This window comes from Halomonas llamarensis (genome assembly GCF_023555005.1).
In the GTDB taxonomy this organism is placed as follows: Bacteria; Pseudomonadota; Gammaproteobacteria; order Pseudomonadales; family Halomonadaceae; genus Vreelandella; species Vreelandella llamarensis.
In genome coordinates this window covers 55454-101577 of the sequence record NZ_JAMJPJ010000010.1, presented here as the reverse complement: position 1 = coordinate 101577, position 46124 = coordinate 55454, and the positions used below count along the sequence as shown (strand labels likewise).

Below are 46124 nucleotides of genomic sequence, written 5' to 3'. Positions count from 1 at the left end.
CCCTTGCCGTCAGCTAGCACTTCCCCTTGCCGGGCGTGCAGGGGACTTTCACCCCCAAGTCATCCTGAGGCACCACCCCCAGGAACAGCGCCGGTCAAGGCGCTGCGCGCCATGCCTGGCGCACACGCAAAACGGCGCCTCAAGAGGCGCCGTTTTTTATTAACCACTATTTAGCCAAGCGCCGTGGCCGCCAATAGCGCCGTCAGCACATGCCAAAACTCCGTGACTGACGCAAGCTCCACCCTCTCATCCGGCGAGTGAGCGCCACGGATCGACGGCCCAAACGAGATCATGTCCAGGTGCGGGTACTTACTGCCAATAATCCCGCACTCCAGCCCCGCGTGAATCACTTTCACCCCAGCGTCTCGGCCCAACAGCGCTTGATGTTGCGCCTTAAACGCCGCCAGCAGTTCGCCATTGGGGTTTGGTACCCAGCCGGGGTAGCCGTGTTCGGCTTTTGCCCGCGCGCCCATCAGGCCAAACAGCGCTTGAAAGCGATCCACCATGGCGTCAACAGCGCTATCGTGAAGCGAGCGTACCAGCGCGCAGAGATGAAAACGCCCCGCTTTTAGGCTTAGCACGCCCAAATTATTGGAGGTATCGACCACGCCAGGCACGTCCGCACTCATACGCTCCACCCCACAAGGGGCGGCGTGTAGCGTCGCGACCCACATAGCGCTGGCATCATGGGTCAAGGCCTCGCCGTCAAAATGCGCAGGCTCTGCCGTCAACTGCAGGCCGTTGTCGGCGCTGCCGAGTTCGCGTTTAAGCGTCTGCTCTAGCTGATTAACCTTCGCGACGGCTGCCTCGACGGTATCGGCGGGCAACACCAGCGTGGCAAAGGCCTCGCGAGGGATGGCGTTACGCAGCGTGCCACCCGCGTAGTCGCCAAGCCGTGCTTCTAGCGGCTCAAGTGTGCGCAGCACTCTGATCAACAGGCGGTTGGCATTGCCCAGCGGCTGGTGGATATCCATCCCCGAGTGGCCCCCCTTCAACCCGGTAAGCGCTATGCGCAAGCTTCGCTCGTCGCCTTTGACCTCGCTTGTGGGCAGCTGGGCATTCACTACCACGTCGCTGCCGCCAGCGCAGCCGATGTACACCTCGCCGCGCTCTTCGGAGTCCAGGTTGATCAGCCGCTCGCCTTCTAGCCAGCCTTCAGCCAGGTTCAGCGCGCCGCCCATCGAGGTTTCTTCTTCCAGGGTAAATAGCGCTTCCAGCGGGCCGTGGGTTAGTGTCTTATCTTCCAACACGGCCAATGCCGCCGCCACACCGAGGCCATTGTCCGCACCGAGCGTCGTGCCATCGGCGTGCAGCCAGCCACCTTCGACGTAAGTGCGAATAGGGTCGTGGCTGAAGTCATGCGCCGTGCCTGCATTGGCCTGCACGACCATATCCAAATGCCCTTGCAGAATCACCCCAGGCGCCTTTTCACTGCCGGGCGACGCCGGTTTTTTGATGCGCAGGTTGCCGAAAGCGTCGCGATCGTGCGCGAGGCCCTGAGCATCGGCCCACGCCTCCAGCGTTGCTACCAGCGCCGCTTCTTCACCGGATGGACGCGGCGTATTACACAGGGTACGAAAATGGCGCCATAGCGGCGCCGGGTCGAGCGTTTCAAGATGTTCGTTCATGACAACTCCGGAAAATGTACTCGACCACTCTACCGCCACGGCGCTAGCACCGCTAGAGCAGCAACGCCACCGTCTGGCGTAGCGCCGCAACGGCGGCCTTATGACCTTTTTCTAGCGGCCGATTTTGAAACGCCCAGCCGGTAAGCGCGGCCAGTGCTGCCTGCTGTTCCTGCGTTAAGGCTTGTTGGCCGGCGTTAACCGAGAGCGTTTGCAGCGCCCCCCGAGCCAAGCGTGGGTCGCGCTTGGCATAGGCGACATCTTCGGCATCTTGACGCTGCAACTCGCTTAGCGTCAGCGGCGGCCAATCCTTCAGTAGCTGGACTAGCACACCCGCGGGAAGCTCGCGCAGCTCAAACGCTAATAAATTGAAAAATGCCGCTTGAAAGCGCTGACACAGCTCGGCCAGCACACTCTCGCCATGGGAGGTAAGCGCCTTGGCCACCATAACGGCGAACTCGCCGGTGGACGTATCGCGCGAAATCCCCACTCGCACCGGCACAAACCCGGCCTGACGCCAGAAGCGTACAAGCCCCGCCTCCGCGCCGAACGTGGCTCCGAAAAGATCCACCTCTCCGGCACGAGCCGAAGCCATTTCGTCTTCTAGCAGTGCTTGGCCACTGCCCTGACGGCGCGCGTCAGGATGAACAGCGATCCGCGTTACCCGACGCCAGCGGGCGGTCAACGCGCGGCGACACCCCCCATGCGCGGCCAACGACTGCGCCAGCAAGTGCCCTTGGGGGCGCCGCTCGCCGCGGGCGACCTGCTCGGCAAGCTCAGGCGTAAAACCGCCTTCGCTGCGGGTGACCACCACGCCCTGCGGGGCATGCATGGGCCCATGAACGCGAATTTGCGTGGCGGGGCCATCCAGCAACTGGCGCACATCGGCGGGCGTGGTGCGATAGTGAGACTGCACCAGCAGCCCAAAGAGCGCACCAAGTGCGGTTTCATCCTGAGCGAGCGCTGCTTGCGTGACACGGTAAGGCGCGCTGGCGTCACTGACTCGCGGCGGCAACGGCGCTTTAAGCAGCAGAAGACGGTTGAGTGTGGCCTCCAGGGGATCACCTTCGCGCCAGCGCACGGGGGTATTGAGCGTTAGTTCGCACCACTGCGGCGTATAACGATCAAGCTGGTCGCGAAAGCGCAGTGCAAAACCACGCCCGGAGCCCTCGTAGCCGTGTACCGTCGTCGCAAAGGCGATACGCGGAAAGGCCTGCAGCCAGCGGCCGAGCAGCACGGCAGGAATGGCAGCAGCCTCATCCACCAGCAAATAGCTGCCATCGCCGCCAAGTTCAGCGCGTTCAACGCTGGCACTCAGCGCATCCGGCGCGATAAACACCACGCGCTGGCCGCTCGCCAAGCGCACTTCATGTGGCGAGGGCCGCTCACCCTGCGGGCACAGCGCCGCCAATCGTGCAAAAAGCGGCGCCACGGCGGCCGGGCGGGGCGCGGTTACCCAAATCGTGTCAATGCCTTTGTCCAACAGTCGCGCACACGCGATACCAAGCGCGGCGCTTTTCCCACGGCCACGGTCTGCGGTGATGACCAGCGGGCGGCGACGCTTAAGCCCAGCGAGCATTGCCACGGCACGAGCTTGGTCATGAGTGAGGCAGTCCGCATCCGGTGGCAGCGTTTGCTGCTGGGCGCTGGGGGGTAAGCGCGGCAACTGCAGACTCTTGCCGACTCGCCAGCGAATGACGCCCGCCTCAGCGCGCAATAAGCGGGCAAGGCGAGCTAAATAGTGAAAGGTCAGCGATTCCCAAGCGTAAGGGTAATCCGTCATGCGGCGATAATCGTAATCCGCAGCGTTGCCCCAGTCGCAAGGGGTGATCAGCACCAGCAATCCCCCGGCCAACAACGTGCCGCCAAGCGCCCCAAGCGCATCCGGGTCCAGCCCGCCGTTTGCAGCATCAAAGACGATCAACTGATGCTCTTGGCCTAACTGGGTACGGGCTTGAGAAGCCAACAAAGCAGGCTCGCAAGGGGGATGCTCTCCCACCCACAGCGGCGCCTGCCACGCGTGGGCATGCCAGAGAGTCTGTGCCTCACGGCGGGCGTCATCCGGGTCACCTTCAAGCCATAGCCACTGGCGCCAGCCGCGCCGTTTTAACCGCTGCGCATGTAGAAGCACGGCACTAAGCGTGCGGGGTAACTGAGACACTGATCTCACGTGAGTCATCATCTCGCGCCTAAAACCGCCGACATCTCTTACAACTTTGGTTGTAAAAATATAAGTTTTTCAACGCTTTACTTCTGGTTCTTAACACGCACGTCATCATCATATACTTATAACCTAATGATAAATATCCGTTTTTTAATCATTGCCAACGCACGTTGGCGTTGACCGCCGTTTTTGACTGATATTGCGCTGCAACCGGATGTCTGTGCTAGGTTAGTTTCTAAAGCAGCAAGTGAAAAATTTACGTTAACGTAAGCTTTCACTTGCGCAGAAAGGCGCTATATTAGGGTAACGGTGCGAGCACCGTTGTTAACCTTTCTTTTAAATACGGTTGACAATCGCATTATCAATCACAACACTTTACCCAATAACGCTAAACGTCAACCTCATCAGGAAGTTAAAAATGACAAAGATGACCAAATTTGCCGTTACCGGTCTTGCTGCAGGCATCGCCCTCGCTGCGTTTTCCACTACCGCGCATGCCCAGGAACAATGGACCATGACCACCACCTGGCCGGATAACCTGGATTTGATCAAAATCGACCAGCATTGGGTCGAATTGGTCAACCAGCTGGCCGGCGACGAGTTGCAAATCAACTTCCGCGCTGGCGGCACACTGATGCCCGGTACCGAGGTATTTGACGCCACCGAAACCGGCGCTATTCAAGCCTCGGGCGATTGGCCCGGCTATTGGGCCGGCCGCAGCCCCGCCTTCTCGCCGCTCGCCACCACCACCAGCCTGTTCAACGGCGTTGATTACCTCAACTGGATTCAGCAGTGGGGCGGTTTTGAGCTCTACCAGGAAGTGTACGGCGATTACAACATGGTGTATCTGCCCTACGGTATTACCAACAATGAATCCGGCTTTATGGGCAACACGCCGATCGAAAGCATTGCCGACCTCGAAGGCAAGCGCCTGCGCCTCTCGGGTCGTGACCAAGGCCGCGTGTTAGAGATGCTTGGCGGCTCCCAGGTCACGCTCGCCGGTGGCGAAGTGTACCAAGCGATTGAGCGTGGCGTGATCGACGCGGGTGAATTCTCCACGCCTGGTGTCGACTACAAAGCCGGCTTCTCCGAAGTCGCGGATTACTGGTCAACGCCCGGCTGGCACCAGTCCGCCAGCGTCTTCGGCGTCATGATCAACAAAGATGCGTGGGACGCACTGCCCGAAGAAACGCAAGAAACGCTAAAAATCGCAGCCGATGCCACTATGGCGTGGTCACTGTCGTGGTCAGAGCGTGAATCAACCGACGCCACGGTGAAGTTCCAAGAAGATGGCGTTGAGATCAGCACGCTCTCTGCGGAAGATCTTGCCACCATCCAAGACGCGACCAACGAAGTTATTCTGCGCGGTGCTTGTGAAGACCCGATGCACGCCAAAGTCTATCACTCCATGATCAGCTACATGGAGCACTACGCTACCTGGCGTGATGTGACCGTGCCGTTCAACATGAGCCGCTCTATCGACAACCTGCCGTCTCTCGAAGAAATCGAAGCCTGCATGTAATTAGCCACCGCAACCGCCCCGATGCTTGCATCGGGGCGGTTTTTTTCGTTGCGCGTCTTTATTCTCAATAGCCCTTATTAAGAACCGGGAGACTTCCCATGTATGCGATTGCAAAAGCCATTGATGCGTTCAATGAGCTCTTTGGGCGAATTGTGGCGCCTTTGATCGGTATTATCACACTGATTGTGCTGTATGACATCGCAATGCGTTTTTTCCTTGGGCGCCCCAGCGACTGGGCGTTTGACGTGACGAAAATGCTGTTCGGCGCCCACTTTATGCTGATGGCCGCCTACGGGCTTCGTCATCACGCTCACGTAGAAGTCGACGTATTAAAACGTCTGTTATCGCGCAAAAAACAAGCGGCACTGGAAATCGTCGGTTACGCAATCTTTTTTGTCCCCTTTATCTGGTTGTTGCTAACCCAAGGCTGGGCCTTTTTCGAACGTTCCATCAGCCGTGGCGAAACCACTTACGGCATGGTGTCGATTCCGGTGTACCCCGTAAAGGGCGTGATCGTTCTGGCCGCGGTGTTTATCTTGCTGCAGGCCATCGCCATCGTGCTGCGCGCTATTATTCAGCTGCGCGAGGAGAACCACGCATGAATGCAGAATTACTCACCCTGGTAATGTTTGGCGGCCTATTGATTGGCTTGTTTATGGGGCATCCGCTGGCGTTTGTGCTTGGCGGCGTGGCTGTGATTGGTGCGTTTTTAGGCCCTGGCATCCATACCCTAGGTATTATTATTAATAACGTCTATGGCAATGCCATGGATAACTACGTCCTCGTGGCAATCCCCTTATTTATTTTAATGGCGCGGTTTTTGAACGACTCGGGCGTCACCGAGAAAATGTTCGACGCCATGCGCTTATTACTCGCCAACCTGCGCGGCGGCTTAGCGCTGACAGTGGTCGTGGTTTCGGTGCTGCTGGCTGCCACCACGGGCATCGTCGGCGCCTCGATTGCGGTAATGGGCATGATTGCGCTGGTGCCAATGCTGAAGTACGGCTACAACAAAGAGCTCAGCGCCGGCGTCATCATGGCCAGCGGCTGCTTGGGCATTTTGATTCCGCCCAGCATCATGCTGATTTTGATGGCGAGCTACTCACCGGTCTCGGTCGGCGCGCTGTTTGCCGGCGCGCTCGTGCCGGGCTTAATGCTCGGCGTGATGTACGCGCTTTATGTGCTGATCATCTGCTTTGTTAAGCCCTCTTACGGTCCTAAAGTACCGGCAGCAGAGCAGGCAGAAGTCAGCACCAAACAGCTTCTGATCATGTTGGCGAAGTACGTCGTCCCGCCGATGACATTGATCCTTGGCGTTTTAGGGGTATTGTTTGCCGGTATTGCCACCGCGACCGAGGCCTCAGCCATTGGCGTTTTCATCGCCTTTCTGCTGTTTATGATTTTCGGTGACCGTAAGCTCTCCACCTGCTACCACACGATGATTGAGGCGAGCAAAACCACTACCATGGTGATGCTGGTCCTGGTGGGTGCCACGGCGTTTACCGGCGTGTTCTCTCTTGGCGGCGGCATGACCGTGATCAGTGATCTCGTTCTCTCGATGCCCGGTGGCACCGTCGGCGCCCTGCTGTTGATGCTCTTTTTGGTATTTATTTTGGGCATGTTTCTTGATTGGACAGGGATCGTGCTGCTGAGCTTCCCGATCATGCTGCCAATCGTCGAAGCAATGGGCATCGATGTGCTGTGGTTCGTGGTGATGGTCGCTGTGGTGCTACAGACATCCTTTCTCACCCCGCCGTTTGGCTATGCGCTGTTCTACCTCAAAGGGGTAGCGCCGCCTGGAGTGGAAATCGTGGATCTCTACAAGGCAGTGATCCCTTTTGTCGCGATCATTCTGTTCGCGTGTGCACTGATGGCGTTTTTCCCGGCGCTCATTACCGGCCTACCGGCGATACTGCTCAACTAGCCGATACCCTTCTGTTTTGCGTCTCCCGCCTTCGCCTGCGTTATTCCATCGCAGGCGAAGGCTTTTTTATACCGGTGCTTTGTACACAACCAGCGCTCAAGTGATACTATTTGCGACTGACATTTCATCGCATTATCGCCACGTTACGCTCACACACTCGTCGCTTTCTCACACACTAGTCGCTTTCTAAGGAGGGTTCTTTTGTCCCATTCTGACAGCCGCGGGCTTTCTGCCCTCACCGAGCGATTCTCTAACCGCGTCAATGTGTGGTCAGTAATGCTTTTTTTGATAGCGTTAGTCGTGGCGCTTCCCGTCCTTGTCATTTTTGCTCACATCTTTATGCCCACCGAAGGCGTTTGGCAGCACCTTGCTAGCACCGTGCTGCCGCGCTATTTAACCAATACGTTTTGGCTGGTGCTGATGGTGGGTATCGGCTCGCTGGTGATTGGCACCGGCACGGCATGGCTGGTGGTGATGTGTCGCTTTCCCGGTAAACGCATTTTTGAGTGGGCGCTACTTTTGCCACTGGCGGTGCCAACTTACGTGATTGCCTACGCTTACACCGATTTTTTACAGGTCGCCGGCCCCTTGCAGAGCCTTTTACGCGACGTTTTCGGCTGGGAGTACGGCGATTATTACTTTCCCAATATTCGCTCGCTGGGCGGCGCGGCGGCGCTGATTACGCTGGTGCTCTACCCGTACGTTTACTTGCTTGCCCGCGCGTCATTTCTAGAGCAGTCGGTTTGCGTGCTGGATGTCGGCCGCACCTTGGGCCGCGGGCCTTGGCATCTGTTTGCCACGGTTGCGGTGCCGTTATCGCGTCCGGCGCTGGTGGGCGGCGTTTCGCTGGTGTTGATGGAGACGCTCAACGAATTTGGCGCGGTGCAGTATTTCGGGGTCGATACGTTCACGACAGGGATCTATCGCACTTGGTTTGGCTTAGGCGAGCCGGTCGCTGCCGCTCAGCTCGCGGCTTGCCTGCTTACCTTTGTGGTCGCCCTGGTACTTTTTGAGCGCGCCTCGCGCGGCAAACGGCGCTACTTTCACAGCACTAATCGCTATCAACAGCTGCCGGAATACCCGCTTTACGGCTGGCGGGCAGCCAGCGCCCTTATCGCCTGTTTGCTCCCGGTGCTAATCGGCTTTTTACTCCCCAGTGCGATTTTACTGCAAATGGCGATCGTGCAAGGCGACACGCTTTTCGGCACACGCTTTATCGGCTTTGCCTTCAACAGCCTGTCACTTGCGACCATTGCCGCACTGCTCGCGGTGGGGATGGCGATTCTTTTAAGCTACGGCGTGCGTATTCACAATACGCCGTTTGCGCGGATCAGCTCGCGCATCGCGGCAATGGGCTACGCCATTCCCGGCTCAGTGGTCGCGGTGGGAATTTTAATCCCGTTTGCCTGGCTGGATAATGTCATTAATACCTGGCTTCACACCCAATACGGCTACATTATTGGGCTGATTTTTAGTGGCTCAGCCTTTATTTTGATTTATGCGTATGTCGTGCGGTTTTTGGCGGTCTCGTTTAACGCGATAGAGGCAAGCTTAGGCAAAGTCACGCCGAGCATGGACGCTGCCGCGCGTACGCTCGGCCAAACGGCGGGCGGTACCCTAAGGCGCATTCATACCCCACTAATGCGCAGCAGCTTATTGGCAGCAGGGATTTTGGTGTTTGTCGATGTCATGAAAGAGCTGCCGGCCACGATTATTTTGCGCCCGTTTAACTTCGATACGCTGGCCGTTCGCGCGCACAACCTCGCCACTGATGAGCGCTTAGCAGAGGCTTCGACGGCCTCGCTAGCGATTGTGGTGGTGGGGATCATCCCCGTAATTTTGTTAAGCGTGGCGATGCGCCGTGCTCGCCCCGGCAGCAGCGCTAGGTGACGGGAAGACAAACACCTGAGCAAGGTCTAAATGGATATCCACGGGCTGGCCTTCGCCAGGGAGAAAAAGCCCTGGCACACGTGCATGGAGGTGGGCTTCATCGCCTTGGCTGCCGTGGGCGCACAGGTGAATCAAACTGGTACGGCCTAACAACTTGGCCATCATCACATGGCTGTGGTCGTGCACACTGAGGTCTGCATCGCTCTCGGCAATCCGTAGCGCTTCCGGGCGAATCATCACCTTTGCTTGGCTACCTTCCGGCAGCCAGCCCGCCTCGACGCTACCTACCGGCGTTGTGATTTTGCCATTATTGACCGTACCGTCGAGCTCATTCACTTCGCCAAAAAACGTCACCACAAAGGGGTCGCTAGGGGCGCAGTAAAGCTCTTGTGGCGTACCTACCTGAATAATCTTGCCGTCACGCATCAAGGCGATGCGGTCGGCCATGAACATCGCTTCTTCGGGGTCGTGGGTCACCAAAAGCGTTGCCGCACCCACTTTTTTCAGCACGTGAAGGGTATCGTCGCGGATTTGATCGCGCAGGCGCGCGTCAAGGCTAGAAAACGGCTCGTCCAGCAGCATCAGCCGTGGCTCGGGTGCCAGCGCTCGCGCCAGCGCCACGCGCTGCTGTTGCCCGCCTGAGAGCATATGCGGATACGTATCCGTGTAACTTGCCATGCCCAGCTGCTCTAAACGCTCTTTAGCGCGTTTGCGCCGCTGTGGCGCGGATAGCTTTTTCAGCCCAAACATCACGTTTTCCAGCACGGTTAGGTGGGGAAACAGTGCCGAATCTTGAAATGCCAGCCCCACATTGCGCTTCTCCGGCGGCATGTGGCGCTGCCCCGGTGACGCAATCACGTCACCCTCAAGCGCTACACTGCCCTCTTGCAACACTTCTAACCCGGCCGCAATGCGTAGCAGCGTGGTTTTCCCGCACCCGGATGGTCCTAGCAAGCAAACCACTTCGCCGGGTTCAACCTCTAAGTCGATACCTTTTACTACGGTGTTGCCATCAAACGTATGGCACACGTTTTGCAGTGCCAGCGCATTGATTGGCGCTGCGACTTCTGCCGTATTCATCGTGACCGTCATGACACTCCGCCATTGAGATAATTGAAAGCTATTCGTATTCTATTTTTTATTGGCCGACAATGCACCTTTCTCGCCGTTACTGACGGTTTTAGATGGCTTTCTTTCTCATTTACTTGACTCAACGTGTGCTAAGCGCTTAAATGAAAGTACCGCTTCGTAATACAACTTATTATCATTATTTATCAAGAGGATGTTCGACGATGAAAACAGCACGCTTCGCCGCTCCGGTGGCTGCCGTTTTGGTAAGTAGCGCTTTTGCCAGCACGGCATTAGCCGACGAGCTCAACTTGTATTCCGCTCGCCACTACGACTCTGATGAGCATCTTTACACCGCCTTTACCGAAGAAACCGGCATTGAAGTCAACGTGCTCGAAGGCGATTCCGACCAGCTTATCGAACGGATTCAGCGTGAAGGCGTAGCAAGCCCTGCCGACGTCATGATGACGGTTGATGCTGGCCGCCTATGGCGTGCCGAACAAGAAGGCATCTTTCAAGGCGTTGAATCTGATGTACTAGACGAGCGCTTGCCGGAATCCATGCGCCACCCGGAAGGGCTTTGGTTTGGCTTTAGCCAGCGCGCTCGCGCCATTTATTATAATCGTGAAAATTTCGATCCCAGCCAGATCAGCACTTACGAAGACCTGGCCGATCCGCAATTTGAAGGCGAAGTATGCATTCGTTCGTCTAACAATATCTACAACCAGTCGCTCTTGGCATCTATGATCGCCCATCACGGCGAAGAAGGTGCTGAAGAGTGGGCACAGGGCGTGGTCGATAACATGGCGCGCGACCCGGAAGGCGGTGACACCGACCAGATTCGCGGTGTCGCAAGCGGCGAGTGCGATTTAGCCGTTGCCAACCACTACTACTACGTGCGCCTGCTTAAGTCGGACGACGAAGCCGACCGTGAAGCCGCACGCAAAGTGGGCATCATCTTCCCTAACCAAGATGGCCGTGGCGCTCACGTCAACGTCGGCGGCGCCGGTGTCGTTGAAGGTGCACCCAACCGTGAGAGCGCTGTACGCTTTCTGGAATTCTTGTCTTCCGACACCGCCCAGGAAATCTTCGCTGCCGGCAACAATGAGTTCCCGGTGATTGACGGCGTGAAGAAAGACCCGGTACTGGAATCCTGGGGCAACTTCAAAAAAGACAACCTGAACATCAGCGAGCTGGGTGAAAATAATCCCGAAGCGATCCGCATCTTTGATCGCGTTGGCTGGCGTTAAGCGGGGCGCGAAACCACGCGTACCGACACGTCGACCAAAACGTCTGTAAAGACGTCTATAAAAAAGCACCCGCTGCCATGGCAGCGGGTGCTTTTGTTTGCTAACGATCAAATAAAATGTATCAGTGCGCTTCGTCCCAATTGGCGCCGCTTTCGGCTTCCACGGTAAGCTCAACGTTAAGCTCAGCGGCGGCCTGCATGCGCTTTCGCACCTCGGCGATAAACGCCTCGACTTGACTCTCGGCGACTTCAAACACTAGCTCATCGTGAACCTGCATCACCATAAGCGCGTCGAAGCCGCTTTCGGCAAGCCAGCCATCGACGTCGATCATCGCGCGCTTGATGATATCCGCGGCAGTGCCCTGCATCGGCGCGTTGATCGCCGTACGCTCTGCCCCCTGGCGGCGATTGCGGTTTTGCGAGTGAATCTCCGGCAGGTAGAGGCGACGGCCAAAGACTGTCTCGACATAGCCATCCTCCGCCGCTTGGGCGCGAATGCGCTCCATGTAGCGTGCCACCCCAGGGTAGCGGTCGAAGTAACGATCAATGTACGTCTGAGCCTGATTGCGCTCGATATGCAGCTGCCGCGAAAGCCCCCAGGCGCTCATGCCGTAGATCAGCCCAAAGTTGATGGCTTTGGCGCTTCTGCGCTGATCGCCGGAGACCTTCTCAAGCGAGGTGCCAAACACCTCGGCGGCGGTGGCGGCGTGAATGTCCTTGCCTTCCGCGAAGGCGTTCAACAGCCCCTTATCTTCCGACAGGTGCGCCATGATACGCAGCTCGATTTGCGAGTAGTCAGCGGCGACGATGCGATAGCCCGGGCGCGCGGTAAACGCCTGACGAATCTTGCGCCCCTCTTCGGTGCGAATGGGAATATTTTGCAGGTTAGGATCGGAGGACGAGAGCCGCCCGGTAGCGGTCACCGCCTGATGGTAGCTTGTATGCACGCGGCCGGTGCGCGGGTTAATCAAGCGCGGCAGTTTGTCGGTGTAGGTTGATTTCAGCTTGGATAAACCACGGTGCTCCATAATGACCTTGGGCAGTGGGTAATCCAGCGCCAACTCCTCAAGCACCGCCTCGGCGGTGGATGGCGCCCCTTTGGGCGTTTTCTTGATCACCGGAATCTTCTGCTCGTTGAACAGAATCTCACCAAGCTGCTTAGGCGAGCCGAGGTTGAACTCGCGCCCGGCGAGCGCAAACGCCTCGCTCTCCAGCTCGCGAATACGGTTTGCAAGCTCGTGGCTCTGGGTATGCAGGCGCTCGGCATCCAGCGACACGCCATTGCGCTCTATGTGCGAAAGCACCGGTACCAGCGGCAGCTCAAGCGTGTCGAGCACCGCGGCCAACTCGCCTTCTTGCTCCACCTGTGGGCGCAGCATCTCGTGAAGACGCAGGGTAATATCCACGTCTTCGCAGGCGTAGGGCGCGGCTTGTTCCAGCGCGATCTGGTTAAAAGTAAGCTGTTTCGCCCCTTTACCGGCAATGTCTTCAAAGGAAATGGTTGTCTCACCCAGGTACTTCAGCGCCAGCGAATCCATGTCGTGGCGCGTGGCGGTGGAGTTGAGCACGTAGGAGGCAAGCATGGTGTCGGCGAGCGGACCGGCAAGCGTAATGTCGACATTGGCGAGCACCGACATATCGTACTTCAGGTTCTGGCCGATTTTGGTTTTGGTACTGTCTTCGAGTAACGGCTTGAGCGAACTGAGCACCGCGTCGCGATCCAGCTGCGCGGGCACATCCAAGTAATCGTGCGCAAGCGGAATATACGCCGCCTCGACGGGCTCAAGCGCGAGCCCCACGCCGACGATCTCGGCGTCCATATAGTTCAGGCTGGTGGTTTCCAAGTCGAAACAATAACGTTCAGCTTTTTGTAACCGCTCAAGCCAAGCATCCAACTCGCCCTGCTCGGTGATGACATAATCCTGACGCGCGCTGGGGGGGTGGCTATCCGCCTTGTCGTCCGCGTCATCCACCGGCGCGCCGCCTGCCACATCGTCAACGCCTTCGTCTTGGCCGTCTAACAGCTCGGCGAGCCACTGTTTGAACTCAAGCGTGCGGTAAAGCTCAAGCAGCCGCTCGCGGTCAGGGTGGGCGATATCCAGGTCATCGAGCCCTACCGGCAGATCGCAGTCGGTTTTGATGGTAGCGAGCTGATAAGAGAGAAACGCTTGATCGCGGTGTTCTTCTAGCTTTTTGGGCAACGTTTTGGCCCCGCGAAAGCCGAGCGTTTTGACCCGCTCCAGATCGCCATAAATGGTATCCAGCCCGCCTTCCATGCCTTGCAACAGGCCGATGGCGGTTTTCTCCCCGACCCCCGGCACACCGGGAATGTTGTCGACCTTATCGCCCATCAGCGCGAGATAATCGATGATCAGTGCTGGCGGTAAGCCGAATTTGTCTTTCACCCCGGCTTCATCCAGCGTTTCATCCTTCATGGTATTGACCAGCGTGATATGCGCGTTGACCAACTGTGCCATGTCCTTATCGCCGGTGGAGATCACCGCATCGCGCCCGGACTGCGTGGCCTTGTACGCCAAGGTGCCGATCACATCATCCGCCTCGACCCCTTCGATGCACAAAAGCGGTAGCCCCAGCGATGTTACACAGTCGTGCAGCAGCTTGACCTGGCTTCGCAGGTCATCCGGCATCGGCGGGCGGTGGGCTTTGTAAGCTTCGTACATATCATCGCGAAAGGTCTTACCCGGCGCGTCAAACACCACCGCCATAGGGCTATCGGGGTAATCCTTGATCAGCCGCTTGAGCATGTTGAGCACGCCCTTCACGGCGCCGGTCGGCTGCCCTTGGGAGGTAGTCAGCGGCGGCAACGCGTGAAACGCGCGGTATAAGTAAGAGGAGCCATCCACAAGCACGATCGGAGCGCGAGCCATACACAATTCACCGTTCAAGAAAAAAACCACCGTTAGCGACGGCGACAAAAAAAGTCGTGGCGATATGATAGCGCGCTGCTGGCGCTGTGCCGAATGCAAACATACGATCCTGTGTGCTTTGGCAGAAAAAGTTGCCCAGATCAACGCTGCCAAGTGGCGCATCAAGCCGCTACAATAGGGGGCTTAGCAACCTGGGCGAGATTCTCATGGCTGTATTTACTCCGCTTAGCGACGCACAGGTCGCAGCGTTTTTGGACACATTTGACGTTGGCCGCTTTACTGCGCTTCGGGGCGTGGCTGGCGGCACGGAAAATTCCACCTTTTTTGTCACGACCGACCGCCGCGAGCTGGTATTGACGCTCTTTGAGCAGGGGGAACACGAAGAGCTACCGTTCTTTGTCGACCTGCTTGACTACCTCGCGGAGCATCGCCTGCCAGTGCCCGGCACGGTACACGACCGCGAGGGCGTGGCACTGCATAGCTTGGCGGATAAGCCCGCTCTGCTCTTTCCGCGCTTGCCGGGCCGCTACCCGGAAGCCCCTAATCTTGCCCAGTGCCGCGCGCTGGGCGATGCGCTAGGGCACATGCACGTGGTGTCGCAGCACTTCCCCGGCCACCGCCCCAACCCGCGCGATTTGCACTGGCTGCGGGTCAAGCACCACAAAGTGCTGACTTACTTAAGCCCGAGCGATCAAACGCTGATGAAAAACGAAGTCGACGACTTCGAAAGCGCGTTTAGTCAGCACGCCGAACTCCCCCAGGGCGCGATCCACGGCGATTTGTTCCGCGATAACACCCTGTTTGACGGCGACCGGCTCGGCGGCATCATCGATTTTTATAACGGTTGCACCGGCGATTTGCTGTTTGATCTGGCAATCGTGGTTAACGACTGGGCCTCGGACGCCGACGGCCGCTTAAACCCCGAGCGTTACAACGCGCTGCTTTATGCCTATCAAGCGCGCCGCCCGCTAACACAGGATGAGCGTGAACTTTGGCCGGTAATGCTGCGCATGACCGCGCTGCGCTACTGGCTCTCGCGCCTGTTGGTGGTGTATGTCGACCCGCCAGCGCACGACCTAACACCCCACGACCCCGAGCGTTTTCGCACCATTTTGCACGCGCGCATCAATCATGGCGCGCTGCCGATTCCCGAGGTCAACCGATGAGCTATATGGCATCCGCCGGCAGCCCAGCCCTACGCGCGCGGCGCACGTGGAATATCGACCAGTGGGGCAGCGGCTACTTCGACGTTGACGACCACGGCCAAACGCTAGTGCGCCCCCGCGGCAGCGACGCAGAAGGCCCGGCACTGCCGCTGACGGGGCTGGTGCATCAACTGCGTAACGCCGGACTGCGCCTACCCGTACTGGTGCGCTTTAGCGATATCTTACACGACCGCGTCGAGCAGCTGTGCGGCGCCTTTGATCAAGCGATGCAGGAAGCGGATTACACCGCTGGCTACACCGCCGTGTACCCGATCAAGGTCAATCAGCAGCGCCGCGTGGTGGAGGAGATTCTCGCCACCACTGAGCGCGGCCACGGCCGCGTAGGGCTGGAAGCTGGCAGCAAACCCGAGCTGCTCGCGGTGTTGGCGCTTTCCGATAGCGGCTCATCGCTGATCGTGTGCAACGGCTATAAAGACCGCGAATACGTGCGCTTGGCACTGCTTGGCGAGAAGCTCGGCCACCGCGTGTACCTAGTGGTGGAAAAACTCTCCGAGCTTGAGATGATTTTGGCAGAAGCCCGAGCGCTGGATGTGCGCCCACGTATTGGCCTACGGGCACGGCTCGCCTCAGTGGGCAAAGGCAAATGGCAAAATACCGGCGGTGAGAAATCCAAGTTCGGCCTCACGGCAAACCAAATGTTGCAGGTGGTCGACACCCTGAGCGAACACGAAGCCCTGGGTAGCCTGCAACTGGTGCACTTTCACTTGGGCTCGCAGATCGCCAATATCCACGACATTCAGCGCGGCCTGCGCGAGTGCGCACGGTTTTATCAAAGCCTGGTGGCGCTTGGTGCGCCGGTGGATACCGTCGATGTCGGCGGCGGCTTGGGGGTCGATTACGAAGGTACGCGCTCGCGCAGCTTCTGCTCGGCTAATTATTCCATGGCCGAGTACGCCCGCAACGTGGTTAATGCCTTCGCCCAGCTTTGCCGGGAACACGGCTTGGTGCAACCGCACCTAATCAGCGAGTCCGGTCGTGCGCTGACCGCCCACCACGCGGTGCTGATCACTAATGTAATCGACGAAGAGCGCATCGACGCCACACTGCCTGAGCGGCAAAGCCAAAGCGACCCGCACGTTGAGGCGTTGTGGCAGGTATTTGAACGGCTCGATGCCTCACAGGAGCCGCGGGTGTTGGTTGAAGCGTGGCACGACCTGCTTCAAGCCCTTGGTGAGCTGCAAGACCGCTTTGTCATGGGGTTAACTAGCGTCACCGCCCGGGCTGAAGGTGAACGGGTTTACACCGCCGCCTGTGTGCGGTTAAGAGCGCAACTGGATAGCCGCAATCGCGCCCATCGGGATATTCAAGATGAGTTGGCGGAAAAACTCGCCGACAAGCTCTTTGTGAATTTTTCGCTATTTCAATCGGTGCCCGATATCTGGGGCATCGAGCAGATTTTCCCGGTGTTGCCGCTGGCGGGGCTTGATCAAGCGCCCACGCGCCGGGCGGTGATTCAAGACATCACCTGCGACTCTGACGGACGTATCGATCACTATGTAGATGGCCAAGGGGTGGAGAGCACCTTACCGCTGCCCGAGTGGGTCAACGACGACGAGCGCTGGCTAGGGTTTTTCCTAGTGGGTGCCTATCAGGAAATCCTGGGCGATTTGCACAACCTGTTCGGCGATACCGATTCGGTCGATGCCGCGCTCGATGAAAACGGCGAGTGGGTGCTTTCGAACCCGTTGGCGGGTGACCGCGTGGCCGATGTGCTGGCCTACGTCAATTTCGACGCCGAGGTACTGAAAAAGAAGCTAATGGACCAGCTCGCGGCCAGCGATTTCACCGAGCACGAACAGGCCCACTTTGCTCAAAGCTTAAGCAACGGCCTAAGCGGCTATACCTATCTTGAATAACGGGCTTGAATAACGATCTTGAGTCACATTCTCGAATAGCGGGTCTGGATCGCAGCCTCGAATATTGGCTTTTACATTCGCCTTAATCAACCACGCTGCTTGTGACTTCCAGCCCGCCGGTGAGCGTCATCTTGAGCGCCGCGCCACGGGGTAGCTCGCCGACGCCGACCGGAGTGCCGGTTAAGATCACGTCACCGGGTTCGAGCGTAAAGTGGCGACTCATTTCCGCCACCAACGTCGGTACCGGGAAAATCATATCCGCCCCCTCCCCGCGTTGGCGCTCTTCACCGTTAATGTCCAGTGTGAACGCTAGCGCGTTCCAGTTAGGTACGCGGGTGAGCGGCAAAAATGCGGATAACGGGCAGGCGCCATCGAAGCCTTTGGCAACCTCCCACGGGTGCCCCTTCTCTTTCAGCTGGGTTTGCACATCGCGCAGGGTCAAATCCATGGCAAGGCCAATGCCGACGATAGCGCGCTCGGCTTCGTCTTGGGTGGCGTCGGTCAGCGTCTTTCCTACCAGCAGCGCCAATTCGATCTCATAGTGGACCTCCCCGCGAGAAAACGGCGGATTTAGCGGCTGGCTAAGGTCCACCGCGCTAGTGGCCGGCTTGATAAACAAAAGCGGCTCGGTGGGCACAGGGTTGTCCAGCTCTTTGGCATGGTCGGCGTAGTTGCGGCCGATGCAGACGATTTTGCCCAGCGGCTGGGGAAACGCCTGGCCATCGGTAAAGTGTGGAACAAAGCGCATGGCGGGTAGTCTCCTTCTCCGGATGGGTGCCGACGTGTCACGACAAACACAATAGTCTACCCCACCATGGCAACAGTGCTACCCCCTGTTTTCGGCTGAGCGCTCGTTTATTTGGGCGTCCACTGCTCGCCGGGCTGATGCGCCAAAAAGCCGGGACGGCGCTTGGGGGCCGCAAATGGCGCTTGGCAGCGGTTATCCGGACGATTATAGACAAAAAACACATTGCTGCGCGGGTCCGGTGAAAGGTTGGCGTTAGACGCATGCAACACGTTGCAATCAAACAGTAAAAGCCCCCCGGCCTTGCCTTTCGGTGCCTCGATACCGTGCTCGTTGACCAGCTCGGTTAGCGCTTGGGGGCCAGGCACACCCACCTGCTGAGCTTTTAGCGAGCGTTTGTGGTTATCCGTCGGGGTTTCGCCCAAGCAAGGCACGAATGCCTTGTGCGAGCCGGGGATCAGCATCAGCGGACCGTTAAACTCGTGGTTGTCGGTCAGAATCAGCGAGGCGCTGACCGCGTGCATACGCGGCATACCGTCTTCGGCGTGCCATGTCTCAAAATCGGAGTGCCAGTTGAACCCTTTACCGGCAAAGCCTGGCTTATAGTTGATACGCGACTGATGGATATAAGGGTCGGCGCCGATAATTTGCCGGGCGGCCCCTGCTAATCGCGCGTCTTTCGCTAGTTCACCAAGGCGCTGAGAAAGAAAATGCACGGCAAACAGCGAGCGAATTTCCTGACTTTCCGGCTCGGTGACGCTGAAATCGCGCCCACGAAAATCGTCGTGCTCCAGCAGCGCCTTCATCTCTTGGCGCAGCTCATCGAGCTCTTCACCGCTCATCAGGTTGGGAATGAACAGAAAACCCTGACGCTCAAACTCGTCGAGTTGCGCTTGAGAGAGCGGCCCATCAAGTTCGCGACCCTTGACCACGGCATCTTGGCGTGGCTGCCAGAGTGCATCCGGCGCTGAGCGCAGACGTGATGGGTAGATATCCTGCACCGACGCACGCTGCGCTGAGGGCAGATCGGTGATTTCGCTGTACCGTTTCTGGGTGGTCGTACGAAAAGGAATGTTTCTGAATGCCATCTAATCAACTCCTTGTAAAACGAAAAGGCATGATTAAACGTCAATCAATGTGACTTCGAACGGTTATAACTGCGAGCACTAGGGTAGACGAAAAACCCCATACTGCAACGTATCAGCCAGCGTGATGGCGGAGCAACCAGTCCGTCGGCGTGTCGCTTTTGCTCAGGCGTGCGCCGGTCAGCTGATACCACTCATCTTCGGTCAGATAGAGCTGGCACCAGCGGCCAAGGGCGGCGGCGGTGGCGTCCGCGCTTTGCTGGTTGCTGCGGTAGCGGCTTGCCATATCCAGAAGATCTTGTCGGGCGGTACGCGCACGCGCAAAGCCGCCATGCACACTCGAAAGCGGGCAGCGTCGATCATAGGCTGCGTTGATTAACGCGTCCAGCCAGTACCCCAGCTCACGCGCCTGTATGCCGCCATAAACTGCCACCTGTCTCTCCCTAAAGTGATAAGGGGGCCAGCCTGCCCGAATTTAGCGCAAAAGTCATCTGCTGCAATGCTAGCCAAGGTTCTCGCTGTCAAAACCGCGCAGTACGTTTACTACGTTGACGCCGATATCTTCAACCGCATAGCCGCCTTCCATCAAGAACGTCGTGGGTCGTTTTAGCTGCGCAAGGCGCTCGCCGAGCGTCACAAAATCCTCACTTTTGAAGGTGAAAGCGCTAATCGGATCGCCCTCGAAAATATCCACCCCTAGCGACACCACTAAAAGCTCGGGGTCAAACGCTTGGAGTCGCGCCATCGCTTGATCAAGCGTTGCCAGCCACGTGGGCACATCGGTACCCGGCGGCAGTGGATAATTTACGGTAAAACCAGTGCCAGGGCCGTCGCCTATCTCATCAGCATAGCCCGCGTAATACGGAAACGTCACGGACGGATCGCCGTGAATCGACGCAAACAGGACGTCTTCACGGTCATAAAAAATCTGTTGGGTGCCGTTACCGTGGTGGAAATCAACATCCAGAATCGCTACGCGCGTTTTGCCAGCGTCTCGCGCGTACTGCGCAGCAATGGCCGCGTTGTTGAAAAAGCAGTAGCCGCCGAACTGATCCCGCGCCGCGTGATGACCCGGCGGGCGGCAGAGGCCAAAGCTCGGCTCGCCGCTTGAAAGCGTATGCGAGACAGCGGCCAGCGCCACGTCTTTGCTCGCCATGGCGGCGTCAAACGTGCCTTGCGTGATCGAGGTTTCTGCCGCTAGCGCATAGTAGCCCAGCTGCCCGCTAACCGCCTCAGGGATGCGATCACTGCGCAGCGTACGAGCAGGCCAGATATTGGCCATCGCTTCGCCCGCGTGACCCGCTGCTTGCCAGCGCTGCCAGCAGCTTTCGAGAAAATCCACATAGCCCTTATCGTGGATGGCAAGCACCGGTGCCAGCCCGTAAGCGCGCGGCGCGCGAATCTCTCCTAGTTGCGCTTGCTTAAGGTGGGCAAGAATCAACGCCACCCGCTCGGGGCTTTCAAACGGCGAGACCAGCGCCCCATCGTGAAGCTCGGTTTTCGCCTCTCGCAAGCTTGTCTTATCGCTGTGAAACGTCAGCATGACCGTCTTTTATCACCTCACAATCGAGAAAATCGGGGTAGCGCCATTCGGCGGCCCAGTGGCGTTTTTGCTCCGGGCGTTTTTGTTTCAGCGCATATTCAGCGCGGCTCGCCGCGGCGCGGTCGGCAAACGGCTGCGCACCGAGTAACGCTTGGGGTGGATTGGCGCGGGTATAACGCGCGCCTTTGCCCTCGCAGTGGGCACGATAACGCTTGGCGAGATCGTTGGTAATGCCCACATATGTGCCGCGCTGGCACTGCAATAAATACAGGTACCACGTTTGCTTTGCTCCTGTCACGGTCACGGAACCTGTATGTCTGGCGTGATTGGCGCGTGCTTCAAGTCCTGCAAAAAGCGTTTTAGCTTGTCCAGCGGCATGGGTTTGGCCAAGCCAAAGCCTTGAAACGTATCGCATTGATAATCCAGCAAACGCACATGCTGCGGCGGCGTTTCGATGCCTTCGGCCACGACGTTTAACCCCAGGTGGTGCGCCATGGAAATAATCCCTTGCACGATCGCCGCGTCATCCTCGCTATGGGGCAATTCTTTGATAAAGCTACGGTCGATTTTCACCGTGCTAATGGGTAAGTTTTTCAGGTAGCTGAGGCTAGAAAAACCGGTGCCAAAATCATCAATCGCCACGGGGATATGCATACTACGTAGCGCGTGCAGTGTATCAATGGCGGCCTCGGTGTTATCCAGCAAAATGCCTTCGGTCAACTCAAGCTCTAACTGCTCAGCGGGTAAGCCGGTGGCATCCAAGGTCGCGCGCAACGTGGCCAAGAAGCTCGTGCGGTGAAACTGCAGCGGCGATACATTGACCGCGATTTTCACCGCGCCATAGCCTTGATCAGAAAGCGCTTGCATATCGCGACAGGCTCGCATCAGCACCCACTCGCTAATGGGCATAATCTGCCCCGTCGCTTCCGCCAGCGGAATAAAGCGCGCCGGGGAAATAAAGCCCTTTTCTGGATGCGGCCAGCGCAACAGCGCTTCCACTCCGGAGAGCCTACCGTCGCGGTTGATCAGCGGCTGGTAGTAGAGTTCAAAAGCGTCGTGGTCGATCGCTTCTTGCAGGTCATTGCGCAGCACCATGCGCTCGCTAACGCTATCAGTGAGTGTATGATTGAACCAATGGTACGCGTTACGCCCCTGCTGCTTGGCTTGATACATCGCCATATCGGCCTGCTGAATCAACGCTTGCGGATGTAGCGTGCCGGGCTGACTCATGGCAATGCCAATGCTCGCGGTGAGATAAAGCTCCTGACCATCAACGCTGTACGGCTGTGCCAGTGACGGCAACATACGTTCGACAACGCCCATGACATCGGTGTCATCGCCAATACGGGTCTGTAGGATAACAAACTCATCGCCGCCTAGTCTCGCCACGGTATCTTGTGGCCGCACCGCCGAAAGAAGGCGCTGAGCCACTTCGACCAACAACAGATCACCGACCGCGTGGCCTAAATTATCGTTAATCGGCTTGAAATCATCCAGATCCACGAACAGCACAACAACCTGTTTTCCGCGACGCTGAGAAGCAGTGAACTCGGCCAGCAAGCGCTCTTCGAACAACGAACGGTTGGGCAGGTGCGTCAGGGCGTCGTGAGAGGCTTGATAGGCCAAGCGTGCTTCAAACGCTTTATGCTCGGTAATATCATGCTGCACCCCGACAAAGTGGGTAACGTGCCCCGCATCATCGCGCACCGGCGCAATGTACAAATCGTTCCAGAAAAGCGTGCCATCTTTACGGTAATTACACAGCGTGACGTGAATATCGCGTTGGGCTTTTACGTGTGTTTGGATACGCGATACAACCTTGGGGTCGCTTTCTTCTCCCTGTAGAAACCGGCAGTTACGGCCAATAATCTCGTCTTGGGTGTAGCCGGTCATGTGGCTGAAAGCACTGTTGGCATAAATAATCGGCTGGTCTGGCTGCATGGCATCGGCAATGACAATACCGTTGACGCTTGCCTCCACACTTCGTTCTAGCGTGCGTAGCCGCGTTTGCTGACGTCGACTCGCCGTCACGTCTTGGCCAATACCATAAATCCCCTCGATCTCACCATTGACGATGATCGGCGTATTGATCATGGCAATCACATGGGCTTGGCCGTCGCGGTCATGCAACATTAACTCGTGACGTTCAATATGCCCTTGCTTGGCATCATTAAAGATAAGCATCAGCCGCTCGATATCATCGGGCTGAATAAAATCGACAAAAGAGCGACCCAGCATATCGTCGGGGGTATAGCCGGTAATGGCGCCGCAGGTCGCATTGGCACTGACAAAGCGCCCGTCTAAATCGAGTGAAAACACCGCATCGGGGTTATGCACGACCAACGAACGGTAGCGCTGCTCGCTCTCCTGTAACGAGCGTCGCACCTGTGCCCGCTCGACGACCAACGCCACCAGTCCGGCAGCTTTCTCGATGAGCACTTGGTGAGTCTTATCCGGTTCGGCAACGCTTAAGTAATAGATGGCAAACGTGCCCAAAAGCTGGCCATTGCTGCCAAGCACCGGGGACGACCAGCAGGCGCTTAGGCCATTTTTCAACGCGATATTTTGATAGCCTTGCCAGCGATCGTCGTTCGCAATATCGGCACAAACGACAAGCTCTTGGAGAAAGGCGGCGCTGCCACACGCCCCAGAGTCGATGCCGATATGAATGGACGTCATCGCCTTGCGATAAGAAGCCGGTAAACGTGCGCCCGCGGCCAAGTGCAAGTGGGTTTTCTCAGCGTCAGCGAGCATGACCGAGCAGATAGCCCCCGGCAGCTGCCGCTCCAACATCTGACAAATCGTCTCCAAAATACTCTCCAGCGGGGCATCTTGGGCAATCATACGTTGCGTGCGCTGTTGATCCTCAAGCATCTGGCGTGCTTCGGCCAGTTCCCGGCTGCGCGCTGAGGTCAAGCTCACCGCCCCAAGGCTGAACGCCAATAGCCAACTTAGTGTCAATCCGCCAAAGGTGATCCCCATCGGTACAAAAGTGGCCGCTTGCCAGTTATGGTGGCTCCCAGGGTATGCCTCTAGCGCTAAATTGTTGCCTCCCGGCAACGCCACCGTTTGAGACGCCAGCGGATAGTAGAGGGCACTGTCGGTGTCGTTTGCCATGTCAGACGAGGGTAGAAAAAATAGGCTTTCATCTTGGCGGATAACACCGACATGGAAAGGCCCCAGCTCCAAGCTCAGCTCGCTCTGCAGCAAGGTCTCAAGGTCGAATACCGTGACCAATTGTTGGTTGTGGTCGGGTAAATGGATCAGCAGTAACGCAGCGGCCGGGCGGTTTGCATCCGGCAGTAACAGCTGCGGCTGCTCAAACGGCACATTCAACCATGCCTTGATCGCATCACGGCTTAACTGCGCTTCCAGCCAGCGCGTTTGCGCAGGCGAGCGCTCAAACGTCCACTCTTGTTGCTGGGTGGTGGCACTCAATAACGTCATGACTTCAATGCTGGGCGTATCGCGCAGGTAGTTGTGTGCATCTTGTGCCATGACGACTGGGTCAAATTGCGTTTCGGCAGCCTCCAGCCGCGCGGCCATTCGCTCCATTAAGCGCGATTTGGCTTCCACTACCTGCTCAACGTTGAGCTGAATATTGTCCAGCAAATAGCTCGCTCGCTGCTGCGTATTGGCATGCTGTTGCTGGCTGAGCACCAGCCACGCCAAACTGCTCAGCGCCACGCCGCCCACACACGCTGCCATTGTCAGTGAGCCAAGATTAAGCGCTTTTTCGCTTTCACGTTGGCTTGCGAGCAGCATTGCCATCCCCAGCAAAAAAGCGAAGAAGACAACGACAAACGGTGACGACGTCGCCAACATATCCACGCGCAATGCAGCTTGCAGCCAAAGGCTTGATAAAACACTCAATGCCAGTAAGCCGAATATCCATAGCAAAACACCGGAAAGCCGCCATAGCCGTTGGTGCCAACGTGTGGTTAACCCTAAGAGCAAACTCACCGCTGCGGGCAACATGGCTAAGGTCGAGAGCGATGCCATACGCCGCCCTTGGGTAATCCACGATGAGGTGACCCCCCCGGCCACCACGTTGTGCACTAAGGTATACAACAGCAGCAAAAGGAGCATGGACATGACGCCACAACGCACCCAGCGCCACCCCTGCATTGAGGCCAAAAGCCCTGCGCCAAAGAGCATCGCGCTAAGCGCCGCATCAGGAACGAGCACATTGGCGACCAGCGCGTAATGGCGCTCCCAAAGATTCAACGTCAACCCAGCAGCCCCTAAGCACAGCAATGACACTGCCGCTAACAGGAGTAAGCTTTCTTGTGCTAAATCGCGCATTTTAATCGGCATTACCGCCCCCCAATTACCGTCGTGCCCAAACGCTGGGGCGACAATCGTCTAGGCTAATCGATCCTCCCCGTTGGCGTCTCGTATGATTTGTTTAGCTTAGGTGCCAATTTCGGTACACTATCAATGCAGCATGTTTTTTCTCACGGAGTACGCATCACGATCGATCATTCTTTCCAAAACAAATAGCAGAGGTTCTCCCATGAAGGTCTACAAACCGCAATGGCAGTGCACGTTTAGCGTAAACGAAGCCGCAGAAGAATCATCAAGCTGGAAAGAGCGAATCGCGTGGCGGCTAAGAGATATTGCCGACCGGCTAGAAGGCGGCGGCAGAACGTTGAAAATCAACTATGACGTTTCCCCGATTGTTAGCCGTGATGAAGTGGATACTTGCTTGGGAAAAGGGTTTGAATTGACTCAGCGGTTGCTCACGCAGCTGGCCCATCAGCAAGCCTGTGAAGATGTTATGCGCCATGCGAAAGCCGAACTGTATGAAGAGCACCAATCGTCGTAGCACGCTCCCCTTCGACGTTTCATTAAAGCTGTACCGCTAGACGCCCCACTCGCTTATGCGCGTGGGGTTTTTGTTTGTCTACTGCTTACCTCTTTACTTACCTCTACGATTCCCGCGCGTCAAACGGCTGTTCCAACGCCTTGCCCATCCGTGACATAAAGGCCTCGCACGCCTCAAGCTCGTTTTTATCGATATACTCATCCGGTTGATGCGCCTGGGCAATACAGCCTGGCCCCAGAATGATCGTCTGCAACCCCTGCCCCTGAAACTGCCCGGCCTCGGTCGCATAGGCCACCGCGTGGTCACAGCATCCTGCTGGCAAATGATCTTTCGCCAAGCGTAGGACTCGGTCATTATCACGATCCGCCAGTCCCGGCACTGTCACGTTAAGCGCCTCGGTCGTGATCTCAACGTGCTTGCCTCTGGCCTTAAGTTCAGCGCTTAGCTGGGCACAAAACGCTTCAAAACGCGTATATATCTCGTCGAACGTATCGGTCGGCAGGTGGCGAATCTCCCACTCAAACTGGCACTCCCGCGCCATGATATTGATCGCCGTGCCGCCTTTGATTTTGCCGACGTGCAGGCTGGTATGGGGCACGTTGAAGGCCTCATCGACACGGCCCTCTTCTACCAACGCCGCCATGGTGTCCTCGATGAAGGTCACCAGCCGTGCTGCTACATGAATTGCCGAGGTGCCCTGGTTGACCTGGCTGCTGTGGGCCTCGCGCCCGGTGACGGTGGTGCGTAGGTTCGTCGCGCCCTTTTGCGCCACGGCCGGCTGCATGCTGGTCGGCTCGCCGACAATCACATGCGCGGTGGTCGAGTAATGCTCGTAGAATCGCCGAATCAGATCCGGCGCGCCCACACAGCCGACTTCTTCATCGTAGGAAAACCCCAGATAAACAGGTTGCTTGAGTGGCGCGTTCACCCACTCGGGCACTTTGGCCAGGGCGCAGGCCAGAAAACCTTTCATGTCGCAGGTACCGCGCCCGTATAACCGACCATCGCCGCCATTGCGCAGGGTGAAAGGGTCGCTCGACCAGGGCTGACCCGCCACCGGGACCACATCCGTATGCCCGGAAAGCATGACGCCACCCAGCGCATCGGGGCCGATACGGGCAATCAAATTGGCTTTATGGCCACACGGGCTCATCACCCGCTCGGCTTCCACACCATGGGAAGCTAAATAGTCTTCCACATAGCGGACCAGCGCCAGGTTGGATTCGCTCGAGGTGGTATCAAACGCCACCAGCCTTGCTAACAGTCGCTCCGCGTCGCTCATCATGCCCTTCCTGTCATTGGCTATCTTGCTTGCCAGCCTATCACCCCGCCCCCGGGTCGCCTACATCGGCAAGTTGTCATGGGTAGTTCATCTGGCGTTCACCTAAACGTCATCTACACTTTTTACAGTCTATGCATCCAACAACCTTAACAAACGCATGGTTCTGCCTGATGCATTTCAGGCCCACAAGGAGCTTTTATGTCTCGTTTTGCACTGCACGCGCTTGCCGTTGGGGTAGCGACTGCCAGCCTCAGTTTCTCTGCTCATGCCACTACCGAAGTAGACTGGTGGCATGCCATGGGCGGCGAGTTGGGTAATATCCTCGAAGGCATCACCGCCGATTTTAACCAATCGCAGGATGACTATCGGGTCACGCCCAGCTACCGCGGTACCTATACCGAAACCATGACCGGTGCGATCGCTGCCTTCCGTGCCAATGAGCAGCCGCACATCCTGCAGGTCTTTGAAGTCGGCACCGGCACCATGATGAACGCCGAAGGCGCCATTTATCCCGTGCATGAGCTGATGGAAGCTCACGGCCGTGCTTTTGATAACAATGACTTTCTGCCCGCCGTCGTCGGTTACTACACCGACACCAACGGCGACATGCTGTCGTTCCCGTTCAACTCCTCCACCCCGATCATGTACTACAACCGCGACATGTTCGAGGAAGCCGGCCTGGACCCCGAACAGCCCCCCAAGACATGGGAAGAAGTGGTGGAGTTCTCTCGCCAACTGGTTGATTCCGATGCGGCAAGCTGCGGTTTTACCACCTCCTGGCCAAGCTGGGTAATGCTGGAAAACTTCTCCGCCATGCATAATTCGCCGTTAGGCACGCTGGAAAATGGCTTTGGCGGGATGGAAACCGAGCTCAATTTCAACAACGAGCTGGTTGCTCGCCACTGGGATAACCTCCACGACTGGCAGGAAGAAGACATCTTCCGCTGGGCTGGCCCCGGCACCGGCCCTGACTCTGAACCGATGTTCTATTCCCAGGACTGCGCGATTTTCTTTGGCTCTTCTGCTTCACGTGCGGACGTCGCCGCCAATTCAGAATTTGACGTCGGCTTAGGCATGCAGCCCTACTACGACGACGTAGAAGGCGCACCGCAGAACTCGATTATCGGTGGCGCTACGCTGTGGGCGCTGCAAGGGCATAGCGAAGAAGAGTACGCAGCCGTTGCGGCATTCTTTGAGTATCTCTCCCAGCCCGAGGTACAAGCGCAGTGGCATCAGCAAACCGGCTATTTGCCCATCACTCAAGCCGCTTGGGATCTGAGTAAAGAGCAGGGCTACTACGAAGAGAATCCCGGTGCGGATATCTCGCTTGAGCAGATGACGCTTAACGAGCCAACCGAAAACTCCAAAGGCCTACGCTTTGGTAACTTCGTGCAGATCCGCGACATCATCTCCGAAGAAATGGAAGCCGTGATGACCGGTGAAAAATCAGGCCAGGAAGCGACGGACGATGCAGTGGAACGCGGCAATGACCTGTTGCGCGATTTCCAATCCGCTAATCAGTAACTAACTACTCACTTCGCCGCCTGCCCTTTGGGGTAGGCGGCGCTGTCGCTTATATGTGAGTTGCCCATGCAAACCAAACGCATGACCTTTCCAGGGCGCTGGCTGCCTTTCGCGCTGCTGGCGCCTCAGGTGATCATCACCCTGATCTTTTTTATCTGGCCAGCCGGTCAGGCGCTGTATCAATCGCTGTTGCGCGAAGACGCCTTTGGGCTGCGCTCGACGTTTGTGGGGCTCGAAAATTTTGCCCGCCTATTTCGCGACGGCAGCTATGTAAACTCGCTGTCGGTGACCGTGGTATTCGCCGTAGGCACCACGCTGTTGTCGATGTCGGTGGCCCTGCTCTTGGCGAGCACCGTCAATCGTATGATTCGCTCCCGCAGTACCTATACCACTCTATTGGTGTGGCCTTACGCCATTGCGCCAGCGCTTGCCGGCGTATTGTGGTGGTTTATCTTCAACCCCTCCATCGGCATTGTGCCTTACATGCTGGAAATGGTGGGTTACCAGTGGAACCACCGCAACTCAGGCAGCGATGCCATGCTGCTGGTGATTTTAGCCGCCGCCTGGAAACAGATCTCCTACAACTTTCTGTTTTTTTTGGCAGGCATGCAGTCCATTCCGCAATCACTGATTGAAGCCGCCTCCATTGACGGCGCCAGCCCCATCAAACGCTTCTGGACGATTATTTTCCCACTGCTCACGCCCACCACCTTTTTCTTGATGGTCGTTAACGTGGTCTATGCCATGTTCGACACCTTTGGGATTATCCACGCCACCACCGAAGGCGGGCCGGCACAGGCTACCAACATCTTGGTTTATAAGGTGTATGCGGATGGCTTCATAGGGCTGAACCTGGGTTCTTCCGCCGCTCAGTCGGTGATTCTGATGGTCATCGTGGTCGCGCTGACCGTGATCCAGTTCCGCTTTATCGAGCGGCGCGTTAACTATTGATAAGCACGTTTCTACGTCCTCGTTGCCCGGCCTTGAGTGACCGTCCTTTCTGGAGAGAGTCTTTTGGAGATAGTACAAGATGGTTGAAAACCGACCCTGGGCCAATGTCTTTGCCCATACTGTGTTGATCATCGGCGTGGCGCTGGTGGTTTTCCCCGTGTATATCGCCATTGTGGCGTCGACCCAGGCACCTTATGAGCTACTGCGCGGTACCCTACCGTTGCTGCCCGGCAGCTATGGGATCGAAAACTATACCCAAATGTGGCAATCCGGTGTGTCGTCGTCTAATTCTCCCCCCGCCGCGCTGATGCTGTGGAACAGCTTTGTGATGGCCATGGCGATCACCGTGGGCAAGCTGTTTATTTCGCTGCTGTCCGCCTTTGCCATCGTCTACTTCCGCTTTCGTTTTCGAATATTCTTTTTCTGGCTGATTTTCGTCACGCTGATGCTGCCGGTGGAAGTCCGCATTATTCCCACGTTTCAGGTGGTCGCTAACCTCAACATGCTCAATAGCTTTGCCGGGCTGTCAATCCCGTTGATTGCCTCAGCCACCGCGACGTTTTTGTTTCGCCAGTTCTTTATGACCATTCCCGAAGAGATGCTCGAAGCCGCGCGGGTCGACGGCGCGGGGCCCATGAAGTTCTTCAAGGACATCCTGATGCCGCTTTCGGTGACTAATATCGCCGCCCTGTTCGTGATCATGTTTATCTACGGCTGGAACCAGTATTTGTGGCCACTGCTGATCACCACCGACCCCGACTACACCACCATCGTGATGGGTATCCAGCGCATGACCTCGGAAGAGAATCCCCAGTGGCACCTGGTGATGGCCGCGGTGGTCATGGCCGCGCTGCCGCCGGTATTAGTGATTTTGTTTATGCAACGCCTGTTTGTGAAAGGCCTGACCGAGACGGAGAAATAACATGGCCAGCATTACCCTGGAGGGAATAACGAAAACCTATACCGGCGATGTTCAGGCGGTCAAAGGCGTTAACCTGCAGATCGAAGACGGCGAGTTCGTAGTGCTCGTGGGGCCTTCCGGCTGCGGTAAATCGACCCTTTTGCGCATGGTGGCCGGGCTTGAAACCATCACCGACGGCACGCTCAACATCGGCGAACGGGTCGTGAACAAGCTCGAACCCGCCGAGCGGGATATCGCCATGGTGTTCCAGAACTACGCGCTCTACCCGCATATGACGGTGTACAACAACCTCGCTTATGGCCTGAAAAACCGCGGTTTCAAAAAAGGCGAGATTGATCAGCGCGTTCACGTCGCCGCCAAGATGCTCGAGATTGAAGAGTTTCTGGAGCGCAAGCCGCGCAAGCTTTCCGGCGGCCAGCGCCAGCGGGTGGCCATGGGCCGCGCCCTGGTACGTGACCCGGCGGCATTCTTATTCGACGAGCCGCTTTCCAACCTGGACGCCAAACTGCGCGTGCAGATGCGCGTGGAGATCAAGCAGCTCCAGCGGCGTTTGAAAACCACCAGCCTGTATGTGACCCACGACCAGTTGGAAGCCATGACCCTGGGTGACCGTTTAGTGGTGCTGAACGCCGGGCAGATCGAGCAGGTGGGCACGCCGATGGAGATCTACGCCCGCCCCGCGACCATGTTTGTCGCGGGGTTTATCGGCTCCCCCGCCATGAACATGCTGCCCGTGGATTACCTTCACACACAGGGCGCCAACGGCCTGCTGGACAACCTACCCGACGGCACCGACATCGTCGGCATTCGCCCGGATGATATGCACTTAACGCCGCCCACAGCGCCTCACTTAACCGTCGACTCAACGCTTGCGCTGTTTGAAGCCGCCGGGGCCGAAAGCCATCTGTATGTAAACCTCGCCGATAGCGACCAGCCCACGGTCATCCGCGTCTCGGGGCAACCCCCGGTCGCCGAAGGCGAAACCCTACAGTTCTACGTGACCCGCGATGCGCTACATCCTTTTAATAGCGCCACAGGACAGCGTACGCCATCACCAGGGGAGTGACTCCCCGCGTTATCCTGGCTTAATGGGTTAAATTTAACAAAACCCTACCACTCACCTTCGCTTACGCCGACTACGCTATAGAGGTCACCGAGAAATCTATGCCATCACGCAACAAGGAGTGCTGCTGTGAAACACCTATTTCTGCTTCGTCATGCCAAATCGAGCTGGGAAGACCCGACGCTTGCCGACGACGAGCGCCCACTCAGCGCGCACGGTAAAACGCAAGCGGCCGCCATCGCCGCCGGTTTGCAACACCGCAGCGTTTTTGCTGGCACGGTATACGCAAGCCCCGCGGTGCGCGCGCAGCAGACCCTCGCCGAGTTGAGCCATGCACTGCCGGGGTTGGCGCTAAAAAGTCGCGCCCATAGCGAGCCTGCACTTTACAACTTTGACGCCAACGCGATTATTCGCTGGCTCGTTCACGAAAAGCCCAGCGCCGAGCGCATTACGCTTGTCGGCCATAACCCGGCACTGAAGCAATTGGCGCAACAGTTAGCGCCCAAGGCCGCCGCCAAGCTTCCCACGCTGGGCATGCTGCACCTAGCACTGCCGATTGATCGTTGGGAAGACGTGGAAAAGCTAAAAACAGGCGCCGAACTCATCGATAGCCTAACGCCCATTGATGCAAGCTACGCGCTTTTCAAACACAACATACCGCCCCAGCCGACGCTAAAAAAGACGTTAAAAAGCAAAAAACTGCCCAAGCGCCTGCCAACCATGCTGCAGCATCGTTACGGCCTGGTGCGTGAGCTGGAGCCTGGCGTGATCGTGGGCGAGGATGCTGAGTTTCTGCACCAGTACCGCGTTAACCTGCGCCGCAGCCGCGCCGTGGCGGAAGCCGTGCGCGCCATCATCAAAATGCCCAAGCTAAAAAAGGCGCTGACGCGTATTAAAAAACATGCCCAAGCCACGAGCGAGCTGCGCGACTTGGATGTTTTTTTGTTAGATATCAGCGATACCCCCGACCTGCCGCATCTTGGCGCACCGCTGCGCCAGTGGCTGCGCGATGCCGCGCGTCAACGCCACCAGGCGCTGTGTGAAACGCTGGCAAGCGATGCCTACCAAGACGATATGCAGCGCTGGCAAACGCTGATCGCGAGCAAAGCCTTCGCCCGCGCGCTCAATACGCTCAAGCCCAAACAGATCGCGCGGGTATTGGAGGCGCGCATTGCGCACCACGACGAGCAGCTAGCCGAACTAAGCACAGACTCACCCAGTGAGGCACTGCACGAGCTGCGCAAAAGCGTCAAACGCATTCGCTATCTTGCCGAGCTAATGCCCGAGCAGCACAGCGACGTCCTCAAACGCTTAAAACCGCGCCAAAAATTGCTGGGCGATTTTCAAGACCGCACCGTACAGCTTGCCTGGCTTGACGCCTTTGAACATGAACACCCACTACACGATGCCGCCAAGGCAGAGCTTCACGCTTGGCGGCAAACCTTAATGGGGCGTCAGCAGCATCGGCGTGAGCAGGTTTGTCAGCTCGCGCCGCTCGCACCGTAAAAAAAGAGAGAGAAGGCTACCAAGGCAGCGGCTCGCCGTTGCTGTGCCAGAAGCCGCCGGTCGTATCGAGGGTAAGCGCCTCAATACGCGCCGCGATACCCGCAGCGGCTTCTTGAGGGCTGATCTTGCCGCCAAAATTCACCATCCGCGTTTGCACAAAGCCGGGGTGCAACTGCGCCACGGCAATGCCTTTGGGTTTGAGATCCATCGCCAGCGATTTGCCAAAGGCGTTAAGCGCGGCTTTTGAAGCACGGTAGCCGTAGCGTCCACCCGAATCGTTATCGGCAATCGAGCCCATGCGGCTGGTAACGTTGGCGATCTTGCTGCCTTCCGCCAAGTTTGGCAACAGCGCCTCGCACACCCGTAGCGGCGCGTAGGCGTTGATCTCCATCTGATCGCGGATGGTGTCGAAATCGATCTCACCGAGTGACTCATCGCGCAACAGACCGGCGTTATTGATCAGCACGCCAAGCGTTTCGCCTTCAAGCGCCTGCGCTAGACGCGTCACGCCGTCTGGTTGCGTCACGTCAATATCCTCAATCATGCGCTCAGCCACCGCCTTCAGCGCATCCGAGCCCTGTCGACACACCCCAATAACGCGCCAGCCAGCGTGATGATAGCGCTCGGCTAATGCCAAGCCCACGCCGCGGTTCGCCCCGGTGATCAGTACCGTGTTGGTCATTTTTTCCCTCATTGATAGGTCATTTGCACGCCCCAGGGTAGAGGGACAAACCGCGTTTGCCCAGCGCCGAAAAAGGTGAAGATACAGACGTATTATGAAAGGCATAAGGCATCGTGTAACCACACGTTCACCGATTCGTCACAGGACTGTCGTCGCCGTGTCATCTAAGCAGGCCAAGGTATTGATGGTGAATCGCTTTGCCCACCTGCTTTGGAGCACGTTGATATGCTGTTAAAACGCACCCTGTTGAATAGCGCTATCGTTGGCCTGTTTGCCACCGCAAGCGTTGCCGCCAACGCTGATTTATCGTCGCGCTACAGCGATACCGACGGCGATATGGTGGCCGATATTCCCGCCGACACCGCACAGCAGGTCGATCCGAACACGCTCATTTTTGCTTACACACCGGTAGAAGACCCCGCCGTTTACGCCGATGTATGGGCCGATTTCCTCGACCACTTAAGCGAAGCGACCGGTAAACGCGTGCAGTTTTTCCCGGTGCAATCCAACGCTGCCCAGTTAGAAGCACTGCGTGCCGGGCGCCTGCACATCGCCGGTTTTAACACCGGTAGCGTACCGGTGGCGGTTAACTGTGGCGGTATGCGTCCTTTTACCATCATGGCGAGTGAAGACGGAAGCTTCGGCTACGAGATGGAGATCATTACGTACCCCAGCAGCGGTATCCGCTCGGTAGACGACATCCAAGGACGTGAGTTGGCCTTTACCTCCCCGACGTCTAACTCCGGCTTCCGTGCGCCCTCGGCGCTTTTACGCTCGGAGTACGGCATGGAAGCCGACGAAAACTTCGACACCGCTTACTCCGGCTCGCACGATAACTCGATCTTAGGCGTGGTTAACGAGGACTACGAAGCAGCTGCCGTGGCTAACTCGGTGCTTAACCGCATGCTTGCCCGCGAGGTGATCGCCGAAGACGATTACACCACGATCTACACCTCAGAAACGTTCCCCACCACCGCTTACGGCACGGCGCATAACTTAACCCCTGAGCTTCAGGAGACGATTCAAGATGCCTTCTTTAGCTACGACTGGGAAGGTACCGCGCTGAAGGAAGAGTTCAGCAATTCAGGTGAAGCGCAATTTATTCCAATCACCTATGAAAAGCATTGGAACGTGATCCGCACTATCGCTGATGCCAACGGCGTGACATACGACTGCGATTAAGTGTCACTGACGCATTTTATCGGCCAGAAGGGCTTCTTTCTGGCCGGTTTGCTATGTAACGAGGTACAACATGCTAACCCTAAGTGGCGTCGGTAAGCGTTACCCTACCGGGGATCGCGCGCTTAACGAGATTGAAGTAACCCTACCCAAAGGCCAGGTAATGGCCCTGATTGGCCCATCGGGTGCGGGCAAAAGCACCCTGATTCGCTGCGTCAACCGCCTGGTAGAACCCACCGAAGGCAACATTCGGTTAGACGATGTGGAGCTGACCTCGCTATCCGGGCATAAGCTACGCCAAGCACGGCGTTCCATGGGGATGATCTTTCAGGAATACGCACTGGTCGACCGCCTCAGCGTGATGGAAAACGTGCTCTCCGGGCGGCTTGGCTATGTTGGGTTCTGGCGTAGCTTTTTACGCCGCTATCCGCAGACCGCGGTGGCGGAAGCCTTTCGCTTGCTCGAACGCGTTGGCTTGGCGCACGCCATTGATAAACGCGCCGATGCGCTTTCCGGCGGGCAGCGCCAGCGGGTGGGTATCGCCCGGGCGCTGCTGCAAAGTCCGAAGCTGCTTCTCGTTGATGAGCCAACAGCCAGCCTTGACCCTAAAACCTCGCGGCAGATCATGCGCCTGATCCGTGAGCTCTGCGCTGAACGCGACCTAGGGGCCATCATCAATATTCACGATGTCGCGCTGGCAAAGCAGTTTGCTGATCGCATCGTCGGCTTACGCGCCGGTGAAATCGTGTTTGACGGCCAGCCAAGCGAATTAACCGCCGATATCTTAACCACCATTTATGGCGAAGAAGAATGGGACACCACGCCTGAGCCGCTTGAATCAGACGAGCAAAACGCTACGCGCCCGGCATCAAAACGCACCCAGGCATCGAATGTGGTAACGCATATGGCAACGGGAGGCGCGTCGTGAGCACGATGTCATCTAAACAGCGCCAGCATTTAGCACAGCAAGGAACGTGGCGCCGCCTGCCGCTGATCGCAAGCCCCGGGCTACGTTGGGGGCTTGTGTTAGCGCTTGCGGTGTATCTTGTTTTAGCGTTTGCCTCGGTAGAGGTGAACTGGGCACGGGTGGCGGAAGGCGCAAGCCGCGGAATGAACTTCTTATCTGCCTTTATGCAGCCGGATTTTGTCAGCCGTTGGGACGACATTCTCGCTGGGCTTTTGGAAAGTTTGACCATGACGGTCACCTCTACGGTGCTGGGGATCGCGCTGGCGGTGCCAGTAGGGCTGGGCGCAGCACGCAATATTGCCCCCTTACCGATTTACGTTATCTGCCGCAGCATCATCGCCGTCTCGCGGACGTTTCAAGAGGTCATCATCGCCATTTTATTTGTGGTGATGTTCGGCTTCGGACCGTTTGCGGGCATGATTACCCTGGCGTTCGCCACGATTGGCTTTATGGCCAAGCTACTCGCTGAAGATATCGAAGATTTGGACTGGCGCCAGGTCGAAGCGGTTCGGGCGACCGGCGCTGGGTGGTGGCAAACGCTAAACCATGCGGTGCAGCCGCAGGTCATGCCACGTTTGATTGGGCTTTCCATGTACCGGCTGGATATCAATTTCCGCGAATCGGCAGTAATCGGCATCGTCGGTGCTGGTGGCATCGGCGCCACGCTCAACACTTCCATCAGCCGCTACGAATACGACACCTCGGCGGCCATTTTGTTGATGATCATCGCCATTGTGCTGCTCTCGGAATACAGCTCAAGTCATGTCCGCCGCTGGACGCAGTAGCCGCCGACGCTAGGAGTTTTTATGCCAGTTTCAACCGCTCAACATGGGCAACCCCAGTGGCGCCTGCGCACCACGCGCGCCCAGTGGCTTCAGTACCTTGCCTGGCTAGCAGGCGTGAGCCTTTTTCTGCTCTGCTGGAAACTCATTTCCGATAACACCATGTGGGTGTTTGTGGAAGACGCAGGGCGCCAAGGCGCCGACCTGATCAGCCGCATGACCCCGCCCGAGTGGAGCTATGCTTCTCAGCTGTGGAAGCCCATGTGGGATACCCTCAACATCGCCACGCTCGGCACGGCATTGGGCATTATGCTAGCGTTTCCGGTGGCATTTCTCGCCGCCCGCAATACGTCGCCACACCCGCTTGTGCGCAGCGCCGCTTTAGTGATCATCGTTTCATCACGTTCCATCAACTCGCTGATTTGGGCCATGTTATTGGTGACAATTCTCGGCCCCGGCGTACTGGCGGGGATTATTGCCATCGCCCTGCGCTCGATTGGTTTTGTCGGCAAGCTGTTGTACGAGGCGATTGAGGAGATCCACCCCACACCGGTCGAAGCCATCAGCGCCACCGGTGCCAGCCGCCTGCAGGTAATGAGCTACGGCGTACTGCCGCAGGTGATGCCCGCGTTTGCCGGCATCAGCGTTTACCGCTGGGATATCAATATTCGTGAATCGACGGTCTTGGGCCTGGTCGGCGCGGGTGGCATTGGCTTGCAGCTTAACGCCTCCATCAACACCCTAGCGTGGGATCACGTCAGCGTGATTTTCCTCATGATTTTCGCCACAGTGCTGGTTTCTGAATGGGTATCCGCCAAAGTGCGCCACGCGATTATCTGAACCGCGCCCATGGTCATCACTTCTTCACGCACCTGTCGCGGCACTGTCATCGCCGCCCGCCACACTGACCCCATCGTAAACCGAAGGGTGGCGTCGCGATGCGGCTGTGTATTGTTAGTGAAACCTGGGCGCCGGAAATCAACGGCGTAGCGCATACGCTTCGCCGTCTGAGCCATGAGCTTGCACGCCTGGGCGTCACGGTTGATCTCGTTCGCCCGAGACCGCAAAACGCCGCTGCCGGACAAACAGCGTCGGTTGATACCGAACTTCACACGCCATCCATGCCGCTACCGGGCTATCGCGACGTAAAAATCGGCCTGACCACCCCGGCGCGGATGCGGCGTTTCTTTCTCGCCCAACGCCCCGATGTGGTGTATTTAGCCACGCAAGGGCCGCTGGGCTGGGCGGCGCGCCAAGCCGCTTTACGGTTACATATTCCCATCGTGGCTGGCTGGCATACCAATTTTGATCACTACTGCCACAGCTACGGCTTGGGCTTTTTAGCCACGGCCACCAAGCGCTATCTGCGCTATTTTCACAACGACTGCGCGCTGACGCTGGTGCCCACCCAAGCACAGACAAACGCCTTACGCGGCGATGGCATTCATCATGTCCAGGTACTTTCGCGTGGCATTGATGGGGATAAATTTTCCCCCGAACTTCGCGACGTCGATCTTCGCCGCCAGTGGGGAGTGAACGACCACCAGCCGGTGGTGCTTTATGTGGGTCGTCTCGCGGCGGAAAAAAACCTAACACTGCTGCAGGAAACCTTGCACGCCATGCGTAGCGTATGCCCGGATATGGCTCAGGTCATTGTCGGCGATGGCCCGGCGCGTACCCAATTGCAAAAAGCGCTACCCGACGCCCACTTTACCGGCTTTCTTCCGCCCGAGGCGCTAAGCCAATACTACGCCAGCGCCGACATTTTCCTGTTTCCCTCGCTATCAGAAACCTGGGGCAATGTGGTGACAGAAGCCATGGCCAGCGGCTTAGCCGTGGTGGCGTATCAACACGCTGCCAGCGCCGAGCTCATTCACCATGGCCACAACGGCCTAACCCTCACCGTCGGTGATAATGACGCCTTTCGCCAAGCGGCGGTATTACTGTGCCAACGCCCGGCCGATTACGCCCGTTTTGGCCGCTTAGCGCGTCTTCGCGCGCTGGAACAAAGCTGGACAGGTATTGCCCGGCAACTGCTTACCTACCTTCATCAAGCCCAGGAGGCTTATCATGCGACCTCACCCCCTTGCCGTATTCGATCGTCTTGATTTGCTCGAATGGCAATTCTGTCAACGCGTAACGCGCTACTCGCTCTATCGACCCTGGCGGCTAACGCTGCAAGCTGCTAGTCGGCTTGGTGACTGGCCGGTATGGGTGGCGCTGATAGTGGCCCAACCTTTTTTGCTGCCCGAAGGCGGTATGCGCTTGGCGCAATACACGCTCACCGCGCTTCTCGCGGTTTTCGTTTATCGCTTAGTGAAAACACGGTTATGCCGTGAGCGCCCGTTTATTACCTATCGCAATGGCATTCAGTGCAGTGAACCCGCCCGTGACCGCTACAGTTTTCCCAGTGGCCACACCATGCACGCGGTGATGTTTAGCGTGCTGGTCGCGGCCCACACGCCGTGGCTGTTGCCCATGGTGATTCCGTTGGCGCTGCTGATTGCCATCTCGCGCGTGGGGCTTGGCTTGCACTACGTAAGCGATGTGTTGGCCGGTGCCGCCATGGGCTACGCTTTTGCGTTGTTAAGCCTTGTGCTGCTAGGTTGATGGCGCTTGGCAATCCGGGAGAGAAGACGCTACTGTAGGTTCATGACTGTTATAAGCGGGGTTTGTCATGATCACGGTATATCTCTCTCACGGGTTGGAAAGCGGCCCTGGCGCGCTAAAAATGCAGGCGCTTAAAGGCATTGTGGAAAAACTGGAAGACTGCGAGCCGGTGGTGATGGATTACCGCGACATGCCCGAGCCTCAAACCCGGCTTGAGCACCTTAACCAAACGCTGAACACTCGCGGTGACAACCCGGCTGAATGCGTCATGGCTGGCTCAAGCCTCGGCGGCTGGCTAAGTGCCATGGTCAGCGCTCAGCATGCCACTCGGGGGTGTTTTTTGATTGCGCCCGCCATTGGCCTGCCCGACTATCCAGAAACGTCGCCCACTCTGCACGCCCGTGCGACGCATATCGTTCACGGCTGGCGAGACTACGTCGTCCCGCCGGGGCCGGTCATCGACTTTGCCCAGCGCCAGCACCTTTCTTTACGCCTGATCGATGATGATCACCGCCTGCATGTCAGCTTGCCTATCATTTTAAACGATTTTGAGCATTTCCTACGAGACTGTTTAACGCATCCATCGGCCTAAAGCGTGACGCTAAAACGGCATCAAAGGCGGTTAAGTGCCTTATAATGGGACGCAAACATTGGACAAAGGAAGACAAAACCTCTACAAATAATATACACAATAGAGGAGCCTCCCCATGTTTGGTTTATTTAAGCGCGACCCCAAAAAGAAACTGCAGCAAGATTATGAACGCAAACTGCAACAAGCGATGGAAGCGTCGCGCAACGGCGACATGCGCGCGAATGCCACGCTGACTGAAGAGGCGGAAAGCCTGCTTGCCGAAATCAAGAAGCTTGAGGCGAGTTAATATCCAGGACCGCTAAACCAGGACGATACCATGCCCTTAAGCCGCGCCTTAACGCCCGCTTCCGCGCTGTTGGCGCTGAGTCTTTTATCGACCGCTCAAGCCAGCGACTGCGCGTCGTCTGAGGCGGCGGCGGAAACCCTCATACCCGGCAGCTGGTGGCAAAATGGCGTGACGGTTTCAGCCCCCACGCTGTTAGCGCAGGCAGCGCGGCAAGACGTGGTGTTACTTGGTGAGCAACATGACCAAGTGGCCCATCACCGCTGGCAGCTGCATACGCTGGCGGGCCTTGCGGCCCATCGCGACAAGTTGGTGATTGGGTTGGAGATGCTACCGCGCGACGCCCAGCCTGCGTTGAACGCCTGGGTCGCGGGAAAACTCAGCGAGGAAGCGTTTCTCGCGGAAAGCGATTGGCACAATGCCTGGGGATTTAACGCCGAGCTTTACTGGCCCATTTTGCACTTCGCACGCATGGAGCAAATCCCACTGTTGGCGCTCAATATCCGCCCGGCGCTACGCCAAAAGCTGGCATCAGACGGGTTTGATGCGGTGGCCGCCGAAAACCGGCACCACATCCCCGCGCCAGTAAACCCCAGCGCTGATTACCGTAACCGGTTAAAACAGACGTTTAACGCCCACCCAATGGGCGAAAGCGATGATGAACCGGCCGACGCGGCATTTGAGCGTTTCCTCAATGCCCAACTGACATGGGATGTGGCGATGGCAAGCGCCCTCGCCGATGCCACAAGAGAAGACGTCCTGGCCGTAGGGTTGATGGGCGTTGGACACGTAGCGTATGGCGATGGCGTGCCGCACCAACTCAGGGCACTGGGGGTTGAGGCGCACATGGCCCTCGTGCCCAACACATTGGCGTGCGACCCGCCGGATGCCTCGCTTGCCGATGCGCTCTATTTTATAGACGGTCTCATGGACGATTTCATAGACGACATTGAAGACGCGCCATAAGCCGTTATCCGTTACACACGCGATTACGCCCGCCTTCTTTGGCATGGTAAAGGCGGTCATCCGCGATTTTCAGCGTTGCCTCGCTGCCTAGCGGCTCTTCCGGGCAGGCAACACCGACACTGGTGGTGACTGGCACGGGGTTACCGTCGTGGTCAAATAGCATGGCGCCTTCGACCGCTTGGCGAATCCGCTCTGCCACGTCGGTGGCGCTTTCGGTGTCCGCGCCCAGCAACACGACCACAAACTCTTCACCCCCATAGCGAGCGACAAAATCCCCAGCGCGCACCTGCAGCGCAATCAGACGAGCAAACTCACGCAGCACTTTATCGCCCACCGAGTGGCCATAGGTGTCATTAACGCGCTTGAAGTGGTCGATATCCAGCATCAACAGCGCATAGGGCACCTGTTTGCCGATCCGCGCTTCTTCTCGTTCGATCTCGGCCAGTCGCCGCTCCATCGCCCCGCGGTTTAACAGGCCCGTCAACGCATCGTGGGTTGCCTGACGATATAGCCGCAGCAACAGGCTGAGCTGAAAATGGTTAGCGGTTAACGCCACGATCAGCAGCGTCGCTAATAGCCACTGAGCTTCAAGCCCCGCCGGCGTCATCCAGCTACCGTTAACATGCTGAGCAAACACCAACAGCGCCTGCAGTAGAAGGCCCGCCAGCAAGGACTCCAACAGCGTAAACGGAAACACACTTAACGCGGCGACGAGCAAAAAGGGGATAAAACCGTAGCCCACCAGCGCTTGATTCGTGCCGCTAGGTAAAACAGCCAGCACCAGCGCGTAAAAAAGTGCAGGCAGCGCAATCAAAGCACCGGCACTAAAACGGACACGGCGAATGCTCTCTTCGCTACGCCATGCCCACCACACCACAGCGGCAAAGCCGAGCATCATCACCACGCGCCCGGCCAAGGTGTAGCGCTGCACGCTTGGGGGCAGCATCAACGCATCGATTAATAGCCAAGGCGGCGAAAGGAGTAAAAAGAGAAACCCGACGGCCATCACGCGGCTACGCAAAAAATGGCCATGGGCAAAGACGAAATCGCGGCTATGATGGCGGGTCGTCAGCGTATCGTTTAAGGCGCTTACGGTGTTGAACACCCAGGATGCCTCGGTCGGCGTCGCCATACTCGGTTCGCTTCGACGTTCTGAGGGCGCTGACACTAGACTTGGCATAACGTTGGCTCTTTTTTTGTCATTAACGGACGGAGCGTTGAGAAGAGCCTAACGCTAACGCGCTTTCCCCCATGGGGTCATGATATACGTCATGTTGGCGTGCTGACGGCAAAAAACTAGGCATCGTCGGCCAGCGCCGGCAGCAGCGTTTTCAGTTTGCGGGTCAGCGTATTGCGCCCCCACCCCAGAAGCTCCGCCGCTTCGCCTTTGCGTCCACCGGTGTGCTTAAGCGCCGTCTCGATCAGAATACGTTCAAAATCCGGTACTGCCTCTTCGAGTAAGTGGGTGTGGCCTTCCGCCAAGGCATGATCAGCCCATTCGCGAAAGGCGCTGCGCCAATCGGCGAATGCCGAGCCCTCGGCGGGGCTCACGGCGAGAAGCTCGGGGGGCAGATCTTCCACCAGAATTTCACGCCCCGAGGCCATGACCGTTAGCCAGCGGCAGATATTTTCCAGCTGCCGCACGTTGCCCGGCCACGGCAACCGCGTTAAGTGCGCTTCGGCCTCAGGCGTGAGCACTTTCGTCTCGGTGGAGAGTTCCTTGGCCGCTTCTGCAAGAAAGTGGCGGGACAACCGTGAAATATCCTCGCGCCGCTCGGAAAGCCGCGGCAGGTGAATGCGAATCACGTTCAAGCGGTGAAACAGGTCTTCACGAAAGCCTCCGTCTTCCACCAGCGACTCTAGGTTTTGGTGCGTCGCGGCAATAATGCGCACATCCACCTTGACCGGCGTATGTCCCCCCACGCGATAAAACTCGCCATCGGCCAGCACCCGTAGCAAGCGTGTTTGCGCTTCGGCGGGCATATCGCCGATCTCGTCCAGAAACAGTGTGCCACCGTTAGACTGCTCAAAGCGTCCCTGACGCTGCGCGTTCGCGCCGGTAAAGGCGCCCTTCTCATGGCCAAACAGCTCGGATTCGATCAAGTCCCGTGGGATGGCCGCCATATTAAGCGCGATAAACGCCTTGCCTGCGCGCGGGCTGTGCTGGTGCAGCGCTTGCGCCACGCGCTCTTTGCCCGTGCCCGATTCGCCGTTGATCAGCACCGTAATATGCGAATGCGACAACCGCCCGATGGCGCGAAACACCTCCTGCATCGCTGGGGCTTCACCGATGATTTCAGCATTGATCCCTTCCGGGGCAGTGATGGGCCGCTGGCGTTCACGCGCGTGCGCCACCGCCCGGCGCACCAGCGCCAGCGCTTCATCCACATCGAACGGTTTAGGCAGGTACTCAAAGGCACCGCCTTGATAGGAGGCCACGGCGCTATCCAGATCCGAGTGCGCGGTCATTACGATGACCGGCAGATCCGGGTGCGCCTCACGGAGACGTGCCATCAAATCCAACCCGTCGATCCCCGGCATGCGGATATCGGTCACCAGCACATCGGGCGGGTCATCAATCAAACGTTCCAGCGAGGTGTCAGCGCGCTCGATGCACTCGACATCCAAATCCGGTTGCGCCAGGGCGCGCTCTAACACCCAGCGAATGGCACGGTCATCATCGACAATCACCACGCGGGCAACGTCGTTACGGCTTGACTCAGTCATCGCGCGTCTCCGATGCATCGACAAACAAGGGGATCAATAAACGAAATTCGGTGTGGCCGGGGTACGATTCGCACTCGATCAAGCCCTGGTGCTGATGCAAAATCGACTGCGCAATCGAAAGCCCTAGCCCGCTGCCCTCAGCGCGCCCAGAGACCATGGGATAAAACAGCGTCTCCTGGAGCGATTCAGGAATACCCGGGCCGTTATCGATAATACTGACCTCGCTCACCAGCCGGTGGCGCTCTGCCCCCAGGGTGAACTGGCGCTTTGCGCGAGTGCGCAGCATTAACGCCGGTGCGTGCGTGTCGGCATCCGTCATCGCCTGTACGGCGTTACGCGCCACGTTCAACACCGCCTGAATCATCTGCGCTTCATCGCCGTAAAGATCCGGCAAGCTCGGGTCGTAGTCGCGGATAATCTCCACCTGCGGGTGCTCGGCGATAAGCAACGAACGAACCCGCTCCAGCACTTTATGGATATTCAGCGGCTCGTGCCTGACGATGTGGTTGGGGCCCAGCATCGAGTCAACCAGGTCTTTGAGCCGGTCGACCTCTTCGACGATGATGCGAGTAAACTCCTTAAGGGCGGGCTCATCCAGGTCGCGCTCCAGAAGCTGTGCGGCGCCGCGAATCCCACCCAGCGGGTTTTTCACTTCATGCGCGAGCCCGCGGGCGAGCACTTTGATGGTCTCTTGGCGCGTCGTGAGCGCTTCCTCGCGGGAAATCTGCATCAGCCGGTCGCGCGGTTCCACCTCTAACAGTAGCTCATCGGCGGAGAGCGGGGTTACGGTGTAATCCACCGTTAGCGGCTCACCATTAAACGGCACAATACGCGCCTCACGCTTGGTATAGGGGTGGAACGCATCACGGGCTTTGGCGAGCACGCTATCAATGCTGTCACCGACGCCTGCACCACCACTCGCGCCGCTGCCCAGCAGCGCATCGAGGCTTGCGCCTTTCACGCGACTCATGCTCACGGCCAAAAGCGCTTCCGCCGCCGGGTTCATCCAACGCACGGTGAGCTTGCCATCCAATAACAGCACTGCCGTGGTGAGATGTTCGAGTAAACGCTTATACATGAAGTGTCCTGGTCCTTCGAAAGAAAGTGCGTCATCAACGCATCGACAAAATAACTGCAAGAAGTACGCCAGCTATCGCGATAGGAATGAAAAAGCGCGCCCAGGCTGCACGCTTGGCGCGCACGACGTCGATGTCTCTGCGTGCTAACAGCGCATCGCCCTCTCGCCAACCGGCTCACAATGCACCAATAGTGTGCATCAGGGTTCAATCGTGAGATGTACCGGCGGCGTTTGGTGGCGCACGCGCCCTTGGCTATCGAGTAGCTCTGCCTGCAACCGATGAGTGCCCGCCGGTAAATTTGCCAACCAGAACGCCTCGCTGTGCAGCGCCGACTGGCTTATCTCACCGTTAACGCGCAGGCGCACCTGGTGATCATCACGCAGCCGCGGGCTCACCAAAAGCTCAACCGCAGTGGTCGAGCGGGACAAGCGTGCGTTATCACGGGGTTTTTCGATCATAAAGCGGTCGTAGGGCATAAACGGCCGTCCAGGGGCGCTACGCTTGGGCGTCTCGGCCGATGCTTTTGGCGCTGCCGTGCGCGAGGAGGACACGTTCGGCAGCGGCGCCACCTCCACCTCGTCCCCGCCGCTAGCAGGGTTATCGGTAAAGGTCACTCGCCCTTGCTCATCCACCACGCGGTAGACAGCCTGCGCCAACAGCGGAGCTGCCAGTAGCACGCCAGACAGAAGGACCACCGTTTTTATCGCTCGTGTGTGTTGCATGGCGTTTTCCCTTAAGCAGGCGCGTGAAATGCAGAAACCCCGCCAAAGCGGGGTTTCTGATCATCTCACCGTGGGTGAGAAATTTTAACAGCCGTGCTTAGCAGCGAGTACTTAACAACTCGCACTTAGCAGCTGTAGTACATATCGAACTCAAGCGGGTGCGTGGCCATGCGCAGGCGGTCCACGTCTTCCATCTTAAGCTCGATGTAGGCATCGATCATTTCGTCGGAGAACACGCCGCCTTCGGTCAAGAAGGCGCGGTCAGCGTCGAGCGCTTCAAGCGCCTGATCCAGGCTGTGGGCCACGGTCGGTACGGATTTGCCCTCTTCCGGCGGTAGGTCGTAGAGGTTTTTATCCATCGCATCGCCCGGGTGGATCTTGTTCTTGATGCCGTCGATACCCGCCATCAGCATCGCCGAAAAGCACAGGTACGGGTTAGCGGTCGGATCAGGGAAGCGCAGCTCTACACGCTTGCCCTTCGGGCTGGCGGTATACGGGATACGAATCGACGCCGAACGGTTACGCGCACTATAAGCAAGCATAACCGGCGCTTCAAAGCCCGGTACCAGGCGCTTGTAAGAGTTGGTCGAGGCGTTAGTGAACGCGTTCAACGCGCGCGCATGCTTGATGATGCCGCCGATGTAATAAAGCGCCATCTCAGACAGACCGGCGTA

Annotated in this window: 39 protein-coding genes (1 of these 39 cut by a window edge); 22 read left to right on the top strand and 17 right to left on the bottom strand. The window is 57.7% G+C overall.

Going from position 1 to position 46124, the window contains the following annotated elements:
* Positions 1-170: 170 nt before the first annotated feature.
* Both M8006_RS08480 and M8006_RS08475 read right to left on the bottom strand, forming a co-directional pair.
* Positions 171-1628, bottom strand: a complete 1458-nt coding sequence (locus M8006_RS08480) for an aminoacyl-histidine dipeptidase (protein WP_250081152.1) — start codon at positions 1626-1628, stop codon at positions 171-173.
* Positions 1629-1680: 52 nt separating this feature from the next.
* The gene (locus tag M8006_RS08475) at positions 1681-3786 is read right to left on the bottom strand and encodes a tRNA(Met) cytidine acetyltransferase TmcA domain-containing protein (protein ID WP_347709753.1); all 2106 of its coding nucleotides are present in this window, start codon (positions 3784-3786) and stop codon (positions 1681-1683) included.
* A 421-nt stretch (positions 3787-4207) separates the two neighbouring features.
* On the opposite strand from M8006_RS08475, the gene dctP reads away from it, so the two are divergent.
* The 4 genes from dctP (at position 4208) to M8006_RS08455 (ending at position 9125) form a co-directional block, all read left to right on the top strand.
* The gene (gene dctP, locus M8006_RS08470; protein WP_250081148.1) at positions 4208-5311 is read left to right on the top strand and encodes a TRAP transporter substrate-binding protein DctP; all 1104 of its coding nucleotides are present in this window, start codon (positions 4208-4210) and stop codon (positions 5309-5311) included.
* A 98-nt stretch (positions 5312-5409) separates the two neighbouring features.
* Positions 5410-5913, top strand: coding sequence for a TRAP transporter small permease subunit (locus M8006_RS08465; RefSeq protein ID WP_250081145.1), 504 nt, complete (start codon positions 5410-5412; stop codon positions 5911-5913).
* Entirely contained in the window at positions 5910-7235 is a 1326-nt protein-coding gene (locus tag M8006_RS08460; protein ID WP_250081143.1) for a TRAP transporter large permease, read from the top strand. Before M8006_RS08465 ends, M8006_RS08460 begins: the two co-directional genes overlap by 4 nt.
* 276 nt (positions 7236-7511) lie before the next feature.
* Positions 7512-9125, top strand: coding sequence for an ABC transporter permease (locus M8006_RS08455; RefSeq protein ID WP_250081162.1), 1614 nt, complete (start codon positions 7512-7514; stop codon positions 9123-9125).
* Here the strand turns inward: M8006_RS08455 and M8006_RS08450 are convergent.
* Positions 9078-10217 carry an ABC transporter ATP-binding protein gene (locus tag M8006_RS08450; protein WP_250081141.1) on the bottom strand — a complete coding sequence of 380 codons (1140 nt, stop codon included), beginning with the start codon at positions 10215-10217 and terminating at the stop codon, positions 9078-9080. The genes M8006_RS08455 and M8006_RS08450 overlap by 48 nt on opposite strands.
* Positions 10218-10417: 200 nt before the next feature.
* On the opposite strand from M8006_RS08450, the gene M8006_RS08445 reads away from it, so the two are divergent.
* Complete coding sequence (locus M8006_RS08445) at positions 10418-11443, top strand: Fe(3+) ABC transporter substrate-binding protein (RefSeq protein WP_250081140.1); 1026 nt, start codon at positions 10418-10420, stop codon at positions 11441-11443.
* A gap of 121 nt (positions 11444-11564) precedes the next feature.
* Here the strand turns inward: M8006_RS08445 and polA are convergent, their stop codons facing one another.
* A complete protein-coding gene (gene polA / locus M8006_RS08440) occupies positions 11565-14330 on the bottom strand; it encodes a DNA polymerase I (protein ID WP_250081137.1) in 2766 nt (921 codons plus the stop codon).
* Positions 14331-14536: 206 nt separating this feature from the next.
* Between polA and M8006_RS08435 the strand changes: the two genes are divergently transcribed.
* Together M8006_RS08435 and speA are read left to right on the top strand one after the other, a co-directional pair.
* Positions 14537-15496: a homoserine kinase gene (locus M8006_RS08435; protein WP_250081135.1), complete on the top strand. Its 960-nt coding sequence runs from the start codon at positions 14537-14539 to the stop codon at positions 15494-15496.
* Positions 15493-17412: a biosynthetic arginine decarboxylase gene (gene speA / locus M8006_RS08430; RefSeq protein WP_250081134.1), complete on the top strand. Its 1920-nt coding sequence runs from the start codon at positions 15493-15495 to the stop codon at positions 17410-17412. The genes M8006_RS08435 and speA overlap by 4 nt, the downstream gene beginning before the upstream one ends.
* Positions 17413-17494: 82 nt before the next feature.
* Here the strand turns inward: speA and M8006_RS08425 are convergent, their stop codons facing one another.
* From M8006_RS08425 to M8006_RS08400, 6 genes are all read right to left on the bottom strand, one after another.
* The gene (locus tag M8006_RS08425) at positions 17495-18160 is read right to left on the bottom strand and encodes a fumarylacetoacetate hydrolase family protein (protein ID WP_250081131.1); all 666 of its coding nucleotides are present in this window, start codon (positions 18158-18160) and stop codon (positions 17495-17497) included.
* Between the two features lie 107 nt (positions 18161-18267).
* Positions 18268-19245 carry an ectoine hydroxylase gene (gene thpD / locus M8006_RS08420; protein ID WP_250081129.1) on the bottom strand — a complete coding sequence of 326 codons (978 nt, stop codon included), beginning with the start codon at positions 19243-19245 and terminating at the stop codon, positions 18268-18270.
* Between the two features lie 112 nt (positions 19246-19357).
* Entirely contained in the window at positions 19358-19675 is a 318-nt protein-coding gene (locus tag M8006_RS08415) for a hypothetical protein (protein WP_250081127.1), read from the bottom strand.
* Positions 19676-19744: 69 nt separating this feature from the next.
* Positions 19745-20785 carry a histone deacetylase family protein gene (locus M8006_RS08410; RefSeq protein WP_250081126.1) on the bottom strand — a complete coding sequence of 347 codons (1041 nt, stop codon included), beginning with the start codon at positions 20783-20785 and terminating at the stop codon, positions 19745-19747.
* Positions 20763-21083, bottom strand: a complete 321-nt coding sequence (locus tag M8006_RS08405) for a GIY-YIG nuclease family protein (RefSeq protein WP_250081124.1) — start codon at positions 21081-21083, stop codon at positions 20763-20765. Before M8006_RS08405 ends, M8006_RS08410 begins: the two co-directional genes overlap by 23 nt.
* A 2-nt stretch (positions 21084-21085) precedes the next feature.
* Positions 21086-25102, bottom strand: a complete 4017-nt coding sequence (locus M8006_RS08400) for an EAL domain-containing protein (RefSeq protein WP_250081123.1) — start codon at positions 25100-25102, stop codon at positions 21086-21088.
* A gap of 199 nt (positions 25103-25301) precedes the next feature.
* Here M8006_RS08400 and M8006_RS08395 point away from each other — a divergent pair, with 199 nt between their 5' ends.
* Positions 25302-25613 (top strand): hypothetical protein, encoded by a 312-nt coding sequence (locus M8006_RS08395; protein ID WP_250081121.1) that lies wholly within the window; start codon positions 25302-25304, stop codon positions 25611-25613.
* A gap of 103 nt (positions 25614-25716) precedes the next feature.
* Here the strand turns inward: M8006_RS08395 and argE are convergent, their stop codons facing one another.
* The gene (gene argE, locus M8006_RS08390; RefSeq protein WP_250081159.1) at positions 25717-26895 is read right to left on the bottom strand and encodes an acetylornithine deacetylase; all 1179 of its coding nucleotides are present in this window, start codon (positions 26893-26895) and stop codon (positions 25717-25719) included.
* Between the two features lie 198 nt (positions 26896-27093).
* Here argE and ugpB point away from each other — a divergent pair, with 198 nt between their 5' ends.
* From ugpB to M8006_RS08365, 5 genes are all read left to right on the top strand, one after another.
* Positions 27094-28419, top strand: a complete 1326-nt coding sequence (gene ugpB, locus M8006_RS08385; protein WP_250081119.1) for a sn-glycerol-3-phosphate ABC transporter substrate-binding protein UgpB — start codon at positions 27094-27096, stop codon at positions 28417-28419.
* A gap of 66 nt (positions 28420-28485) precedes the next feature.
* Positions 28486-29370: a sn-glycerol-3-phosphate ABC transporter permease UgpA gene (ugpA, locus tag M8006_RS08380; RefSeq protein WP_250081117.1), complete on the top strand. Its 885-nt coding sequence runs from the start codon at positions 28486-28488 to the stop codon at positions 29368-29370.
* A 79-nt stretch (positions 29371-29449) separates the two neighbouring features.
* A complete protein-coding gene (gene ugpE, locus M8006_RS08375; protein ID WP_250081115.1) occupies positions 29450-30292 on the top strand; it encodes a sn-glycerol-3-phosphate ABC transporter permease UgpE in 843 nt (280 codons plus the stop codon).
* 1 nt (position 30293) lies between these two features.
* On the top strand, positions 30294-31358 hold the full coding sequence (locus M8006_RS08370; protein WP_250081113.1) for a sn-glycerol-3-phosphate import ATP-binding protein UgpC: 1065 nt from the start codon (positions 30294-30296) through the stop codon (positions 31356-31358).
* Positions 31359-31484: 126 nt separating this feature from the next.
* The gene (locus M8006_RS08365; RefSeq protein ID WP_250081111.1) at positions 31485-32861 is read left to right on the top strand and encodes a CHAD domain-containing protein; all 1377 of its coding nucleotides are present in this window, start codon (positions 31485-31487) and stop codon (positions 32859-32861) included.
* Between the two features lie 16 nt (positions 32862-32877).
* On the opposite strand, the gene M8006_RS08360 is transcribed toward M8006_RS08365, so the two are convergent.
* Positions 32878-33543 carry an SDR family oxidoreductase gene (locus tag M8006_RS08360; RefSeq protein ID WP_250081109.1) on the bottom strand — a complete coding sequence of 222 codons (666 nt, stop codon included), beginning with the start codon at positions 33541-33543 and terminating at the stop codon, positions 32878-32880.
* A 225-nt stretch (positions 33544-33768) separates the two neighbouring features.
* Here M8006_RS08360 and phnD point away from each other — a divergent pair, with 225 nt between their 5' ends.
* The 9 genes from phnD to M8006_RS08315 all read left to right on the top strand — a co-directional run bounded on the left by phnD (position 33769) and on the right by M8006_RS08315 (position 40922).
* The gene (gene phnD, locus M8006_RS08355) at positions 33769-34725 is read left to right on the top strand and encodes a phosphate/phosphite/phosphonate ABC transporter substrate-binding protein (RefSeq protein ID WP_250081106.1); all 957 of its coding nucleotides are present in this window, start codon (positions 33769-33771) and stop codon (positions 34723-34725) included.
* Between the two features lie 70 nt (positions 34726-34795).
* On the top strand, positions 34796-35650 hold the full coding sequence (gene phnC, locus M8006_RS08350; RefSeq protein ID WP_250081104.1) for a phosphonate ABC transporter ATP-binding protein: 855 nt from the start codon (positions 34796-34798) through the stop codon (positions 35648-35650).
* 5 nt (positions 35651-35655) lie between these two features.
* Entirely contained in the window at positions 35656-36474 is an 819-nt protein-coding gene (gene phnE / locus M8006_RS08345) for a phosphonate ABC transporter, permease protein PhnE (protein ID WP_250081158.1), read from the top strand.
* Between the two features lie 21 nt (positions 36475-36495).
* Positions 36496-37311 carry a phosphonate ABC transporter, permease protein PhnE gene (gene phnE, locus M8006_RS08340; RefSeq protein ID WP_250081103.1) on the top strand — a complete coding sequence of 272 codons (816 nt, stop codon included), beginning with the start codon at positions 36496-36498 and terminating at the stop codon, positions 37309-37311.
* A gap of 98 nt (positions 37312-37409) precedes the next feature.
* The gene (locus M8006_RS08335) at positions 37410-38579 is read left to right on the top strand and encodes a glycosyltransferase family 4 protein (protein ID WP_250081101.1); all 1170 of its coding nucleotides are present in this window, start codon (positions 37410-37412) and stop codon (positions 38577-38579) included.
* A complete protein-coding gene (locus M8006_RS08330) occupies positions 38542-39081 on the top strand; it encodes a phosphatase PAP2 family protein (RefSeq protein WP_250081099.1) in 540 nt (179 codons plus the stop codon). The genes M8006_RS08335 and M8006_RS08330 overlap by 38 nt, the downstream gene beginning before the upstream one ends.
* A gap of 67 nt (positions 39082-39148) precedes the next feature.
* Positions 39149-39673 (top strand): YqiA/YcfP family alpha/beta fold hydrolase, encoded by a 525-nt coding sequence (locus M8006_RS08325; RefSeq protein ID WP_250081097.1) that lies wholly within the window; start codon positions 39149-39151, stop codon positions 39671-39673.
* A 115-nt stretch (positions 39674-39788) separates the two neighbouring features.
* The gene (locus M8006_RS08320; RefSeq protein ID WP_250081095.1) at positions 39789-39959 is read left to right on the top strand and encodes a DUF6435 family protein; all 171 of its coding nucleotides are present in this window, start codon (positions 39789-39791) and stop codon (positions 39957-39959) included.
* Between the two features lie 30 nt (positions 39960-39989).
* The gene (locus tag M8006_RS08315; protein ID WP_250081092.1) at positions 39990-40922 is read left to right on the top strand and encodes a ChaN family lipoprotein; all 933 of its coding nucleotides are present in this window, start codon (positions 39990-39992) and stop codon (positions 40920-40922) included.
* A gap of 4 nt (positions 40923-40926) precedes the next feature.
* Here the strand turns inward: M8006_RS08315 and M8006_RS08310 are convergent, their stop codons facing one another.
* From M8006_RS08310 to glnA, 5 genes are all read right to left on the bottom strand, one after another.
* A complete protein-coding gene (locus tag M8006_RS08310; protein ID WP_250081090.1) occupies positions 40927-42054 on the bottom strand; it encodes a GGDEF domain-containing protein in 1128 nt (375 codons plus the stop codon).
* A 164-nt stretch (positions 42055-42218) separates the two neighbouring features.
* Positions 42219-43649, bottom strand: coding sequence for a nitrogen regulation protein NR(I) (glnG, locus tag M8006_RS08305; RefSeq protein WP_250081088.1), 1431 nt, complete (start codon positions 43647-43649; stop codon positions 42219-42221).
* Positions 43642-44727, bottom strand: coding sequence for a nitrogen regulation protein NR(II) (glnL, locus tag M8006_RS08300; protein WP_250081086.1), 1086 nt, complete (start codon positions 44725-44727; stop codon positions 43642-43644). Before glnL ends, glnG begins: the two co-directional genes overlap by 8 nt.
* 198 nt (positions 44728-44925) lie before the next feature.
* Positions 44926-45450 carry a DUF4124 domain-containing protein gene (locus tag M8006_RS08295; RefSeq protein ID WP_250081084.1) on the bottom strand — a complete coding sequence of 175 codons (525 nt, stop codon included), beginning with the start codon at positions 45448-45450 and terminating at the stop codon, positions 44926-44928.
* A 125-nt stretch (positions 45451-45575) separates the two neighbouring features.
* Positions 45576-46124 carry the 3' end of a glutamate--ammonia ligase gene (gene glnA, locus M8006_RS08290; protein ID WP_250081082.1) on the bottom strand. 858 nt of this gene lie beyond the right edge of the window, so only the last 549 of its 1407 coding nucleotides appear in the window; the start codon falls outside the window, past its right edge; it ends in the stop codon at positions 45576-45578.

Excerpts from the sequence above, each read along its gene's own strand:
- M8006_RS08480 (WP_250081152.1), bottom strand. The coding sequence starts at position 1,628 with ATGAACGAACATCTTGAAACGCTCGACCCGGCGCCGCTATGGCGCCAT.
- dctP (WP_250081148.1), top strand. The coding sequence starts at position 4,208 with ATGACAAAGATGACCAAATTTGCCGTTACCGGTCTTGCTGCAGGCATC.
- M8006_RS08465 (WP_250081145.1), top strand. The coding sequence starts at position 5,410 with ATGTATGCGATTGCAAAAGCCATTGATGCGTTCAATGAGCTCTTTGGG.
- M8006_RS08460 (WP_250081143.1), top strand. The coding sequence starts at position 5,910 with ATGAATGCAGAATTACTCACCCTGGTAATGTTTGGCGGCCTATTGATT.
- M8006_RS08455 (WP_250081162.1), top strand. The coding sequence starts at position 7,512 with ATGCTTTTTTTGATAGCGTTAGTCGTGGCGCTTCCCGTCCTTGTCATT.
- M8006_RS08450 (WP_250081141.1), bottom strand. The coding sequence starts at position 10,217 with ATGACGGTCACGATGAATACGGCAGAAGTCGCAGCGCCAATCAATGCG.
- M8006_RS08445 (WP_250081140.1), top strand. The coding sequence starts at position 10,418 with ATGAAAACAGCACGCTTCGCCGCTCCGGTGGCTGCCGTTTTGGTAAGT.
- polA (WP_250081137.1), bottom strand. The coding sequence starts at position 14,330 with ATGGCTCGCGCTCCGATCGTGCTTGTGGATGGCTCCTCTTACTTATAC.
- M8006_RS08435 (WP_250081135.1), top strand. The coding sequence starts at position 14,537 with ATGGCTGTATTTACTCCGCTTAGCGACGCACAGGTCGCAGCGTTTTTG.
- speA (WP_250081134.1), top strand. The coding sequence starts at position 15,493 with ATGAGCTATATGGCATCCGCCGGCAGCCCAGCCCTACGCGCGCGGCGC.
- M8006_RS08425 (WP_250081131.1), bottom strand. The coding sequence starts at position 18,160 with ATGCGCTTTGTTCCACACTTTACCGATGGCCAGGCGTTTCCCCAGCCG.
- thpD (WP_250081129.1), bottom strand. The coding sequence starts at position 19,245 with ATGGCATTCAGAAACATTCCTTTTCGTACGACCACCCAGAAACGGTAC.
- M8006_RS08410 (WP_250081126.1), bottom strand. The coding sequence starts at position 20,785 with ATGCTGACGTTTCACAGCGATAAGACAAGCTTGCGAGAGGCGAAAACC.
- M8006_RS08400 (WP_250081123.1), bottom strand. The coding sequence starts at position 25,102 with ATGCCGATTAAAATGCGCGATTTAGCACAAGAAAGCTTACTCCTGTTA.
- M8006_RS08395 (WP_250081121.1), top strand. The coding sequence starts at position 25,302 with ATGAAGGTCTACAAACCGCAATGGCAGTGCACGTTTAGCGTAAACGAA.
- argE (WP_250081159.1), bottom strand. The coding sequence starts at position 26,895 with ATGAGCGACGCGGAGCGACTGTTAGCAAGGCTGGTGGCGTTTGATACC.
- ugpB (WP_250081119.1), top strand. The coding sequence starts at position 27,094 with ATGTCTCGTTTTGCACTGCACGCGCTTGCCGTTGGGGTAGCGACTGCC.
- ugpA (WP_250081117.1), top strand. The coding sequence starts at position 28,486 with ATGCAAACCAAACGCATGACCTTTCCAGGGCGCTGGCTGCCTTTCGCG.
- ugpE (WP_250081115.1), top strand. The coding sequence starts at position 29,450 with ATGGTTGAAAACCGACCCTGGGCCAATGTCTTTGCCCATACTGTGTTG.
- M8006_RS08370 (WP_250081113.1), top strand. The coding sequence starts at position 30,294 with ATGGCCAGCATTACCCTGGAGGGAATAACGAAAACCTATACCGGCGAT.
- M8006_RS08360 (WP_250081109.1), bottom strand. The coding sequence starts at position 33,543 with ATGACCAACACGGTACTGATCACCGGGGCGAACCGCGGCGTGGGCTTG.
- phnD (WP_250081106.1), top strand. The coding sequence starts at position 33,769 with ATGCTGTTAAAACGCACCCTGTTGAATAGCGCTATCGTTGGCCTGTTT.
- phnC (WP_250081104.1), top strand. The coding sequence starts at position 34,796 with ATGCTAACCCTAAGTGGCGTCGGTAAGCGTTACCCTACCGGGGATCGC.
- phnE (WP_250081158.1), top strand. The coding sequence starts at position 35,656 with ATGTCATCTAAACAGCGCCAGCATTTAGCACAGCAAGGAACGTGGCGC.
- phnE (WP_250081103.1), top strand. The coding sequence starts at position 36,496 with ATGCCAGTTTCAACCGCTCAACATGGGCAACCCCAGTGGCGCCTGCGC.
- M8006_RS08335 (WP_250081101.1), top strand. The coding sequence starts at position 37,410 with ATGCGGCTGTGTATTGTTAGTGAAACCTGGGCGCCGGAAATCAACGGC.
- M8006_RS08330 (WP_250081099.1), top strand. The coding sequence starts at position 38,542 with ATGCGACCTCACCCCCTTGCCGTATTCGATCGTCTTGATTTGCTCGAA.
- M8006_RS08325 (WP_250081097.1), top strand. The coding sequence starts at position 39,149 with ATGATCACGGTATATCTCTCTCACGGGTTGGAAAGCGGCCCTGGCGCG.
- M8006_RS08320 (WP_250081095.1), top strand. The coding sequence starts at position 39,789 with ATGTTTGGTTTATTTAAGCGCGACCCCAAAAAGAAACTGCAGCAAGAT.
- M8006_RS08315 (WP_250081092.1), top strand. The coding sequence starts at position 39,990 with ATGCCCTTAAGCCGCGCCTTAACGCCCGCTTCCGCGCTGTTGGCGCTG.
- M8006_RS08310 (WP_250081090.1), bottom strand. The coding sequence starts at position 42,054 with ATGGCGACGCCGACCGAGGCATCCTGGGTGTTCAACACCGTAAGCGCC.
- glnG (WP_250081088.1), bottom strand. The coding sequence starts at position 43,649 with ATGACTGAGTCAAGCCGTAACGACGTTGCCCGCGTGGTGATTGTCGAT.
- glnL (WP_250081086.1), bottom strand. The coding sequence starts at position 44,727 with ATGTATAAGCGTTTACTCGAACATCTCACCACGGCAGTGCTGTTATTG.
- M8006_RS08295 (WP_250081084.1), bottom strand. The coding sequence starts at position 45,450 with ATGCAACACACACGAGCGATAAAAACGGTGGTCCTTCTGTCTGGCGTG.